General features: G+C 37.5%; 46 protein-coding genes and 1 pseudogene (2 of these 47 cut by a window edge). 17 read left to right on the forward strand and 30 right to left on the reverse strand.

Annotated elements, in window-relative coordinates; genetic code table 11:
- Positions 1-569 carry the 5' portion of a TetR/AcrR family transcriptional regulator gene (locus tag C9J29_RS04470; protein WP_043990086.1) on the reverse strand. The gene continues 49 nt to the left of window position 1, outside the view, so 569 of the gene's 618 nt are visible here — the first part of the coding sequence; the start codon lies at positions 567-569; the stop codon falls past the left edge of the window.
- A gap of 374 nt (positions 570-943) precedes the next feature.
- On the opposite strand from C9J29_RS04470, the gene C9J29_RS04475 reads away from it, so the two are divergent.
- Entirely contained in the window at positions 944-3,133 is a 2,190-nt protein-coding gene (locus tag C9J29_RS04475; RefSeq protein WP_008176132.1) for a DNA topoisomerase III, read from the forward strand.
- A gap of 238 nt (positions 3,134-3,371) precedes the next feature.
- Here the strand turns inward: C9J29_RS04475 and C9J29_RS04480 are convergent, their stop codons facing one another.
- The 5 genes from C9J29_RS04480 to C9J29_RS04500 form a co-directional block, all read right to left on the reverse strand.
- Positions 3,372-4,442, reverse strand: coding sequence for a glycosyltransferase family 2 protein (locus C9J29_RS04480; RefSeq protein ID WP_089985964.1), 1,071 nt, complete (start codon positions 4,440-4,442; stop codon positions 3,372-3,374).
- 136 nt (positions 4,443-4,578) lie between these two features.
- Positions 4,579-5,328: a hypothetical protein gene (locus tag C9J29_RS04485; protein WP_008176137.1), complete on the reverse strand. Its 750-nt coding sequence runs from the start codon at positions 5,326-5,328 to the stop codon at positions 4,579-4,581.
- A 1-nt stretch (position 5,329) separates the two neighbouring features.
- The gene (locus C9J29_RS04490) at positions 5,330-9,112 is read right to left on the reverse strand and encodes a DEAD/DEAH box helicase (protein ID WP_107921713.1); all 3,783 of its coding nucleotides are present in this window, start codon (positions 9,110-9,112) and stop codon (positions 5,330-5,332) included.
- A 112-nt stretch (positions 9,113-9,224) separates the two neighbouring features.
- Entirely contained in the window at positions 9,225-9,779 is a 555-nt protein-coding gene (locus tag C9J29_RS04495; protein WP_008176141.1) for an NADPH-dependent FMN reductase, read from the reverse strand.
- Between the two features lie 119 nt (positions 9,780-9,898).
- On the reverse strand, positions 9,899-10,744 hold the full coding sequence (locus tag C9J29_RS04500) for an oxidoreductase (RefSeq protein WP_107921714.1): 846 nt from the start codon (positions 10,742-10,744) through the stop codon (positions 9,899-9,901).
- Positions 10,745-10,965: 221 nt separating this feature from the next.
- Here C9J29_RS04500 and C9J29_RS04505 point away from each other — a divergent pair, with 221 nt between their 5' ends.
- From C9J29_RS04505 to C9J29_RS04525, 5 genes are all read left to right on the forward strand, one after another.
- The gene (locus C9J29_RS04505) at positions 10,966-12,012 is read left to right on the forward strand and encodes a PseG/SpsG family protein (RefSeq protein ID WP_008176144.1); all 1,047 of its coding nucleotides are present in this window, start codon (positions 10,966-10,968) and stop codon (positions 12,010-12,012) included.
- A gap of 204 nt (positions 12,013-12,216) precedes the next feature.
- Positions 12,217-12,402, forward strand: coding sequence for an SE1832 family protein (locus C9J29_RS04510; protein ID WP_008176146.1), 186 nt, complete (start codon positions 12,217-12,219; stop codon positions 12,400-12,402).
- Positions 12,403-12,436: 34 nt separating this feature from the next.
- Positions 12,437-14,002 (forward strand): ABC-F family ATP-binding cassette domain-containing protein, encoded by a 1,566-nt coding sequence (locus C9J29_RS04515; protein ID WP_008176147.1) that lies wholly within the window; start codon positions 12,437-12,439, stop codon positions 14,000-14,002.
- Between the two features lie 411 nt (positions 14,003-14,413).
- Positions 14,414-14,818 (forward strand): transcriptional regulator Spx, encoded by a 405-nt coding sequence (gene spx / locus C9J29_RS04520; protein ID WP_008176149.1) that lies wholly within the window; start codon positions 14,414-14,416, stop codon positions 14,816-14,818.
- 23 nt (positions 14,819-14,841) lie between these two features.
- On the forward strand, positions 14,842-15,288 hold the full coding sequence (locus C9J29_RS04525) for a MarR family winged helix-turn-helix transcriptional regulator (RefSeq protein ID WP_008176151.1): 447 nt from the start codon (positions 14,842-14,844) through the stop codon (positions 15,286-15,288).
- A gap of 113 nt (positions 15,289-15,401) precedes the next feature.
- Here the strand turns inward: C9J29_RS04525 and C9J29_RS04530 are convergent, their stop codons facing one another.
- Together C9J29_RS04530 and C9J29_RS04535 are read right to left on the reverse strand one after the other, a co-directional pair.
- Complete coding sequence (locus C9J29_RS04530; RefSeq protein ID WP_008176154.1) at positions 15,402-15,950, reverse strand: RNA polymerase sigma factor; 549 nt, start codon at positions 15,948-15,950, stop codon at positions 15,402-15,404.
- A gap of 318 nt (positions 15,951-16,268) precedes the next feature.
- Positions 16,269-17,402, reverse strand: coding sequence for a LuxR C-terminal-related transcriptional regulator (locus C9J29_RS04535; protein ID WP_089985962.1), 1,134 nt, complete (start codon positions 17,400-17,402; stop codon positions 16,269-16,271).
- Between the two features lie 193 nt (positions 17,403-17,595).
- Here C9J29_RS04535 and C9J29_RS04540 point away from each other — a divergent pair, with 193 nt between their 5' ends.
- From C9J29_RS04540 to C9J29_RS04555, 4 genes are all read left to right on the forward strand, one after another.
- Positions 17,596-18,351, forward strand: coding sequence for an SDR family NAD(P)-dependent oxidoreductase (locus C9J29_RS04540; RefSeq protein WP_107921715.1), 756 nt, complete (start codon positions 17,596-17,598; stop codon positions 18,349-18,351).
- A 20-nt stretch (positions 18,352-18,371) separates the two neighbouring features.
- Entirely contained in the window at positions 18,372-19,115 is a 744-nt protein-coding gene (locus tag C9J29_RS04545; RefSeq protein WP_036222705.1) for an SDR family NAD(P)-dependent oxidoreductase, read from the forward strand.
- A gap of 291 nt (positions 19,116-19,406) precedes the next feature.
- The gene (gene epsC / locus C9J29_RS04550) at positions 19,407-20,333 is read left to right on the forward strand and encodes a serine O-acetyltransferase EpsC (RefSeq protein WP_008176160.1); all 927 of its coding nucleotides are present in this window, start codon (positions 19,407-19,409) and stop codon (positions 20,331-20,333) included.
- Positions 20,334-20,611: 278 nt separating this feature from the next.
- Positions 20,612-21,994 (forward strand): dipeptidase, encoded by a 1,383-nt coding sequence (locus C9J29_RS04555; RefSeq protein ID WP_089985960.1) that lies wholly within the window; start codon positions 20,612-20,614, stop codon positions 21,992-21,994.
- Positions 21,995-22,060: 66 nt separating this feature from the next.
- Here C9J29_RS04555 and C9J29_RS04560 read toward each other — a convergent pair whose 3' ends face one another.
- Together C9J29_RS04560 and C9J29_RS04565 are read right to left on the reverse strand one after the other, a co-directional pair.
- Positions 22,061-22,633 (reverse strand): nitroreductase family protein, encoded by a 573-nt coding sequence (locus tag C9J29_RS04560; protein ID WP_008176164.1) that lies wholly within the window; start codon positions 22,631-22,633, stop codon positions 22,061-22,063.
- A 94-nt stretch (positions 22,634-22,727) separates the two neighbouring features.
- Complete coding sequence (locus tag C9J29_RS04565) at positions 22,728-23,222, reverse strand: amidase domain-containing protein (protein WP_008176165.1); 495 nt, start codon at positions 23,220-23,222, stop codon at positions 22,728-22,730.
- A gap of 182 nt (positions 23,223-23,404) precedes the next feature.
- On the opposite strand from C9J29_RS04565, the gene C9J29_RS04570 reads away from it, so the two are divergent.
- Positions 23,405-24,427 (forward strand): DUF2804 domain-containing protein, encoded by a 1,023-nt coding sequence (locus tag C9J29_RS04570; protein WP_036127564.1) that lies wholly within the window; start codon positions 23,405-23,407, stop codon positions 24,425-24,427.
- 83 nt (positions 24,428-24,510) lie between these two features.
- On the opposite strand, the gene C9J29_RS04575 is transcribed toward C9J29_RS04570, so the two are convergent.
- On the reverse strand, positions 24,511-25,227 hold the full coding sequence (locus C9J29_RS04575) for a glycerophosphodiester phosphodiesterase (protein WP_089985959.1): 717 nt from the start codon (positions 25,225-25,227) through the stop codon (positions 24,511-24,513).
- Between the two features lie 152 nt (positions 25,228-25,379).
- On the opposite strand from C9J29_RS04575, the gene helD reads away from it, so the two are divergent.
- Positions 25,380-27,608 carry an RNA polymerase recycling motor HelD gene (helD, locus tag C9J29_RS04580; protein ID WP_107921716.1) on the forward strand — a complete coding sequence of 743 codons (2,229 nt, stop codon included), beginning with the start codon at positions 25,380-25,382 and terminating at the stop codon, positions 27,606-27,608.
- A gap of 256 nt (positions 27,609-27,864) precedes the next feature.
- Here the strand turns inward: helD and C9J29_RS04585 are convergent, their stop codons facing one another.
- The 4 genes from C9J29_RS04585 to C9J29_RS04600 form a co-directional block, all read right to left on the reverse strand.
- Positions 27,865-28,731 (reverse strand): GNAT family N-acetyltransferase, encoded by an 867-nt coding sequence (locus C9J29_RS04585; RefSeq protein ID WP_008176173.1) that lies wholly within the window; start codon positions 28,729-28,731, stop codon positions 27,865-27,867.
- Between the two features lie 368 nt (positions 28,732-29,099).
- Positions 29,100-30,932, reverse strand: a complete 1,833-nt coding sequence (locus C9J29_RS04590; protein WP_008176175.1) for an ABC transporter ATP-binding protein — start codon at positions 30,930-30,932, stop codon at positions 29,100-29,102.
- Entirely contained in the window at positions 30,932-32,653 is a 1,722-nt protein-coding gene (locus C9J29_RS04595; RefSeq protein WP_107921717.1) for an ABC transporter ATP-binding protein, read from the reverse strand. Before C9J29_RS04595 ends, C9J29_RS04590 begins: the two co-directional genes overlap by 1 nt.
- A gap of 66 nt (positions 32,654-32,719) precedes the next feature.
- Positions 32,720-33,613 (reverse strand): DMT family transporter, encoded by an 894-nt coding sequence (locus C9J29_RS04600; RefSeq protein ID WP_089985957.1) that lies wholly within the window; start codon positions 33,611-33,613, stop codon positions 32,720-32,722.
- Positions 33,614-33,799: 186 nt separating this feature from the next.
- Here C9J29_RS04600 and C9J29_RS04605 point away from each other — a divergent pair, with 186 nt between their 5' ends.
- Positions 33,800-35,824, forward strand: a complete 2,025-nt coding sequence (locus tag C9J29_RS04605) for an EAL domain-containing protein (protein ID WP_107921718.1) — start codon at positions 33,800-33,802, stop codon at positions 35,822-35,824.
- A 45-nt stretch (positions 35,825-35,869) separates the two neighbouring features.
- Here C9J29_RS04605 and C9J29_RS04610 read toward each other — a convergent pair whose 3' ends face one another.
- Both C9J29_RS04610 and C9J29_RS04615 read right to left on the reverse strand, forming a co-directional pair.
- Positions 35,870-36,346 (reverse strand): threonine/serine exporter family protein, encoded by a 477-nt coding sequence (locus C9J29_RS04610; protein WP_043990089.1) that lies wholly within the window; start codon positions 36,344-36,346, stop codon positions 35,870-35,872.
- 12 nt (positions 36,347-36,358) lie between these two features.
- Entirely contained in the window at positions 36,359-37,111 is a 753-nt protein-coding gene (locus C9J29_RS04615) for a threonine/serine exporter family protein (protein ID WP_025115515.1), read from the reverse strand.
- Positions 37,112-37,436: 325 nt separating this feature from the next.
- Between C9J29_RS04615 and C9J29_RS04620 the strand changes: the two genes are divergently transcribed.
- Positions 37,437-38,843 carry a polysaccharide deacetylase family protein gene (locus C9J29_RS04620; RefSeq protein WP_043990091.1) on the forward strand — a complete coding sequence of 469 codons (1,407 nt, stop codon included), beginning with the start codon at positions 37,437-37,439 and terminating at the stop codon, positions 38,841-38,843.
- A 57-nt stretch (positions 38,844-38,900) separates the two neighbouring features.
- On the opposite strand, the gene C9J29_RS04625 is transcribed toward C9J29_RS04620, so the two are convergent.
- The 4 genes from C9J29_RS04625 to C9J29_RS04640 all read right to left on the reverse strand — a co-directional run bounded on the left by C9J29_RS04625 (position 38,901) and on the right by C9J29_RS04640 (position 45,012).
- Positions 38,901-40,997 carry a beta-propeller domain-containing protein gene (locus C9J29_RS04625; RefSeq protein WP_089985954.1) on the reverse strand — a complete coding sequence of 699 codons (2,097 nt, stop codon included), beginning with the start codon at positions 40,995-40,997 and terminating at the stop codon, positions 38,901-38,903.
- A gap of 134 nt (positions 40,998-41,131) precedes the next feature.
- Positions 41,132-42,325 (reverse strand): acyl-CoA dehydrogenase family protein, encoded by a 1,194-nt coding sequence (locus C9J29_RS04630; RefSeq protein WP_089985953.1) that lies wholly within the window; start codon positions 42,323-42,325, stop codon positions 41,132-41,134.
- Positions 42,326-42,334: 9 nt separating this feature from the next.
- A complete protein-coding gene (locus C9J29_RS04635; RefSeq protein WP_008176188.1) occupies positions 42,335-43,507 on the reverse strand; it encodes a saccharopine dehydrogenase family protein in 1,173 nt (390 codons plus the stop codon).
- Positions 43,508-43,533: 26 nt separating this feature from the next.
- Positions 43,534-45,012, reverse strand: coding sequence for an aldehyde dehydrogenase family protein (locus tag C9J29_RS04640; protein ID WP_043990092.1), 1,479 nt, complete (start codon positions 45,010-45,012; stop codon positions 43,534-43,536).
- 412 nt (positions 45,013-45,424) lie between these two features.
- On the opposite strand from C9J29_RS04640, the gene C9J29_RS04645 reads away from it, so the two are divergent.
- Complete coding sequence (locus tag C9J29_RS04645) at positions 45,425-46,225, forward strand: TIGR00266 family protein (RefSeq protein ID WP_008176191.1); 801 nt, start codon at positions 45,425-45,427, stop codon at positions 46,223-46,225.
- A 39-nt stretch (positions 46,226-46,264) separates the two neighbouring features.
- Here the strand turns inward: C9J29_RS04645 and C9J29_RS04650 are convergent, their stop codons facing one another.
- The 4 genes from C9J29_RS04650 to C9J29_RS04665 all read right to left on the reverse strand — a co-directional run bounded on the left by C9J29_RS04650 (position 46,265) and on the right by C9J29_RS04665 (position 51,046).
- Positions 46,265-47,227 (reverse strand): 2-hydroxyacid dehydrogenase, encoded by a 963-nt coding sequence (locus C9J29_RS04650; protein WP_107921719.1) that lies wholly within the window; start codon positions 47,225-47,227, stop codon positions 46,265-46,267.
- A 218-nt stretch (positions 47,228-47,445) separates the two neighbouring features.
- On the reverse strand, positions 47,446-48,738 hold the full coding sequence (locus tag C9J29_RS04655; protein WP_008176197.1) for a globin-coupled sensor protein: 1,293 nt from the start codon (positions 48,736-48,738) through the stop codon (positions 47,446-47,448).
- 291 nt (positions 48,739-49,029) lie between these two features.
- A complete protein-coding gene (locus tag C9J29_RS04660) occupies positions 49,030-49,863 on the reverse strand; it encodes an undecaprenyl-diphosphate phosphatase (RefSeq protein WP_012292617.1) in 834 nt (277 codons plus the stop codon).
- Between the two features lie 103 nt (positions 49,864-49,966).
- Complete coding sequence (locus C9J29_RS04665; RefSeq protein ID WP_008176200.1) at positions 49,967-51,046, reverse strand: metallophosphoesterase; 1,080 nt, start codon at positions 51,044-51,046, stop codon at positions 49,967-49,969.
- Between the two features lie 305 nt (positions 51,047-51,351).
- Here C9J29_RS04665 and C9J29_RS04670 point away from each other — a divergent pair, with 305 nt between their 5' ends.
- Positions 51,352-52,500 (forward strand): acyl-CoA dehydrogenase family protein, encoded by a 1,149-nt coding sequence (locus tag C9J29_RS04670; protein ID WP_107921720.1) that lies wholly within the window; start codon positions 51,352-51,354, stop codon positions 52,498-52,500.
- Between the two features lie 41 nt (positions 52,501-52,541).
- On the opposite strand, the gene C9J29_RS04675 is transcribed toward C9J29_RS04670, so the two are convergent.
- The 4 genes and pseudogenes from C9J29_RS04675 to C9J29_RS04685 all read right to left on the reverse strand — a co-directional run bounded on the left by C9J29_RS04675 (position 52,542) and on the right by C9J29_RS04685 (position 56,543).
- Positions 52,542-54,746, reverse strand: coding sequence for an MFS domain-containing histidine kinase (locus C9J29_RS04675; RefSeq protein WP_107921721.1), 2,205 nt, complete (start codon positions 54,744-54,746; stop codon positions 52,542-52,544).
- A gap of 15 nt (positions 54,747-54,761) precedes the next feature.
- On the reverse strand, positions 54,762-54,917 hold the full coding sequence (locus C9J29_RS24200) for a hypothetical protein (RefSeq protein WP_008176206.1): 156 nt from the start codon (positions 54,915-54,917) through the stop codon (positions 54,762-54,764).
- On the reverse strand, positions 54,895-55,587 hold the full coding sequence (locus C9J29_RS04680; RefSeq protein WP_008176208.1) for a response regulator transcription factor: 693 nt from the start codon (positions 55,585-55,587) through the stop codon (positions 54,895-54,897). Before C9J29_RS04680 ends, C9J29_RS24200 begins: the two co-directional genes overlap by 23 nt.
- 76 nt (positions 55,588-55,663) lie before the next feature.
- Positions 55,664-56,543: pseudogene (locus C9J29_RS04685) on the reverse strand (DMT family transporter).
- A 151-nt stretch (positions 56,544-56,694) separates the two neighbouring features.
- On the opposite strand from C9J29_RS04685, the gene C9J29_RS04690 reads away from it, so the two are divergent.
- Positions 56,695-56,925 (forward strand): MerR family transcriptional regulator, encoded by a 231-nt coding sequence (locus tag C9J29_RS04690; RefSeq protein ID WP_036122699.1) that lies wholly within the window; start codon positions 56,695-56,697, stop codon positions 56,923-56,925.
- 65 nt (positions 56,926-56,990) lie between these two features.
- Here C9J29_RS04690 and C9J29_RS04695 read toward each other — a convergent pair whose 3' ends face one another.
- Positions 56,991-57,671: the 3' portion of a homoserine dehydrogenase gene (locus C9J29_RS04695; protein ID WP_090002430.1), read on the reverse strand. It continues 306 nt past the right edge of the window; the window shows 681 of its 987 coding nt (coding positions 307-987); the start codon falls outside the window, past its right edge — the gene reads right to left on this strand; its stop codon occupies positions 56,991-56,993.

Below are 57,671 nucleotides of genomic sequence, written 5' to 3' on the forward strand. Positions count from 1 at the left end.
ACAATCGCACGCAATACCATGTCGGTAAAAACATCTGTAATTTGCTCCATAGTTAATGGCCCAGATTGCTTAAACCATTTATATGTCCAGTTAATCATCCCCACAATCGCCATCGTAACAATGGTACAAGGCAATTCTGTACGAAAAACTTTCGTTTCTTGGCCTTCTGCTATCACTTTTTGCAAGATGTCCCGATAATGATCTCGTTTTTTATGAATAATCTCACTATACTCCTCTGAGAGTGAACGACTTTCTTCATAAAAGATTGTAATATGCGCTTGATACATATCAAATACTTGTGTCAGCGTTTGTAGCATCGCACATAACCGTGTAATGGGCGTGCCGTATTTGTCATATGCATCCTGTGATTGTTGAATAACATACGAAATAAAGACATCATGAATTTCATACAGCAATTCATCTTTTGATTTAAAATTATGATAAAATCCACCCTTTGATGCCCCTATATATTCAACGATACGATCAACAGTTACATTGTGATAACCATCCTGCTGAAACAGCTCAACTGAAGCCTCTACAATTCTTTGCTTTAATGTTTTCTTTACCATAGGCCCTATCATCCTTCATCTAGCTCTATACTCCATCACTCCTTATAATCAGGAAAAACAACTCTCTTTTATAAAAGTATTCTTTTTTTTCCTAATTATAAAAATACTATGACAATATAAATATAGCATTCTCAAAATTTGGTGTCTAGCAACAAATAGATTTCTCCTTTTAATACGAGCATAAAAATAACATTAAACAGAATTTAAAGAACCACAAACACATACATACCATATGTGATCCAACTCAAATTCATGACAATTTTTTATATCCGCTTTTCTTTATCCATTAAAACCATTTTCCACTGCTGTTCAACTGCTAACCCCCTCAACCTATGCTATATTTATTAACATGGAACTATGAAAGGGTGTTAACAATGGCAAAAAGCGTAGTAATTGCTGAAAAGCCTTCTGTAGCACGTGATATTGCGCGTGTACTGAAGTGTAATAAAAAGGGAAATGGCTTCCTTGAAGGAGATAAATACATTGTTACTTGGGCGCTTGGACATCTTGTCACACTAGCTGACCCAGAGAGTTATGATGTGAAATATAAAACGTGGAATCTTGAAGATTTACCCATGCTACCTGAACGCTTAAAGCTGTCGATCATTAAACAAACAGGAAAGCAATTTAATGCGGTCAAAAGCCAGCTTATTCGCAACGATGTTCATAATATCATTATTGCTACTGATGCCGGACGTGAGGGTGAATTAGTAGCTCGTTGGATTATTGATAAAGTAAAAATCAAAAAGCCACTTCAACGTTTATGGATTTCATCTGTAACTGATAAAGCGATTAAAGATGGCTTTGCTAATCTAAAACCAGGGAAGGCTTATGATAATCTTTATGCTTCGGCTGTAGCCCGCTCTGAGGCAGATTGGTATATTGGACTGAATGCTACACGTGCTTTAACTACCCGTTTTAATGCACAATTGAACTGTGGTCGTGTACAAACACCAACAGTAGCGATGATTGCCTCTCGTGAAGATGAAATTAAAAACTTTAAAGCTCAAACTTATTATGGTATAGAAGCTCAAACAACGGATCATTTAAAGCTTACTTGGCAGGATCGAAATGGTAATAGCCGCAGCTTTGATAAAGAAAAAATAGAAACATTAGTGAGAAAGCTTGGGAATAGCAATGCTACCGTAGCAGACATTGAAAAAAAACCTAAGAAATCATATGCACCAAGCCTTTATGATTTAACAGAGCTGCAGCGTGATGCCAATAAAATCTTTGGCTATTCTGCGAAGGAAACATTGAATATTATGCAAAAGCTTTACGAACAACATAAAGTGTTAACTTATCCACGTACGGATTCCCGCTTTATTTCTCAGGATATCGTTGCTACTATACCTGAACGTTTAAAGGCATGTGGTATTGGTGAGTATCGCCCAATCGCTAATAAATTACTAGCTAAACCGATAAAACCAACAAAAGCCTTTGTTGATGATAGTAAGGTTTCTGATCACCATGCAATCATTCCAACAGAGGGCTATGTGAATCTTTCTGCATTCTCAGATAAGGAACGTAAAATTTATGACCTTGTCGTGAAACGCTTCCTAGCCGTGTTACTTCCTGCTTTCGAATATGAGCAACTAACGCTGCGTGCAAAGATTGGTGATGAAAGCTTTATTGCTCGTGGAAAAACAATTTTATCCGCTGGTTGGAAGGAAGTATATGAACATCGCTTTGATGATGAGGACACAGCAGATGATGTGAAGGAGCAAATACTTCCACGCATTGATAAGGGAGATGTGCTAAAAGTTAAACTGCTTGCTGAAACATCTGGTCAAACAAAACCACCAGCTCGTTTTAATGAAGCAACATTGTTATCAGCCATGGAAAATCCGACAAAATATATGGCGACTAATGATAAAAAGTTAGCAGATACATTAAAATCTACTGGTGGGCTTGGTACAGTGGCAACACGCGCTGACATTATTGATAAGCTTTTCAATTCATTCTTAATTGAGAAACGCGGTGGCAAGGATATTTATATTACTTCTAAAGGCCGTCAATTACTGGATTTAGTGCCAGAGGAATTAAAATCCCCTGCCCTCACAGCAGAGTGGGAGCAAAAGCTTGAACTTATTGCAAAGGGCAAGCTCAATAAAGATGTATTTATTAATGAAATGAAAAACTATACAAAAGAAATTGTCACGGAAATTAAGGGCAGTGATAAAAAATATAAACATGACAATATTTCTACTAAGTCTTGTCCAGATTGCGGTAAACCAATGCTCGAGGTAAATGGCAAAAAAGGTAAAATGCTTGTCTGCCAGGATCGCGAATGTGGCCATCGTAAAAATGTGTCACGTACTACTAATGCACGCTGTCCGCAATGTAAGAAGAAATTAGAATTACGTGGTGAAGGGGATGGCCAAATTTTTGTATGTAAATGTGGCTATCGTGAAAAACTTTCTGCCTTTGAAGCAAGACGGAAAAAAGAAGGCGGAGGCAAGGTTGATAAACGTTCCGTACAAAAATACTTAAAGCAGCAAAATAATGAGGAACCTGTAAACAATGCACTTGCGGAAGCCTTAAAAGGTTTAAAGTTAGATTAACAATAAAGAGCAAATTCACACCGAATGTGAATTTGCTCTTTTATTATGCATACTCAAATCCACTAAACATATCTTGAATTAACAGAATATTCTATATATAAAAGGAGGTTTTTAATGGAAGCAAAAAATTTTAGGCCTCGTAATGTGATTTTTATGACGATTGTTGTTGGTGTATCTGTGTTAATTGGTCAAGCTATTTATGTCTTGTTTATTGATGTACCATTCCCTTAATAGAGATTTATATCTTTAAGCGACTGAGTAGATATTTTTCATTTTCTTTGATTTCTGAATGATTGGGTTTCCACTTTCGTGCCTCTAGGTTATGTTGATAGGCATTTTCGAATAACCGTAACTCCCTATATAACAGACTTAGTTGTAAATGAGGTAGCCATGTTGAGTAAGCTCGTTTTTGAATAGTCATTGAATCGACGGAAGCTTGTTGCAAAGCTTGGGAGTACCAATAGATAGCTTCTTTATGTTTTGATTGCTCCATAAAAAATTGGCCCATTCGGCAACATGCTTCTGGCTTTGGTCGATCATACAAAAAAGATTGTAAAATAGCTTGTTGAGCGTGATGATCATCCTGTAACAATCGATAGCATTCCCCTATATGCAAACATGCTTCAATGCGATCATCTGTAGCACCTAATTCGCTATCTAGAAATGTATTGTATTGATTTATGGCTTCTAAATAACGGTTATGCAGCTTTAATTCATTTGCATAATGAAATGAATCCCTTGCTGAAAGAGAATGTCCCTTTTGAATTAAACCTTCGTAGATACATAAGTTGCGATGAATATCCTTTGTTAACGGTAAATGTGTGACAGCTATATCACTGTGAAGGTGCTGACCAGATACCTTTAAATATTCATGGACAGCGCCCTGCCATTGAAAGTGATTGCCTCTTTTTACTAGACGATACTTTCGCTCACTGCACTCCACTACCCCATCGTCATCTAGTACTAGGTAATGATCCATAGTGACGGTATCAACCGTTGGATACAATGATTGCTTTAGTAGTAATAATTTATGTTGGTTTTCCTTTGTCATAATATCGTCTGCGTCTAGCCATAAAATATAATCTTTTGTTGCCTGCTGAAAGGAAAAATTGCGTGCATTTGCAAAATGATCACACCATGGAAAATCAAAAATGCGAGAGGTATAATTTTGGACAATATCTTTTGTACGATCAGTTGAGCCTGTATCAATAATATTCATCTCATCCACTATATGCCGAACCGAATCTAAGCATCTTTCAATCGTACATTGTGCATTTTTAACAATCATACATAAACTAATCGATACCATCTGTCCCCTCCTTATCATGTAGTAATATACTATGCTAGTTCATCCATTTATCAAAACAATTTTTCGTATCATCTCACTTTTAGGGCTGACATGGGAAATAAAAAAAACGAACGCTATCCACGCTCGTTTTTTCGTTCTATAAATATTGCTCACGCCACATCAATTGTTCTTTATCAGTAAGTTGTTGTTCTAGACAGTGGTCCCATTGATTTAATAACATATTCCACACACGAACAAATAGTATATCTTGCTCCTTATCGTAAAGGATAAATTCTAAGCATGGACTATCATTAATTTGTTGGGCTTCTACTTCAACAACTCTTGCGATTATTCTTTGTGAGTTGCCTGTGTCTTCTTTATCCACTTCTTGTAAGGCAGCTATAATGAGTGATTCATCAAATTGCTCCTGTTGTTCAGCTTCCTTATCTACATAACGATAAAGCTCTGGTAACTCATCGTATTCATCATTATTTACATCACTAGTCAAAAATGATTGATGACAAGGACTAAAGTAAAGAGTGGATGCTTCTACCTCAAGCTCCTCTTCAAAGATACCTTGTTCAAGCTGTTGCTGTCCTTTTTCTGTTAGCTTAAAGAAGCCTTCCTCATTTTTCATAAGACCTACGCGAATCATTAAAGACATCAGGTCTTCGATAAATAATGGATCTACAAGCAATAATTCGCTCAATTCTTCCACATTTCCAAAATCCGCCTCTTGAATGCTCAGTAGCAGCATGGTCATTAAGACATCCATCGTGGAACGGCGAACTGGCTCGTACGTTACATCCACTGTACGAATTGGAATACACCATTCAGCAGTTTTGACAATTTTTATATTGCGATTTTGTTGCAGCTCACGCATTAATCGTTGCTGTAATTTTGACACTCTACATCACCAATCCTTCATGATTACGCAAGCCTTCGTAGGATTTTACAGTATTTAATAACTGGGCATACATATCTCTTGTATCTTGATGTTTTGCACGTTTCGCAAACATGTCTGCACTTCCTACAAGTAGTAGTAACTCCCGAGCACGGGATAGAGCTACATTTAAGCGACGATAATCTCTTGCAAAGCCAATATCTCCACCTTTTGGTGTATTACGAACCATACTGACGAGAATTACGTCCATCTCCATACCTTGGAATTTATCAACTGTCCCCGTTCTAAATTGTAAATGCGGCAACTGTAGCTCCTGCTGTAGGAGACGATTTATTTTCTTCACTTGCTCACCGTAGAAGCTAATGACTCCAACACTTTTCAAGGCATCCTGTGGCATACGCCCTGCTTCTTTTGCTGCCTTCACTGCATCATTTAGATCTAGCAAAATACGACGAATTATTTGTAATTCCCCTTCATTATAACGGCTTGTGCCTCCCTTTACCTGTTCCTCTAAATAAGGTTTTTCAGTTGGAATATCAATCCATAATAAATGGTCATCACGTTTGACAAATTGTCCCTCTAAGCCATGATCTCTCGCCGAATCTGAGTCTGGCAAGCCACATTGCAAGCCATTTTCTTCTTGCGCGTAAAATGGGGTAATACTTTGCATAATTTTTTCATGCATGCGGTATTGAAGAGCTAGCATTTGCTTATGGGTTTGAGGCAGATTATTGAATAAGCGCTCAAATAATGATTCACGTAGTAAACTTTTCAATTCTTGTGCGCCTTCAAAATTTGGATTTTCCTCTAGCATCGCCTTCAAAGTTTCCTCCAATGTATCGTCACCAAGTAGGGGTGGTAGCTGGTGATGATCCCCTACCAAAATAACCTTTTTCCCCTTCAGCATTGGTAATAATAATTCTGGCGGTGTTGCCTTTGAGACTTCATCAATAATGACAACATCAAAGGTTGGGTAATTTTCCATAAACTCTTTACTCGCCGAAGCTACACATGTGGTACCAATAACATTTGCATGTCGTACATACAATTTTCTAATTTCATCTAAATCATATTCAGTAGCGTTTTGTAGTTTTTCTCGCCATTGCTCTTGCAATTTTTTTCGAAGCGGTAGTTGTTTTTCCTGACGCTGTAAATCTTCAATAGCTTGCTTTGAAGTTTGAATAGCTTCTCTAACCTCTTCTGCTGTTCGCTCTGGTGTCGACTGCAATAGCTTTGTGAATGTGGCCAATTGCTTTTCCTTTTTCAATCCCGCAACATTGATTTCCTTTAACCGCTCTTCCATCTGTGATAGCAGTAGGTCTACTTCCTCCAAGCTAGCTTGTACGGTTTGAAGTGAAGCTTGTTTTGGTACTAATTGAACTCTAGCCTTTTCAACTCGTTCTAGTTGCTGATTGGCTTCCTGAAGAGACTCTCGTAATTGTCCCATAAGAATTTTTAAATATTCAACGGATTCCTCTGGTACTTCTTCTAATAGGAAGTTGCTTGCTAGCTGTTGTAATCGCTCTGTATGCTGTATAAATGGCTGCAATTGCCGCTGAATGCTTTGTACATCAAAGCTTGTAATGGCACACTCTTGATGCAGTAAACTAACAAGATTTTTTCGGAATGACTCGTATTCTTCGTCTTTATGGTCTTGTTGTTGTTTTAGTGCCATTCCTTTTTGCCATACAAAATCACGACGCATATAGAGCCCCAGCAAATAGCTTTCAATTTCATGAATTGCAGGCGTTTGATCGTCTTGAAACGCCTTGTTTAATTGAGCAAATACACCTGTAAGGTTTTGTAAAGAAAAAGATTGCACAGGCTGTAATCTTCTTTTTGCTTGCGCTTGCTCCTTCACCTCATCCGTCACTAACGCCTCTAGCTTTGCAATGGCTTTTTGGAGACGACTATTAATGGTAGACCATGCCTCTAAATCTTTTGCATCCTCTAGATGTTGTATTCGATTCATTTGCTGCGAAAGGACATGAGAAGGACGAATTTGATAATGCTGTAAATATCGTTGGATACGCTCATAGGACGTCAATGTATGGACATACTTTTGCGCTTCCTTCATGATGATGAGACGATTATTTTCTGTTTCATATTTTTCTTGTATATCTTGGAATTGAACTGTTAATTGCTGTTTTTGCTCCAGCAATTCTTTATATTGAACAGCTGCCTCTAATTGCTCCACTTTTTGTGAAGTCTCTTGAATGGTAAGCTGTAGATTTTCAATTGAAGGATGATCAGCAAGTGTCTGTTCAAGCTGCTGTATAATGGGCTCTATTTGTGCGAGCTGCTTCTCATAATGTTCTTTTTGAGCTTCATATGTCTGTTGCTCTGTTTTGGCAGCTTTTAAGTCTTTTTTTAACGCTTGAATTTCCTGCTGTAAAATTGGTTCTTCAATAGCAGCCTGCTCTTTAGCGGCCATTTCCTGCGTCAATTCCTCAAGCCATAACTCTAATTTTTCAAGCTCAGCTATTGCTTTGGTCAAATTGTCCTTGAACATCTGCTCACGTTCAGGAAAGACCAAGATTGCTTCTTCAATTGCTGTCAATGTTTGCTCACGCCACTGCAGAGCTACATTTTCTTCAATAAATTTTTTTCCCTCTTCCTCAATACTTTCCGTTCTACCATAGCGTAAAATTCGAATTTCTTGATTGGAAAGAAGCCGTCCTAAAGCATTATCTACCGCTAGATTTGACTGAGATGCAACAAGTGTTTTTAAACCAGCTTTCACATTTTGCTGACAAATCTCTGAAATGACAGTTGTTTTCCCTGTACCAGGTGGACCTTGTATGACAAATAAATCTTCAACGGATAAAGCGCCTAAAACCGCTCGTCTTTGATATTCATTTAAATTATTATGAAATTCAATATCTTCTTGTAGCTTCGATGCTCGTACAGAAGGACGTTTTTCAAATAGGATCGTCTCTAAATTAGGATTAACAGCCTCACCCTTTTCTAACTTGGTAAAGCCATTACGTAATCTTCTAATTTGACTTAATGTTGCAAAGTTGCTGAAGCTCGCTTGTTTCGAACGAAGATTAAGCTGATCCTTGCGAGCTAATTCTTGTGTAAAAGGCTTTAAATCAATTTCAACTGTTTGCTTTCCAGCATGAGTCTTCAACACTTGTCCTATTTCACCACGGACACCTTGAATACTAACACTCAAGCCTTCTAATTGCTTCCATTCCTTATTCTTTATGTAGGGACAAACAAGCGTTAAGCGTGTAAAGTCTTCATTGAAATAGCTTTGCTTAAATTCACTATGAATATCGTCAATAGTCGCATCGCGTTCTTGTATTTTTAAATAACCTTCCCAGCTAGCAATACGTTTTTTTACATATTCAGTCCGTTCTTCCGCAATCGGTAGCTGTCTAATTTTCGTATGAAGCTCAAGTGGAACGCCTGCTCCGTTATTAGGCTTTGTAACAAATTCCAGTGCTGCTGCTAAACGGCGATTTGTGTTAATCGGCCCTCGCATATGCACAAAACGAATATTTGTCGCTAGCAACCCTTCCAGCTTTAATACACAGTCCATAATCACCGTTTTCTCGGAAATACTATCACTTAATTTTTCATTGTCTTCAGCATTAAAATAGATAGATAAAAATATTTCACCCACTGTTTTTGCTTTGCGTTTTTCAATGTAGACTGTAAAAGATCTTTGTAACGCAAAAAAGGCATGCTCGTTTGCTGAGCATTCCTCTACCGCTTCCTTTGCCTTATTAGTCAAAATAAGACAACAGCGTTGTTTTTCTAGTAAAGCGATGTCCTGCATGAGCAGCCCTCCTTCCAGTGTCACTAAAGTTTTATTTTATCACATACTAAAAGAATACTTACAAAGAAAAATCCCCTGCACAGTGATTTCTTACCACAGTGCAAGGGTACTATTAATGTTGATCGATTGTTTCCTTCGGCAAGTTCTTGCTCATCTCACAGTATTGAACAAATACACGCGCTAATTCACGTAAGCGGCTATGAACATCCTCATCCACAATATGATTATCTGCATCAAAATGGGATGTATGTGTATACACATAGTTCGGTGTAACAAGAGCACGGAAGTAGTCTAAAATAGGTTTTAATTGATTTTCTACAACAAGGTGGTGTTGATATGTGCCGCCATTTGCAACTATAGATACAGGTTTATAGCGCATTGTTTTAGGGTGTAGGAAGTCAAATGCATTCTTCAAAACGCCCGGAATTGATGCTTGGAAAATTGGCGTTGCAATAATATAAGCATCCGCTTCCTCAAATTGTTGGATCATTTTCTTCATATCCTCATTTAATGGTGAGCCATCAACAATTTGATGTTTATATTCACTAAAATGCATCATTTCTAAATCGAAACTAGCATCTAATTCTTTAATATATTGTTCCACTTGCTCTAAAATAGCACCGGTTTTTCGACCAAACATCGTGCCATCAACGAGTAAAATTTTCATCTTTACTTTGCCTCCACATTCATCTTCTACAATAATATTGTAACAAATGAAAAGTGGCTCGGAAAGAATAGGAATGAGGAAAGCAAGAAATTCAGTCTTTAGGCGGAAAGCAAGAAAAATTACTCTTTATCATATGGTCGAAAACGAACTTCTTCATCGACAACCTTATCGTGGATAGTATATTTCTCACGATCAATCACTACATTGCGATTAACCTTATCCTCTTCATGAAGCGAATCTGCTTTTTGAATTTTATCCCAATTAAATAATGTCTCCCTCGAAACATCTTCTTCTACCGTTTCCGGAAATGCCAATATTGCTAATTCATGAGAAGGATAAATTGTCACTGGTTGTTGCTTACCGTGTAGCGCAATAATCATCATTGCCTTTGCTACTTGAGAGGCTTCAATGGCTCTAAATCGCTTTAGTGGTCCTATTAACAATGGCTTGGCTAGTTTTAATACCTTTTCTCCTACCTTCTCCCCTAAACGAAATTCATTCCGTTCTCCTACTAAGAGTGAAGGTCGAATAATAGAAAGCTGCTGTAAGCCCAACTCCATTAAATCATGTTCTAGCTTTCCTTTAACTCGGTTATAGTAAAAAGGAGAACTCTCTTTAGCACCCATTGCAGTGATGACAAGAAAATGGGGAATCCCACGCTTCTTCGCCAATGAAGCAATCGCTAAAGGATATTCAAAATCTACCTTTTCGAACACCTTTCGAGAACCTGCCTTTTTTATAGTTGTGCCTAAACAGCAATATAGTTCATGCGCAAATGCTATATCTTGTTCCTCTAACCTATCAAAATCACAAATTTTCACTTCTAGCTTGGGATGCTTAAAAGTTGGTTTTCTTCTCGCGATTACTGTCACGGATACATATTCATCATTTTCACATAATTGCTCTACTAGAGAGGAGCCCGTTAATCCTGTTGCTCCAACTACAATTGCAGCACGCATACCCATACTTCTTCCCTCCTTTCATCATCACCATCTTTGTTATGTATCTTAATAAACTCACTATATATATCGACCACTTTTTTAATGATTAAAAGTTATTTATCGTACCTATAAGATAGCTATTTGAAAGATTTATTTAAAAAGATCATTGATCAAATCCTAAATTTTACACATACTTGCTCTTTCTTCGCCATAATTTAAAGAGACAGAGAAAGGGTGGGATACATTTGCAAAACGAAACGCAAGCAATAGTACCGAAAAAAACGATTGTTTTCATTATTGAAAGCTGTATTGATAAAGGGCTGTATCCTTTTGAACGGGTTTCAACATTAGCTAAACTACTGACGAATGAGAAGGTTTTTATATTTGTAAAAACTCCTTCAAATGACGGGATTCAAATTTTAATGAATGAGGGTCTAACCCCCGTTTTATTTGATCATTTTAATGAACTTCCTAAGCAAATGAAAGGCATTCAGCCAGATTTAATTGTCAGAGATGGCCGCAATTCCGAGGCTTTACAAGTACAGGATTTACGACCTTTCTGCAAAACGATTATTCACTTTGATGATTTTGGTGAAGGTGGTCAAGCCTGTGACTGTGTACTACTAGCACTCTATCACGAGGTAAAAGATTATTTACCGTCTCATTATATTGGCGGGAGCTTTGTTTTTGCACTACCCGAAGACTATCAAAACTTTAGCGATAGACCTGAAAGCAAAACACCTGAAAATCCTCCCCATATCGTTGTAGCTTTTGAAGATGGGGACGAGCATAATTTAACCTATCGTACACTTCGACACTTAACACAGCTCCAAATTCCACTACAAATTACAGTTATGATTGACGACAGCTACCGCCATGCTATAGACGACTTGCAAATGATGGTTTTAAGTCGTCGCAACACAGCCATCCTTCGTGATAAAAACGCACTTCTCAAACTTTTACCAAAAGCAGATGTTATTATTTGCAATGCCAATTATACGCCTTACAAAATTGCCTCTTATGGTGTGCCATGCATTACGCTTGCACAATCGGAGGCAGAGCTATTACATGCTTTCCCAAGAGAACAGAACGGTTTTATTCATCTAGGGCTAGGTCGTAAAATGAAACAATCACAAATACAAAATGCTGTTATGGAGTTTCTTTTACATGAAGCACGCAGTGAACGTGCCGTAAAAAAACAACGCCAGCTCAATCTCGTTAGTAATAATGAAACACTCTTAGAACTACTTTTAGACTTTGCTTATGATCGTCATAATATCGCTTCTACTTAGTGCTACTTCAAAGACGATTATGATACAATATATAAGAAATTTTCACTTTAGCATCTCATCTTATAAAAGTTGGGACTTATGTAAGTTCAAATTTTTTCAGTTCCCGATTGATTTTAATGACTAAGCGGTGGGGGATCAATAAAACCCCCATCGCTTTTTACACGCATTCGCTATACAAATATTCTTAAAAAAGGAGCAACCATCATGCCAACCAAAAATGATTTAGAATATCAAATTAAAGAATTAAAAATGGACTATATCAATTTACAAGGCGATATTGAAAAACTTGAGTCTACAGGACACAACGATCAAGTAGCACAGGCAGAGCAACGTCTTGCAAATATGGAATCGAAGCTTGCAGAGCTGAATAAGCAACTTGCAGAACTATAAAATGTAAACTTGAAAGACAGTTGGAGGAACATATATGGCAATTTTAACAGTAGAAAATTTAGGTCATTCATTCGGAGATCGTACACTTTTTAAAGATGTATCGTTTCGTTTAGTAGAGGGTGATCATATTGGACTCGTTGGGGCAAATGGTGTAGGTAAATCAACTTTAATGGGCATTATCACTGGTCAAACAATTCATGATGAGGGAAAAGTGGAATGGCTCCCTGGTACACATTATGGTTATTTAGATCAACATACAGTACTCACAGCTGGTAGAACGATGCGCGATGTATTGCGTGACGCTTTTCTACCCTTGTATAAAAAAGAAGAGGAACTCAATGAAATTACAGGTAAGATGGCTGAAGCTACACCTGAAGAATTAGAAGTTCTATTAGAGCAAATGGCTGAAGTTCAAGATGCGTTAGATGCAGGTGACTTCTATTCACTCGATATGAAAATTGAAGAAGTTGCGCGCGGGCTTGGGCTCGATGCTATTGGCTTGGAGCGAGATGTTGCTGCTCTTTCTGGTGGTCAACGTACAAAGGTTTTACTAGCTAAGCTGTTATTAGAAAAACCAAAAGTTCTATTATTAGACGAGCCTACAAACTATCTTGATGAAGAACATATTACATGGCTAAAAAACTATTTAAAGAACTATCCATATGCCTTCTTATTAATTTCGCATGATACAGAATTTATGAACGAGACGGTGGATGTCATCTTCCAACTTGAATTTTCAAAGCTAACTCGTTATACAGCAACATACGAAAAATTCTTAGAGCTTGCTGAAATCAATAAGCGTCAGCATATTGACGCGTATGAAAAACAACAAGAATTCATCAAGAAGCAAGAGGATTTTATTGCCAAAAATAAAGCGCGATACTCTACTACTGGCCGTGCTAAATCTCGTGCCAAGCAGCTTGACCGTTTAGAGCGAATTGATCGCCCAGAAACTGCTGTAAAGCCTGAGTTCGGTTTTAAAGAAGCACGTTCATCAAGTCGCTATGTTGTAGAGGCTGAAAATTTGGTGATTGGTTATGATAAGGACAAGCCATTACTTCCCCCACTCACTTTTGCTATTGAACGAGGAGAGAAGATCGCTTTAGTCGGCATGAATGGTGTAGGTAAATCAACATTATTGAAAACAATGCTTGGTAAAATTAATCCTCTAAATGGCAAAGTGATTCGAGGAGATTACCTTTATCCATCTTACTTCGAACAAGAAGTAAAAGCGGAAAAAATCACACCAATTGATGATGTGTGGAATGCCTTCCCTTCAATGGAACAAGCACAAGTACGTGCTGCCTTAGCGAAGGCTGGCTTAAAGACTGATCACATTACACGTCCACTGAATTCATTATCGGGTGGAGAGCAAGCGAAAGTTCGTTTATGTAAATTAATGATGGAAGAGGCAAACTGGCTTCTTTTTGACGAACCAACGAACCATTTAGATGTGGATGCAAAAAATGAATTAAAACGTGCGATGAAAGAATTTAAAGGCACTATTGTAATCGTAAGTCACGAACCTGATTTCTATGAAGGTCTCGCTACGAAGGTCTGGGATGTCCAAGATTGGTTCACATCTGGACAACAAGGATAAATCTAAAAGGGTAGTCTCAAATATCATTTGGGACCACCCTTTTTTCTATTTACGAAAATCCACAAATAATTTTAAGCTTTTATGTATAATTCTGCTCATTTAAACATACTATAATTAGTGGACTGATATTTTTTAGCTTGTCATTTCTCTCCTCTTGGACAAGCCTATGCTTCATGTAGTCCCTACTCAATTTCCCTAAACTTACATCATTGTAAGCTGTGAAAATGAAACTTTTTTATGATGATCTTCGTATATGTTAATATACCTGAAAAAAATCATGGTGTTATAGATATTTTTTAAATAGCTATTGATTTATATATAGCTTACTAGTAAGATATATATATAAACAATTTACCTTACTAATAAGATATTTATAAAATATAATCTAAAAAAGAAAGCGAGGAATGAAGAATGACAGTTACAATTTACTCACAAGCGAGCTGTTCTTCATCCAGAAAAGCACTTAAATGGTTAAAAGATCACAATATTGAATATAAAGAAAAACGTATCACTTCTCATCCACTTACACTTGCAGAGTTTAAAGAAATTTTAAGCATGACTGAAGATGGAACAGATGAAATTATTGCAACAAATTCGAATGATTTTAAAAACTTAAATATCGATATCGACCAACTTTCTATTCAGGAGCTATTTGCTATTATTCAAGCACATCCAAGAATGTTACGTAGCCCTATTTTAATAGATGAAAAACGTATTCAAGTTGGTTACAATGAGATGGACATCCGCCGTTTTATCCCGCGCAAAGTACGTGCTTACGAATTAAATGCGATGACAAGATTGGCACAAGAAAGTTAAAACAGTTTTGGAGATGACCTTCTATGGATCAAGAAAAACAAAAAGCCATTACCTCGTTGTTTGAAGTTGTTTCATCTATTGAGCGTAAGTGGGCGAACGAGTGGAATAATCATAATGCGCTCGGCTTTTCAAAATCCCATATTTTAATTTTAGACTACTTATCGCAGGAGGGCCCGAAACGCCCTTCTGCTATTGCTGAGCGGTTAAAGGTAACGACAGGTGGCGTCACCGTTTTAACAACGAAGCTTATCAACGCTGGCTTTATTGAAAAAACACAGCACGCTACAGATCGACGAGCATCACAGCTCGTTATTACTTCTGAGGGCGAGAGCATCTTAAAAGAGTCTCGCCAACAAGTGAGTGAAATTATCAACAATATGTTTGGAATGCTCACTGCTGAAGAACTGCAAACATTGCGCACTATTTTTTCAAAATGTCTATTGGATGTTGAATCCAATCGTCCAGAATAAAGTCTTAACAATAAAAAGATGCATCGCAATTATATGCGAATGCATCTTTTTTTAGATTAGTCGACTGAATACTTCCGTCTAAGTACGTATGGTGTGCGACCAATCAGCTTTAATCATGCTGGTAGCACAGATTCCACAATGGCCGTATCTGACATAAGCATTTCTTTTAATCGAGCCTTTGCACGGAATAAACGGGATTTCACAGTACCAATGGAAACTTTCATAATCGTAGAAATTTCTGCAAGTGAATATTGGTCTATGTAGAAATACCATAAAGTCTTTCTATAAATGCCATCTAGTTGCTCCATTTTATCTTGTACGAGTTTTGTGACAATATCCTTTTCAACCTTTTCTTCTGTCGAAATTTCATTATTGGGAACCAAATCTAATATCGGTACGTCTAATGTTTCAGGTTGGTTCATCATATATTTACTGCGACGAACCTTTTTACGATAGCGATCTCTGAAAGTATTCATTGTAATAGTTGTAAGCCAAGCCTTAATATGCTCTACTTCAGCTACGCTGTCTTCATAGCGCACGACCTTTACCCAAACTTCTTGCATTAAATCTTCAGCCTCTACATTATTGCGAGTTAGTTTTAAACATAAGTGATATATATAACGATTGTATTCCTCGTATACGCCTTCTAATTTTTCATTCATTGTGTATGCCTCCGCTTCTTGTTCTTGCTTCTATACACATTCTCGCAAAATAATGTATTACACTCTATCGTATTGGCTTTCAATTTCATTACAATCGTGTAAGCTTAAACGCTTTTGCTTGTAATATTCGTAAAAAATGTTTTACTACTATATTACTCAGCCTGTAAAACACGGCTCTATAACATTAAACCTCTATTTTGATTGCTATATTTTAAATAATAATTATTATCAGAAAATTAAAAATCCGCCACTTTAACAATCACTTTTAAAGTAAGCAGATATATTTCATATAACGGATTACATATTTATTTCCCTTGGCTAGCTTAATAGCCCTAAACGAAAAGCGGAAGCAACGACCTGTGTTCGATTTTTAGCTTTGAGCTTTGTCATTAAACTACTTACATAATCTCTTACCGTATGCTCACTTAGAAATAGTAATCCCCCAATTTTTTTATTGTCATATCCCTCTGCAAGCAAACCTAAAATCATGGACTCCCTTTCTGTTAAGTGAAGTTCTGTATTCTTTTCAACCTTCTCACCCTTACGTGATAAAAATAACCCCAACCGCTTCCCTACCTCTTCAAGTAACAATAACTCATCCTTTGTACAATCAAATTCTTCACCTAGCTGATCAAATGTCAGCCAACCAAATAATTGATCCTGTTGAATAATTGGGATAAATATAATCGACGATAAATTAAATAATTGTATATGTTCTTCCTTCACATAATTTTTTGGGTTTTTTAAATAGATAGGTTTTCTTGAGCCAAGGACTGTATTTTCACCGGTCAGCTCCCCTTTCATGCTTTGAACCTTTGGAAGCTCTGCACCAATAACCCCGTAAAATTGATTGGACCATGGCACATAGGCATAAAATACACATCTTTTATAACTAAAATACTCTTCACATTTCTTTAAGATATAAGCTAAATCCTGATAACCAGAGGAACTGATAAGCAATTTATCAAGTTTATCCAACAATTGCAGCCGTCTCAACTCTTCATTTTCAGGGGTAGTTCTACGACTATTTTTATGATCTACTTCGGCATCACAGTAAAGCTGTACTAAAAATGTAAAAATCGATAATACATACATTAGTATGGCATTCATTCGACTAATTTTCTGCTGAATCATAAAAGTGATCAATGATTTCTCTAAAATCAATTGGAATAGAAGAAAGCTTCTCGTATCGATAATGGATAACTGTGATTGAAGCCATGTCTTAAAAAAACTTCTAAAATCATCATGAAGCTCTTCGATATTCGTATGTGTCATTAAACGTAGAAACGAATCCAGTAGCATTGCCACTCTTTCTCGATCGGCTTCAGCAATAGAAGGTTCTAGATTGAGGTAAATATTCGTATTCTCTTCAATTTGTTTACTATGAATTTTGATGAATAACACAAATTCTTGAAGTGTCATTTCTTCAAAGGATTGAAATGAGTGTGTCATAGGAAATTCCTCTCCTTCATACTAAAAGTACCCCTATAAATGGAGGATACTCACTCACTATATTATACAGCATCTTATAGGATAGTATTTCAAATTGAAAGGAGTAAGATGAAGGTATCGCTAAAATAAAGCGAATACTTTTATATCCTAAGGTAACCATATAACCAGAAATAATGGAAGGTGCGTGCTTGAAATGAGATTGGAAAATAAAGTAGCCGTTATTACAGGCGGAGGTACAGGCATCGGGAAAGAAACTGCACTATTATTTGCGAAAGAAGGAGCAAAAATAGTCATTACTGATATAAATGAACAATCTGGGAACGAAACCGTTAGCGATATCCAAGCATTTGGAGGCGAAGCATTATTTGTACGTCATGATGTTAGCAATGAAGACGATTGGAAAAAAGTTGCAGATGAAGCCATTCATACATTTAATAAAGTTGATATCCTTTTCAACAATGCAGGCATTTATATAATTAAACCACTAGCGGAAATTGAACTTTCTGACTGGAATCGCTTAATGTCCATCAATGTAACTGGTGTTTTCCTTGGTATGAAACATATCATGCCGCTTATGGCTAAACAAAATAAAGGCTCTGTCATTAATGCATCTTCCATTGCAGGCTTAACAGGTGCTGCTGGACATGTTTTATATGGCGCTAGTAAAGGTGCTGTGCGCATTATGACAAAAGATGCAGCAATGGAATATGCCCCATATGGCGTACGCGTAAACTCTATTCACCCTGGCTATATCGATACAGGAATGGCCGATTATGCATCTGCAACAACTGGAAGCTCTAAAGATGAATTAGGAAAAAACTTATTCCCATTAGGACGTTTAGGTTCTGTAAAAGAAGTGGCTCAAACAGTGCTGTTCTTAGCTTCTGATGAATCTTCCTTCTCAACAGGTGCCGAATTTGTTATTGATGGTGGAGCAACAGCAAAATAAATATTAAGGTGGTCATTGACATGAAATTAACAGATAAAGTAGCAATCGTCACAGGTGGCGCTAGCGGTATCGGTGAGGCAACAGTTCGCCTCTTCGCCCAAGAAGGTGCACAAGTAGTCATTGCCGATTTTTCAGAGCGCGGACAAAACATCTCTGAACAATTAAATAACGATGGTTATGATACCCTCTTCGTAAAAACAGATGTAACAAGCGAAGAAGATATTAAAAACATGATAAAGGAAACTATTAATAAATACGGAAAACTTGATATTATGTATGCGAATGCAGGTGTAGCTGACGATGCACCCGCTCACGAGTTATCTTTTGAAAAATGGAAAAGAACCATTGATATTAATTTATCCGGTGTATTTCTTTCTGATAAATATGCCATCGAACAATTCCTTGCGCAAGGCACAGGTGGCGTCATTGTTAATGCTGGCTCTATCCATAGTTTTGTTGCCTTACCAAATCCAACAGCCTATTCATCTGCAAAAGGTGGTGTAAAACTATTAACACAAAACCTTTGCACAGCTTATGCAAAACAAGGCATTCGCGTAAATGCTGTATGTCCTGGCTATATCGACACACCTTTATTAGCTGAAGTAGACGCTCAAAAGAAAGAGTATTTAGCTTCCCTTCATCCACAAGGTCGACTTGGTAAACCAGAAGAGATTGCCAAAGCTGTTTTATTCTTAGCAAGCGATGATGCAAGCTTTGTTAATGGTACAACACTCCTTGTTGATGGAGGCTATACTGCACACTAATAAAAAATTTACTGGTCTGAATTCGGTATTGTTCCGGAATCAGACTCTTTTTATTTGATTAAAATTCTCCCAGTGCAAATCGGTCTAGATCATAACAAGAAGCAGTAAGCTTTAAAAGCTGTCGTATTTTATGGTAAAACAATATAAGATTATTTAATTGCAACTCCACATGCAGGTATTTTTTCTATAATATAAATATTAATATATTTTAAAGCTAAAAGAGTTGCTATTACATGAAATGCTTTGTACTTTTATTACATCAGTTATTATGAAATTGAGGGGTGTTTTACAATGAGTTTAAATGATTGGCTAAATGAAAAGGTCCCAGAAATTACAAGTTCATTAAGTGATATTAACCGACAGTATGTTGATATTGAAAATTCAATTGGCTTTGTTGGGCGCAATCAAATTTATAAAATCTTAGATAATTTTCATGAAGTACTGTTCCCAGGTATTCATACTGCTCCGCCGATCGATACTACACGCGTCAATATTGTAAGTAGTAATAAACTGCGTGAAACGGCATTGGATTTACGTGATATTATCGAAAAAGTTTTAATTTACAATTTGGAGTACAACAGCAATCTTGAAAACTGTACTTGTCAAGCGGATGCAGATCGTATTGTGATGGATTTAATTTCACAATTCCCAAAAATTCGTAAAATCTTGCAAACAGATATTCAGGCAGCGTACAACGGAGATCCTGCTGCCCTTTCTACAGAAGAAATTTTACTAAGTTATCCATCAATTGTTGCGGTATACATTCACCGTATTGCACATGAATTATATGAAGTGGGCGTACCAATTGTCCCACGTATTATGTCTGAATATGCACATAGTTTAACAGGAATCGATATTCACCCAGGAGCGACAATTGGTGAATCCTTCTTTATCGATCACGGCACAGGTGTCGTAATCGGTGAGACATGTATAATCGGCAATAATGTTAAAATATACCAAAGTGTAACATTAGGGGCATTAAGCTTCCCTCTTGATGAAAATGGCAATCCAATTAAAGGAATTAAACGTCATCCGAATATTGAAGATAATGTTGTTATTTATGCAGGTGCAACCATTTTAGGTGGCGAAACGACAATTGGTCACGATTCGGTGCTAGGCAGTAACATTTGGCTAATGAATTCAATACCACCATATTCCCGTGTGTACAACTCACCACCAACACCTAACATCAGTAGTAGTAAATCGAAAAATGTTTAATACACACACTCTTTAAGTAAGATAAAAATTGCCCTCACTTATAGACGACTATCGAAAGACACTGTAAAGAATTTTTTTGCAGTGTCTTTCATTTTTCCCTACATATATTCGTCCGTTACAAGCTAAAGACATTCAAACACAACCATTGGCCTTGTTATAAAAATAGTTGATGTCCTCCTATTAGAGCATATTTATTTATAAACCCATGTTAATACTTTCTAGTTTTGATATGCTATACTATTTCTATTATCGAAATATATTAGAAAGAGGGATGCTAGATGACTAATTTACAGCAAATTGATGCTTATTTTGCTGAACATCGTGAGGCTCATTTAAACGAATTGAAAGAATTTTTACAAATTCCAAGTATTAGTTCTTTATCTGAGCATAAGGAAGATATCCAGCATGCTGCACAATGGCTTGCTAATGCATTTGAAAAATTAAATCTTGAGAATATCTCAATTACACAAACTGCAGGTCACCCAGTTGTCTATGCCGATTGGTTACATGCAGAAGGCAAACCAACTGTATTATTTTATGGTCACTACGATGTACAACCTGTTGATCCCCTAAATTTATGGGAGAGTGAACCGTTCAATCCTACCATTCGTGACAATAAATTATTCGCTCGTGGTGCTAGTGATGATAAAGGGCAAGTATTTATGCACTTAAAAATGATTGAAGCTTTATTTGCAACAACAGGAACTTTACCTGTGAACGTTAAATTTATTTATGAAGGTGAAGAAGAAATCGGTAGTCCGCATCTACCTTCCTTTGTTGAGGAATATAAAGAAAAATTAGCGTCGGATCTCATTTTAATTTCTGATACTGGACTTTATGGCCCTGGTAAACCTGCAGTATGCTATGGCTTACGTGGTTTAGCAGGCATTCAAATTGATGTGCGTGGAGCTAAAGGAGATTTACACTCAGGTCTCTATGGTGGAGGCGTGCAAAATGCCATCCACGCATTAGCTGAAATATTAGCATCCTTCCGTGACGAGCATGGCACCATTCAAGTGGAAGGTTTCTACGATAATGTATTACCTTTAACAGAGGAAGAACGTGAAGCTTATCGTGCGCTTGGTTTTGATGAGGAGTCAGTAAAACAAGAGGTCGGTGTAAAAGAACTATTTGGTGAGCAAGGGTTTACCTACCTTGAACGTACTTGGGCTCGTCCAACATTAGAGGTTAATGGGGTCTTTGGTGGTTTCTCGGGAGAAGGCATCAAAACGGTATTACCTGCTGAAGCAGGCGCTAAAATTACATGCCGTCTCGTTCCAAATCAAGAGCCGGACGAAATCGTTGCGCTATTAAAAGCCCACGTTGAAAAGCATAAACCTGCTGGAGTGGAAATTAACATTTCGGAGTTCGATAAAGGCCCTGCATTCTTAACACCATTTGATCATCCATTCATTCAGGCAGCTGGACGTTCTTATGAAAAGGTTTATCGTGTACCTACTGCTTACACACGTGGTGGAGGTTCTATCCCTATCGTGGCTGCATTTGATGAAATTTTAGAAATTCCTGTAGTATTAATGGGCTTCGGTTTATCTAGTGAAAACTTCCATGCACCTAATGAGCATTTCCATTTAGAAAACTTTGATAAAGGTTTACGCGTTTTAAGTGATTATTTATATGAAGTTTCGGAATTACAAAAATAATTTTCTATTCCATAACAAATCCCCTCACCTACTTCAGTGAGGGGATTTTCTTTGCTTTTTAGGCGATTACTCACCAAAAACTGTCACTATTTCAGCCGATTTTTTACGATCTTTCCCTTTTGGTACTTCATCAAAATAACCGACTTGTAGCATTGCAATAACACGTTCACCAGGCTGTACCTTTAAGGCTTCGCGGAACTTGGGATTATCTAAAAAGCCTGGTGTTTTCCAGCAAGAGCCTATCCCTCTATCCCATGCTAACAGTTGCATATTTTGAATAAAGATACTTGCTGCTCCGTAATCCTCTAAACGTTCTTTTTGACGTGCATCCTCCGGTACGATAACAAAGGCATAGCCGCCGGGTAACGTAAATTTCAACATCTGCTTCGCCAAGTCTTCACTTAAAAGCTCTTGCCATTTTGGAATCGTCAGGTCGCGTAATAAATGATGTAGATTTTCTAATTCCTTACCACAGGCTACTACTAAACGCCAAGGCTCACGGTTACCGTGGTTGGGTGCCCAAACTGCATCGTCGATAATGGCCAATAAATCATCACGATCTACAGGCTGACCATTAAATTTTTTAATGGAACGACGTTGAATAATTGCATCTCTAACCGATAAAAATTGTTCGCTCATATATCCATTCTCCTTCTACCACAAGACAACTTTTAAGTTTATCTCTTCTACCTTCACATTATCATAAAATGATATGCTTTAAAACTACCTCATCTTAAGCAAAGCTATCCTCTATATGATAGAAAAAGTAAGTCATGCTGGGCGTAAAAGCAGTGGAGTCTTCATACAAATACGGTCGATTAATACTATCTGATGTATGAGCATTTACATAAGGAATGCCGTTTTGAATACTTGTAACAATAACAGAGTGATCGATTCTCCCATTTCCTTGAAAATCATAAAAAATAACATCCCCCAGCTCTAACTCTTCGGCGGTTTGCACACGTGTCCCCTTCAACCCTGTCGTTGAGCCTTCTAAATACCATCTTAAAGAATGTGCAACAGACCAGCTAAAGCTCCAATTTCCTTGTTGAATCCACCAGCCCTTATCTCTACTTGGTGCCCCTCGCATTGGTGCCCCACCAGCTAATAAACATTGAGATATATAGTTTGTACAGTCTACATCAAAGTTAGGAAAAGCTGGATTGCGTCTATTCCACCATAAATTGGCATACTGTACAGCAGCTTGCCTATTATACATCTTTGCCATACATCCCCTCCTCATGCCATCATATGTCTCTTCAAGTATTTCTATTAGTTAGGTCCTTACTCATATTATTGTCGAAAATAGGTATAATCAGTATGTTCCTTTCCATTTTCAAGATCATTTTTGCTACAATAAGATTAAAAGAAATGCATGATTTTATTTTATGACCAGAAGGGATGTTAAATGTGAAGCAGCATGCTGAGAAAGAAATTTTACAGCCTACTCTTTTATGCGATAAAAAGGGGAATTTAAATCCAGCAGCCATCGGATTTGCACGTAAACCACTTATCAACAGCAATTTAAGCGGCCATCTCATGCGCAAAAAGAAATGGAACTATTGGTGTGTCTACGGTGATGAAATCTTATTTTCCGCTACGATTAGTCATCTAGATTATGCAGCAGTCTGCTTCGTCTATTTCCTTGAATATGAAACGCAGCGTTATTTCGAAAAAACGATTACCATTCCCTTAGGCGGCAAATTGAAAATGCCTACACAAGTTTTAGAGTCCGTATCGTTTAAAAATAGTGAAATGATGATTGATATACTATATGTACAAAATGAAACACATCTATCCGTTTCTATTCCAAATTTTGATGGCGATATTTTACGTGCAAAGCTCATCATTCAGCATCCCGCTACAGACGAAACCTTAAATGTTGTCATCCCTTGGAATCGTAAAACATTTCAATTTACAGGTAAGCATCATACACTCCCTACTTCAGGTGTGGTCACAATTGGTACTCGTCGTTATAATTTCTCGGCAGAAGAAAATTTTGCTGTCTTAGATTACGGTCGAGGTGTCTGGCCGCGTGAAGCCGTATGGAATTGGGGAATGGCCTCTCAACGGGTCCGTGGAAGAAGAATTGGACTTAATTTAGGAGGAAAATGGACAGATGGCACAGGCATGACCGAAAATGCTGTTTTCGTTGATGGCAAAATGACAAAAATACATGAGGATTTATTGTTTGATTATGATTCCGAAGATTATATGCAGCGCTGGAAAGTAAAATCAAAATTCTCTCATCAAGTGTCACTAACCTTCTCTCCGTTTTTTGAACGTGTAGCCTATACAAATGCAAAACTAGTAAAATCAGAAGTACATCAATTATTTGGTTATTATGACGGTTCCATTTTGCTCGACAATGGTGAAACATTAGTTATTCGACAAATGCTTGGATGCATTGAGGAGCATCAGGCAAAGTGGTAAAGAATCTTATAAAAGACGCCGCGTTCCGTGGGCATTACTTCATTAATCATTCCACGGAATTCGAGCGCCCCCCTCTCATTGCTCTAAGTAAGGGCTTTTAATATTTTCTCTGGGTCATCAGTAAATATTGCTTGTATTCCAAGCTGCTGTAAATATCGAGCATCCTGCTCCTCGTTGACTGTATAAACACGTACTGTTGCCCCTTCAGCGAGCGCTAGTTTTACTGATTTGCGATACGCTGTAGGCAAACTAACATGCAAGCCTTTAGCAGGAATAAGTGCAACATAAGTCGTAAAGTCTACTAAAACTTCAGCAAACAATGCAGCACTTTCAATATATGGTGCGATTAGTGCGACTGTTTGCAAAGATTCATGATTAAAAGAAGAGATAATAACTCTCTCTGTCATTTGTTGGGCAGCTACTTCCTTTAGAACTAATGACTCGATCCCTTCATAGGCAAACACATCTGTTTTTAGCTCAATGTTAATGCGATGGTTTGTACCTGCAAATAGTTCTAAAACTTCCCCTAATGTCGGAATCACTTCTCCACTATAATCCAATGAGTACCATGAGCCAAAATCAAATGTACGTAATTGCTGTAATGTAAAATCCTTTACATAGCCTGAACCATTGGAGGTACGGTTAATGGTTTCATCATGAATAACAACTACCTCTTTATCTGCTGTTAAATGAACATCTAGCTCAATTCCAGCGATAGGAAGCTTAGATGCCGCTTGGAATGCAGCAATTGTATTTTCCGGGTAGCTTGCAGAAACACCTCTGTGTGCAAAAATATCCAAAATAATGAACCTCCTCTTTTATTAACATTCATTCAAATCCTCTACGTAATAGTAACATATTCAGCTTTTAAGCTTTCACTTGATGGTAAATATTATATATAGTAGTATGATAATCTACTTTGAAATTGTAAGTACCTAGGAGGTGCTAAAAAATGACTGTAAAACATCCAGATTTTCAGACTGAAGTAGAGCGATTAGCGTATACCCAAAGTTATATGCAGCAAATTTTAAATGAGTCACAAAGAGATTTAAAATCCGCTCAAGAGAATATTCGGAAGTCGATGGCAGATCTTGATTACTTAGATTCTAGTTTGAGTTATTTAAACATCTTAACCAATGCCCGATTCTTTGAAATGGCCCGTAATCAAAAGGAAGGGCTAGAAGCCGTTCAAAAGAAGCCTTATTTTGCTAGAATCCATTTTCAAAAGACAGGTGACCCTGAAGAACTTCTTTACATTGGAAAAACCTCGTTATTTCATCGTGAAACACATGAGCCGATTATTGTCGATTGGCGCTCACCAGTAGCGAATGTCTATTATGATGGCCGTCTTGGTGATATGGAGTACGATGTCCGCGGAGAAATTCATAAAGGACATCTATTTGCTAAGCGACAATATAAAATTGAAAATGGCGATTTGCTCGATATACGTGATATTGACTTAACTACGAACGATGAACTGTTACAAGAAGCATTGGCTGGTAAAGCTGATGTTCGTCTAACCGAAATTGTCTCGACAATCCAAAAAGAGCAGAATGAAATTATTCGCGCACATCTTCGTCAACCAATTATTGTCCAAGGAGCAGCAGGCAGTGGAAAAACCACCATCGCCCTACACCGAATATCCTATTTCCTCTACACAATGGGTGAGCATTTTAATCCTGAGCAGCTCATGATTTTAGCACCGAATAAGTTATTTATTGATTATATTGGAGATGTCTTACCAGAACTAGGCGTCGATAAAATATGCCAAACTACTTTTACCGATTACGTACTATCCGCCACTAAATTAAAATTAAAGCTTCAAAATCCAAATGAGCAATTAGAATCGCTTGTGGCCGGAGGAAATTCTCAGCCATCTGCTTGGATTGCTGAAATGAAAGGCTCTCTTTATTATCGTGATGTTATCGAACGCTATATTCGAAAACTGGAGCAAGATATTGCAGAGCAATTTGAAGATGTTTATATTGAAAGATACTGTATCATGCGGGCTTCTCACCTTAAGAAGCTATTTTTATATGAATTTTCTTATATGCCAATCGAAAAACGACTGGCACATATTAAAAAGGTGTTAGCTAGCCATGTTCGTCAGAAGAAGCAGTCTGTTTTAGCTACACTCCATAAAAAATATGATGAAGCACTTGGAAAGGCATTAAATGGTATTCGAGATGATGAAAAACGGCGACGTGTCGTAACAAAATTTATCGATGAACGCGATGAGCGAATTCCTGCTATTGAAAAAGAAGCCAAATCAACAGCAGCTGCTTATATGCGCCGCTTTACCAAACACAATATTAAAACTCTTTATCGTTCACTTCTCACCAATGCAGAGCTGTTAGCAGAACTGGCTCCTGAATGGCATTATCTCGAACAACAGCAATTTTTACAATCACATCTCAAGGAACAATGGGCACTTGAAGATTTAGCTGCACTTTATTATTTACAGGCGCGCTTAAAAGGCATTCCTGATGAATGGAAAATGCGCGTTGTCTTTATCGATGAGGTTCAAGACTATAGTCTATTTCAGCTTGCCGCTTTAAAAACAGGTTTGGATACTGATATGTTTACAATGGTTGGTGACTTAGCTCAAGGAATTCATAGCTATCGTTCATTAACTGCTTGGGAGCCTGTCCAAAGTTTATTCCCACGAGCAAGCTTTCGAACTTTGCAAAAAAGCTATCGTACAACCATTGAAATTATGGAAGTCGCTAATGAAATTTTAGCGCAAATGGATGAACAACTTCCGTTAGTGGAGCCTGTTGTTCGTCATGGCAACGTGCCAAGCTTTATTCAAGCGGATCAATTCGACGCCTTACAAATTAAAGAAATTTTTGAAACGATTCGTCAACATGGACATCGATCCATTGCTTTAATATGCAAAACAACTGCTGAAGCAATGATGATGCAAAAAGATTTAAAAGCTCACCAACTACCTGCACAGCTACTAACTGAAAATGATTCTATTAATCAGGAAATGTTGCTCGTTGTTCCAAGCCATCTAGCGAAAGGACTTGAATTTGATGCGGTTATAGTAGCTGCGTTTGATACGCCCTTTTACGACACGCCCATTGATCGAAAGCTACTCTATGTAGCACTCACACGGGCAATGCATGAACTTTACTTAATAGGTCCCTCTAAAAATACATTTTTATTAGAAAATTAAAAAGTCGCTATAAGGCGACTTTTTTATACCTCATCAATTTCTCGGTGGTAATCGATAGAACTTTCCTTTCGATAGATAGGCCTTAACCACTTTCCACCACGAACTAGGTGCTTCCTTCGGAGGAGACTTCTTTTTAGGCAATGCCGGCATGCGCATAATCACGACTCCTTTCATAAGGCTTATTAATACTATATGAAGATAGTACGCAATTATGATAAAAAGGGCGATGAGTTAAAATCACTCCTCGCCCTTTTTGCTATTGTTTTACATAATAATCAATTTGCTGCGCCTTCATAAAGCCAGCCTTTTCATAGACAGATATTGCTTTTTTATTGTCTATTTCAACATCTAACATGACGAAAGTGGCACCGGTTTTACTCGCATAATCCTTTGAAAAGGACAATAAAGCCGTCCCAATACCTTGTCCTTCACAATTTGGGTGGACTGCAAGGGCTGTTACCCATTGTATTTCATTTTCCTGAGCTGTCGTCACCGTGCCAACAACTCCTCCATCTCGATAAGCAATCCATAGCTTTCTTCCATTAGTGGACGTATTAAAGGCGATGAGCTCTGTTGATTCTTCTGGTAAATCACCAAATGCTTCACTATAAATAGCAATTAGCTCAGCCTGTTCGCCATTATAGGGAAGAATAGTAATATCGCTTCGTAATGCTACAGGTTCCGCCTTTGTTTCTAAGGTTGCTTCTGAAAAGCTGTAAACATAATTTTTATTTTCAATAAATGTGTGTCCATGTGGGGAACCATCAATAACAACAGCTAACTGACCCTCTGCCCCTCGCTCTTTTAGCCCAACTTGTATGCCTTCAACTAATGCAGTCCCAATCCCCTTTTGGCGATATGCAGGTGTCACCACTAGTGACCACTCATACGTATGGAGTCCCATCAAATCAATGGCACTTGCAACACCAACTAACAAATCCTGATCATCCTCATACGCCAATACCATAAAGCCCTTAGATTCAAAAGAGCTAGCCATTGGCACATTCAAAATAGTTTCGTATACTCGATAATCATGAATTGTCGCTTCTTCACATAATAATTTTACTTCCTTCAATGTTTCTCCATCCAATGGGAAAGACACTGTCATCACTGAAATATTCATTGTTTACTCCGTTCCTGTATCAGACTATTGCCCTATTGTAGCAAGAATGAAAATAAGCTGGCAACTAAATATATTATCACCATCTATTAATCAGAATTTTACTTCAAATAATCCAATAATAAAAGGATTTTTACTATAAAAGTTCACGAAAACGACTAAAATTTACTATGAATTCTAGATATATAATAACCTAACAAACTCATAAAATTGTCACTATTAACTCTTTTCATTTAGTTACTTTCAAACTATATACTATTCCCTACTTATTTATATTAATTATACTATTTATTCAAATTAATTACATTTGTTAATATGATTAAAAAAAGAGTAATTTCAAATGAAATTACTCTTTTCATAGTTGTCAATGGCTATTCTTCTAAATGATGGGAGGATGAATGAAGCATTTGAGCATATAAACCGCCCGATTCAATTAGTTTTTGCTGTGGACCAGCTTCCACTAGCTCACCTTTATGCATAACTAACACCATGTCTGCATTATGCACTGTATTTAATCGATGTGCAATAACAAAGCTAGTGCGGCCTTGCATTAATGTATCAAGTGCCTCTTGAATCGCCATTTCTGTTACTGTGTCGATACTGCTTGTCGCTTCATCTAACAATAAAATTTTCGGGTCCGCAATAAGTGCACGTGCTATTGATAGTAATTGTTTTTGGCCTTGTGAAATTTCTCGTCCATCTGCAGCAAGAATCGTATCGTATCCATCCTTAAGCTTCATGATAAAATCATGTGCATTAGCACGCTTTGCTGCTTCCTCAATATCAGCATCACTTGCATCTAATTGACCATATCGAATATTTTCACGAACCGTTGCCTCAAATAAAAATGGATCCTGCAATACAAAAGCCATTTGGGAACGCAAGGATGGACGATCAATTTCCTGAACATTAATGCCATCAAATAACACTTCGCCCTTTGTCACTTCATAGAATCTTGCAATAAGCTGAAGGATTGTCGTTTTCCCTGCTCCTGTAGCTCCTACAAGCGCTACCGTCTGCCCAGGCTCCACTTTAAAATCAACATTTTTTAATGTGTAAGATTCCTGGTCTTGTTCATATTTAAAATACACCTGCTTAAAAGCTACATGTCCCAATAGCTGATGTTTTTTCGCTGAGGTAGATTCTCCTTCTGGTTGTTCGTCCAGTAACGCAAATACTCTCTCAGCACCAGCAATAGCTGATAGCACTGTATTAAATTGGTTGGCTAAATCATTTAATGGGCGTGTAAATTGCCGAGCATATTCTGTAAATATAACGATAACCCCTATTGACACATGCCCATACAAAGCAAGTAAGCCCCCGATACCCGCGACAATAGTAAAGCTCATATTATTTAAAAAGTTCATGACCTTTGGAATATAGCCAGAATATGTCTGTGCCCAAAATCCCGTTCTTCTTAACCGCAAGCTTTTTTCCTGAAACTCTGCCTTCATTCGTTCCTCTTGGGAAAAAGCCTTCACAATGCGCTGTCCAGATATGGTTTCTTCTATCATGCCGTTCAGAGCCCCAATAGCTGCTTGTTGCTCCTTAAATAAAGGAGCAGTTCGACGTGTAATCCAACGCATTGCCCAAAACATAATGGGAATAATGGTCATAGTTAAAATGGTTAGTAATGGACTTAAGCTCAGCATAATAATAATCGTTCCTCCAAGCGTTAGTACACTTGAAAACACCTGAATAAAGGAGCTATTCAGCGTTGAGCTGACAGCTTCTATATCATTCGTCATACGGCTCATTAATTCGCCATGCTGACGACGATCAAAGAAGGCAATCGGCAGTCGTTGAAAATGACCAAATACAGTTGTTCTTAGCCTATAAATCGTTTGCTGAGCAATACCAATCATCCAATAATTTTGTAGGAACAGGGAGACGGCCAGCAACAAATAAATGCAGATCAATAATACAATCCCCTTGCCTAAGCCAGCTAGCTCTCCATGCATAACATAGTGATCAATCATTTGTCCAATTACATAGGGACCTATCAAAGCCAAAATTGAACTAGTCATCACTAGTAAAAGAACTACAATTAGGAGTGCTCGTTGCTCATCGACAATTTTCCATAACCGTAGCAATGTACTTTTCCAATCACTTGCTCGTGGCCCTTTCTTTTTCTTCACAGCCTTCTGAAGATCATCTTTAGTCAAAATCGGCTCATAGCCAAAAGGTTTTTGGAAAAATCCCATTATTCCTCCACCTCCTGTTGAGAGACTGCAATTTTTTTATAAAGTGAGGAACATTGTAAAAGCTCTTCATGGGTTCCATAGGCAACTACTTTTCCAGCATCAATCAGTAAAATACGGTCTGCACCTTTAGCGGTACGAATTTTTTGCGTGACCACAAGCATCGTAGCATGTTCTTCGCTCAGTGCCTCCCAAAGTGCCTGTTCTGTTTTAACATCCAATGCACTTGTACTATCATCGAGCATTAATATATGTCCCTTTCTCAAGAGTGCTCTCGCAATGGATAGCCTTTGTTTTTGCCCTCCTGATAAGTTGACCCCTTTTTGCCCAACCTTTGTATCATAACCATTTGGAAAATCCTCAACGGATGCATGTATTTGAGCCTGCATCGTAGCCTGTAGTACAGCGTCCATTTCAGCATGCGTATCTCCCCAACGCACATTATCTGCAATACTGCCTGTAAATAATAAGGACTGCTGAGGGACATACCCAATGACTTCACGTAATTCTTGTAAATCCCACTGTTGAACATCCTGTCCTTCTACTAGTATTCTTCCTTCTGTTACTTCATAAAAACGCGGAATAAGCTGTAATAAAGTGGATTTACCAGCACCGGTTGCCCCCATAATCGCTAATTTTTCACCCGATTTAACTTGGAAATTGACGTCTGATAGGACTGACACCTCTCCGCCTGGATACGTAAAACTAACATGTTCAAACGTTAATTCACCATAATGTTTACTACGGCTGATTTCCTCTGAAAATGAAACATCTTCAACCTCATTTTCTGTAGAAAGAACTTCTGCCATACGCTCAGCTGAAGCCTTTGCACGCGCATAAAAAATAATAATAAAAGCGAACATTGAAAACGAGCCTGTCATACGCATCGCATAGTTAACAATCGCTACAATATCTCCAAGTGGTGTTGTCCCTGCCGCAACTTGTTTTGTACCAAACCATAGGACGGCGAGCAGACTCATATTCATAATGAATAAAAGAGCTGGCATAATGTACTCCATTATGCGTAAAGCCTTGACAGTATCGAATTTCAAACGAGATGCAACTTCATCAAAGCGTGAAGCCTCATATGTCCCCCGTAAGTATGCTTTTACTAAACGTATGGCCTGTAAATTCTCCTGCAAAACCCTATTTAAACGGTCGACTCTTTTCTGCACCCGTCCAAAATAAGATACGCCCTTTGCGACCATAAAAATAAGGAAAATTAAAATGATAGGTGCACCTATGACTAAAAATAAGGCTAATTTTGCATTCACAATAAAAGCCATTACTATGCTTCCTATCACAGCAAGAGGTGCCCGAAGCATAATACGTAAGCTCATAAACAGCACCGTTTGCACTTGTGTGACATCATTCGTTAATCTCGTAATGAGAGATGCCGTAGAAAATTTTTGATAGGTTGCCAGTGTAAAGGATTGGATTTTATCAAACATGGCATTTCGTAGATCATAAGAAAAGCTTTGAGCAGTATGAGATGAAAAGTAAGAATTTACGATACCCGCCATAAAGGCAACAAATGAAAGTACGAGTAAAACAGCACCCCATTGCATAATCATTCCGTGATTTTGAGCTCTTACCCCGTCATCAATGATTTTGGCCATAATAAGTGGCTGTACAAGCTCTACAAACAACTCTAACAACATTAAACATAAAGCAAAAATAGCTGTCCATTTATAAGGTCTTACATAGGAAAAAATTTCTTTCACATTCTTTCCCCCTTGTCCTAAGATGAAATTTATAGCTAGTTAAAAATTACTACCACAATAGTATATTTATGCTTTCTCACCTGCGATTGAAAGCCATGTTACACACACAAGCATAACGAATACCCCTACTAATTGCCAGAATCCTAAAGAAGTACCAAAGACAATAACTGAAATAATCATAGCCGTTAATGGTTCAATGCTGGAGAGGATACTCGTCTCTACAGCTGTTATATATTTCATACTACTTAAAAACAATATGAAAGCGACTGTTCCAAAAAATATTAAAGCAACCATTAAAAGTAGTGTTTTAAAATCAGTAAAAACGACCCATTGGTTAGACAGCCATACCCGACTCACTATACCTAATGTGAGCCCACCTATTAGCATCCCCCAGCCAACTACTAACAACACATTCCACTCTCTCATTAAACGCGCAGGATATAATGTGTAAAAAGCAAAGGTTAAACCTACTGCTACACCCCATAGCAATGCTTTTGGACTAATAAGCAAACTTTCAAATGATGCGTTCGTTAGTAGTAGAAATAACCCCATAAGGGTACCAATAATTCCTATTACTTGATATTTTGGTGGCCATTTCTTTAAACTAAGAGAGACATATGCCACAACAAATATTGGCGCTAGAAACTGGAGTAAGGTCGCTAGCACTGCATTACTTTCATGAATCGCTGCTACAAATGCAAATTGAACACCTAGCATACCTACAATACCAAAGACAATGAGCTGTCTACCCCATAGTTTGTGCTGCCAAATACCAAAAATATTTTTTCCCGTTAACAGTAAATATGTAATTAGTATCATACCTGCAACCGATAAACGGATTGTTAACATAAAGGAAACAGTCAATGATGTATGGTTCAGTAACCACTCCATCAAGGGGCCAGTCGCTCCCCATAACATAGCACCCGAAACGATAAATATTATTCCTTTTAAACGTTGCATACCAATCCTGCTTCCTATATACGTACTAAAAAATGTTACTTTTCTTCAAATCTTTTCTTAAATATCATTAGAAAAGTCCTAATTCTTTTCATTATCAAATATTTACAAATATATTCATAATGACTAATTCCATATAATTATCTATAATATTAGTATATATTGATTACCCAAGGAGATCGAAAACTCATGAGTCATATGCATAAATCATTTACGATTGATGAACATTATTTAAATTCACTTCCTTTTCCTGCAATTATCTTAAATCAAGATGGACAAGCCACTATCTGGGGAAAGAGCGCTGAACATCTGATTGGTTTATCAACTAATGATATTACAGGAAATACTACTCCATCTATACACGAAAATCTACTACGTCAGCTTCCTGGAGAAACTTTTCAAGCTATCCTCCAAAGCGAGGAAAGTACGTATATAGAAAAAATTCAAATTCACACCTCTTTAAAAACAGAAATGTCGACAGCACTGCTTGCTAAACCTTATACAGAGCAAGGAGAACGTTTGATTCTCATGATTTTTATGCTGCCAGAATTAATGACTAATGCCGTCTCTCATTGCAGTACATTTGTAGACCTTAAACAAGGATTGAATGCTACATTTATGACTGTAACACTTGACCACGATGGTTTCATCTTAGAATGTAATAATGAATTTCTAAAAACAAGCCAATGGACGCCAAAGCGTGTTATCGGCAAAACATTTTGGCAGTTGTTCCCAGATAATGATCGTAGTGAAAAAGTGACAAATATTATCTGGCGTAATTTAAACAACGGGCACACATGGCAAGGTGAAGTTGAAAAAATCACCAAAGCGGGACAATCCTATTGGGTATTACTAACGGCTATCCCAACCTTTAATCTGGAAACAGGTGAACAACAATTTTTCTTAATTGAAAAGGATATTACTAAATCAAAAACTATCCAACACCAACTTGAGAAAATAGCTTATATCGACACGGAAACTGGGCTGATGAATGCCCACCGACTTGAAAAGGTCATTAGCAATATGATTGAGGATGACAGACACTTTTCATTTGTTTATTTAAGTATTGATAAATTTTATACTTTAAAAGAACTACACGATCAACAAATCGATCAAAGCCTAATTATTGAATTTACAAATCGTATTAAGATGTATTTCCAAGATAGCACGATGGCGCGTATCAATGAAAATGATTTTGTAGTCATCACACCTTTAAGTGAATGGTTTATTCAAGGCTTTTTATCATACTTACAACAGCACCCTATTTACAGTGGCAATATTGCTGTGCCAATCTCTATTAGTGGTGGTATCACTAGATATCCTGAAGATCAAACAACATTTTCTCAGCTTATGAAAGCGTCTATTGCTACTATTTCAACTGTGCGTGAAGCTGGGGGAGATAAAATTGTGACACTATCAACAGCGACACATAAAGCTTTAAATCGAAAAGCGTTAATTGAAAAGCGATTACTACAAGCGCTTGATCAAAAGAATTTAAAGGTCCTATATCAGCCACAAATCGATGTTTATTCTGGAAAAATTACAGCTGTTGAGGCACTTGTACGTTGGGAAGATGAAGTGATTGGTGTGGTTTCACCTGATGAATTAATTCCAATTGCGGAAGAAACAGGACTAATTAATAATATCGGTTCCTTTATGCTAGAGAGAGCGTGTGAACAGGCGTTAATTTGGAAAAAAGCTGGCCATGATTTAAAAGTATCCATCAACTCTTCTGTACGAGAGTTCCGTGATAAAAATATGGCTAAGTCCATTCTTGAAATGATTGCTAAAACAGGCTGTCCAGCAAACCTCCTGCAAATTGAAATCACTGAAAAATTCGCGTTAGAGGCAGAAGCTGCAACATCTATTGCTCAGCAAATGCGCAAATTAGAAAACGAAGGCATTTCCTTTATATTAGATGATTTCGGTACGGGCTATGGATCATTTAGATATATGCAAATTTTACCAATAGATACAGTAAAAATCGATAAAACATTTACTAATTCTCTGTTAAAATCCGAAAAGAGCCAAAAGCTTATGAACGGTATGGTACAGCTAGGTAAATCCATGGAACTTAAAGTAGTAGCTGAAGGTGTCGAAACGGCGGAACAGGCTGATTTGTTAATTACTTATGGTTGCGATGCTATTCAAGGCTACTATATTAGTAAGCCTGTAACATCAGATGAAATCGAAGCATTGCTTGTAAAAAAATAATACAATAAATAGGAGGCTGCGTAGCATACATGCAGCCTCCTATTTTTATTTTTTATAGACCTTTTGGAATTTCACCTTACTTGAACGGACTGAACGGAAAATGAGTTGAATAATTACTTCTGCAAAGACAAGTCCAATAACAATTGCCCCTGTTATTAAAAATGCCTTTAAACCATATTGTAAGCCTTGTAAATAATCATCCTCTACAACATTTCTCATGGCATTATAGGCCATGCCTCCTGGCACTAACGGAATGATTCCACCAACAATAAAAATAATCATCGGTATTTTAAATCGACGCGCATATAGATGAGCCACGATGGCAATGACAAACGAACCAAAGAAAGAGGCTTTAACAACATCCATTCCTTGCTCTGTTAAAATATAATAAATAATCCAGCCAATTACCCCAACAAGACCACAATGAAGTAGCGTCTTTCTAGGTACATTAAAAATGATGGCAATCCCAGCTGTAGCAAAAAAACTAACAATTAATTGTATGATAATGTCCATTATGTGCATGCTAGTCGCCTCCTAAAATCCTAGGGTGACGGCAATAGCTGCCCCTATGGCAAAGGCAGTTAAAAAGGCTTCTGCTCCTTTTGCCATCCCTGACATAAAATGACCTGCCATTAAATCACGAACTGCATTCGTAATCAAAATTCCTGGTACGAGCGGCATAACAGAACTAATGATGATTTTATCTAGCTCTGTCCCGTAACCATACTTTACTGCGAAGAAGGCAACAAAGCCGAGAACGAGTGATGCTGTAAATTCAGAGAAAAATTTAACTTTTGTTAAATGATTCGTTATTACAAGCATTAGGAAGCCTAACCCCCCTGCTAAAACAGCGATAGGAAAATCGGACCACCCACCCTTAAACATAATAAGGAAACAACCACTTGCAAAAGCGGCCGCAATAACTTGTAAATAGGTTGGTAAAAAATAATTTGTTTTTTGTATCGACTTTAGCTCGTCATAAGCTTCTTCTAATGTTATCATGTGAGATGTGAGTCTCCGAGATACTGAATTTACCAAGGCTATTTTTTGTAAATCTGTAACCCTGCTGGAAATTGATGAAATTCTCGTTGGCTGTGTCTTGCCTAACGAAAAAATGATTCCAGTCGGTGTGGCATAACATTGAGCATTCGGCATATTTTGAGAATGTGCCATCCTCAGCATCGTATCCTCCACACGGTATGTTTCTGCACCACTTTCAATCATAATACGCCCTGCAAGCAACAAACAGTCAATCGTAAGTTCATTATCCGCTTCTTGTAAGACCATTGCAGCTATCTGCCTCCTTCAAAATGTTCCTTGCCAATAGTATCGAACTGCCATTAAAAACACAACTGAAAATTTCAGCAAAAGATTGGGTTTTTTCAATTTAATTTTACATAATTGATCTTTGGTTGTTCTATTTTTAGTAAGGATTTTTTATCCACTAATACAGTAGTATAACCACGTTCGATATACTACTTCAAGAAGGAAAAATGGCTAGCATTAATTTCTATAAATTAACAATAAAAGTTTATAGATTTGTATAACTTTTTTCATGATTGGCACGTCTGATTGTATAGAAAATAAAATTGAGGGGAGCGTATCCAACACCATGCAGGAACGCAGAAAAAAACGCGGGCCAATAATAGATTTTTTATTACTTGGCCTCATTGTAGCTTTAACAACTATTATACTCGTTATTATCCTATCTAAGGATGAATTTAAGTTTCAAAAAATTAGTGCTTCAAAAGAAACCGATACAGAATCGGTTAATAGTAATATATCAACGGAAAGTTCTGCGTTTCCAGGGATACGAATTGTAACAGATGTTTCTAATGATAAACGTACACCTTTTGCCATTCATTACCCACAAACAGATAACGAAGTTTTTAATGATGCCGTATTACAATACATAACGGATTCAAAAGAAAACTATCTAGCCTCTATGAAAAAAGATAAAGAAGTTATGGGTGAATTAAATATTAGTCTTGAAACATTTCCGTACCGAGAGCATTACTATTCATTTGTGCTAACAAAGATGCTTTACGTAGGTGGAGCTAACCATGAGGTCACAACGAAAACATTCTTTATTAATAACGAAACTGGCGAGCAAATAACTATTCAAACATTATTACAAAATGACGAGAATAATTTATCAACGTTAGCCGCAAATGTGCGAAAAGATTTGCAGAAGAATCTCCAAATAAAGGATGAGCTTTTAAAGGATGAATTATTAAAAGCTACTGAACCAAAATGGTCCAACTTCACTCGCTTTGCAATTGCAGACGATTCGTTGCAATTCTATTTCGATGAATATGAGATTGCTAGCGGGTCAGCAGGTGCCCCAATAGTGAAACTACCACTTTCGCTCATTAACCCATTGTTAGCCTCTGATTTTCAAATTGCTATGGAAAATGTAAAACCAATTACACCACCACCTACTGGTGATCCAAATAAAAAACGAATTGCGCTGACATTTGATGATGGTCCACACCCAAAAGTGACGGAGCAGATATTAAACATTCTCGATAAATATCATGCAAAAGCAACCTTCTTTATGCTTGGTAGTCGTGTACAATATTATCCTGATATTGCAAGAGATGTACTTGCACGTGGGCATGAAATCGGAAATCACTCATGGAATCACCCGGTTTTAACGAAACTTACGCAAGAACAAGTGATGAAAGAGTATAATACAACAGCCTCTGAAATAGAGAAGGCTATTAATCACGGTGCCACTGTTTTCAGACCACCTTATGGAGCAACTAATGACACGATTGACGCTGAGATTCCTGTTCCAGTCGTGCTTTGGACAATTGATACATTAGATTGGAAGCATCGCAATGCACAGCAATTATTGCCAAATGTAAAAAATAATCTACACAATAATGCAATAGTACTAATGCATGATATCCATCAATCTACTGCAGATGGCCTCGATGCTGTTCTTGCTTATTTACAAGGTCAGGGCTATGAATTTGTAACAGTTTCTGAGATTTTGCCCTACCGTCAAAAGTAAGATCCACCACAAAGAAAAGTCCAATGAATTCTAATTGAATTCATCGGACTTTTTTTGTCATTTAATGATTAATGTATCTAGAGGTTTAAAGTCTTTTAACTGATAGCTCTTCACTTCATTACGCGCTACTGTATAAAGAGCGTCCTCTATATAAACAACCCTTTGTACGACCTGCTCCCAATTCTCATATGGCTCACCGTTCGTAGCATTCATAATATTCCCTTTTAGAGTAATGCCTTTATCTGCAGTAATTTCATAAATTTGAGCACCCTGACCTTTATAAACAATGTTGTCTCCTTTACCCGCTTCATATTGGACAACTGGGAAGCCAAAGTAGTTGTATTCCTTATTTCGGAATAGCGCTTTTGGATTGTATTGAACTTCAGAATAGGATCCCTTTCCGCCAATTTTCACGGTGGATTGTTCTTTTGGATTTTTGAAGTCTGATACATCAAATAATGACATCTTCATATTCGTCGTCACCGTAAAATTGCGCTTCGTATACGAATCATAGCGTTGTTCTGTATCATAGCCGATACCAATTAAATGTGTTTCATCTAATGGATGCAGGTAATTACTAAAGCCCGGAATTTTTAACTCCCCTAGGACCGCTGGTTTTTTCGGATTTGCTACATCAATGACAAACAGTGGATCGACTTCTTTAAATGTCACCACATATGCCTTATCTCCCATAAAACGAGCAGAATAAATCTTTTCCCCAGGTGCCATATTTTTCACTGTACCTAAAGCTTTTAAATGTTCATCTAAAATAAAGAGGTGGTTATAGGAGGTACTTTTCTCATCCCACGTATTACCTTCTGTTGTAAAGATTCGTAAGTTACCCTTATATTCATCCATAGAATATTGATTTAAAACAGTCCCCTTTACTTCAGTACTACCAGTGAAATTCAATGTTGTTCCATCTATATTCCATTTGAAAATTTGCGTGTCAGCCGCTCTCGGCATCCATATCATATCCATAGCGCGTTTTTCTAATGGTATGGCGTTATTACCTTCATAAATTGGTGTCGTTAAATATAGTGCATTCTCTGACATATAAAGTCCACTACTGCCGCCCAAGTACCCTTTTGTATTAGCCGTTGTTTTGGCACCATTTTTTAAATCGATAGCTGTAATTAAACTATAGGTACCATCCATTGTATTAGGCAAAATCGAAATTTTTTCTAAAGGTAGACTTTCGAACTTTTCTCCTGTCAAGCTATCATATGTTTTTGGTTTTAAATCTGCTTTTTGCTCTTGTTGTAATACCCAATAGTTCGGATACATATTACCAATTAAATAGAGTGTGTCTTTTGCAATACGGATATCCTTTAGATATCCTTCTTGCCCCACATCGCGTATATGTTTTGGCTTGTTTGGATTGGAAATGTCATAAAATGAAGCTGTGACCATTCCCGTGCCTGCTTTTTCAATATATTGATCCCCAATTGCTATTAATAAATTATCATATAGCGCAAGCTTTGAAATATATTGCGACTCTTTCAGCTTAATATTTGCAGCCTGTTTTAAATGCTGCGGGTCTTTAGCGTTCACAACTGTAATACTTTGATCTTTTGCAGTAAAAATAAAACCGTCTTTGACAACAACAATATCGCCTTCTTCTACACCTTCCACTTGATTATTAGTTGTAGACTCGTTATTCGCTGTTGCTTTATCTTCACTTTTTGCACTTTGAGACATCTCTTCTTCTCTAATTTCACCTCTAGGAGCCTTTAACAAATTCTTAAAATATTGTTCTAATTCTTTTTCTGATTGAACGGATGTTAACGTTTCAATAATTGTAAATGGAATAACTTGCGAAGCTACATTAAGTCCTCCCTGTGCAAAGGCTTCTTTTTTTACATGTAATTGATAACTGCCTGGTACAAGTTCCTTTACAACTAATGTTTTTTGATCTTCTAACAATGCAATCGTTGCAGGTACTTTTTTCCCTTTTTCTGTCATTACATACACATTGTCCTCAGTAATTTTACTTTTCTTTAAGCTTACAGAGAATGATGCCTGCCAACTTTGGGTAGCCATACCCACACTTGCAGCCTTGGCAGTGACCTCTGTATTCATTGCCCATGTTAAAATACCAGGCACGATTGCTATAACAGCTATCAACATGAATGCCAGCCATTTACTTTTCATTATTTTACCTCTCCTTCATATACTTGTTTATCCATTAGACTAAGAAAAAGATGGAAAGTTACATTATTCTGAAATTTTTTTAAGGTGTGGTTACCCCTACACAAAAAAACGAAAGGGAATAATATCCCCCTCGTTTATTCTTCAAACGGCCATTTTGGCAGCCTATTAGCTAATGGCTTATCTTGGCGTCTGCCTAATACATAATCTGCCTGCATAATGGTATGAATTTCTCGCGTACCTTCATATATAACAGGTGCTTTGGAATTCCGCAGATAGCGCGCAACTGGATATTCATCTGAATAGCCATATGCACCATGAATTTGTACTGCATCATCCGCAGCCTTATTGGCAAAATCGCACGCCTGCCATTTTGCTAAAGATGTTTCTCTAGTATTACGAACGCCTTTATTTTTCAACTCACCAACACGATAGACCAATAGACGGCTCATCTGGTAACCAGCCTCCATATTAGCGATCATTTGTCCGACAAGCTGATGCTCTCCTATAGGCTTACCAAAGGTTTCTCGTTCATGACAATATTTCACACTAGCCTCAAGACACGCTTGGATCAAGCCGACAGCCCCCGCAGCTACAGTGAAACGTCCATTATCTAGGGCAGACATGGCTATTTTAAAGCCTTCTCCCTCTACACCGAGACGATTTTCTACTGGCACACGTAAATCTTCAAAGAAGAGCTCACCTGTATTACCTGCACGAATCCCGTATTTCCCTTTGATAGCCTTTGATGTAAAGCCTGCCATTGAACGTTCAACAATGAATGCACTAATACCATGATGTCTCTTGGACTTATCTGTATAGGCAAAAACGATAAAGTGATCAGCTATATCACATAAGGAAATCCATGTTTTCTGTCCATTGATGACATAATGATCCCCATCACGGACAGCTGTAGTAGACATAGCTGCCACATCAGAGCCAGCACCCGGCTCAGTAAGACCAAATGCACCAATTCGTACTCCTTTTGCCTGTGGAATAAGATAGCGCTGCTTTTGATCTTCAGTACCCCATTGCATTAATGTCATGCTATTCAGACCCGTGTGAACGGATACCGCTGTTCGGAATGCTGTATCTCCACGCTCCAGCTCCTCGCACACAATAGCAAGGGAGTTATAATCCATTCCACTCCCACCATACTGCTCTGGCACACAAACGCCCATTAGCCCAAGCTCCGCAAGCCTCGACCAAATTTTAGCATCAAAGCCCCCTTCAGCATCCCACTTTGCAATATAGGGAATAATTTCTTCATCAACAAATTGCCTTACCGTTTTTCGTAGCATTTCATGCTCCGTGGACATGTCAAAATTCATGGTCAGCACCTACCATTTCACAATCATAGCAGACTTATGAGACGTCTCTTTTATTACTACACCACGTTTGGCCATTTCTTCAATATACGTATCGCCAGGGACCACTGATTCAGGCGGGAAAACACCGTGCTCTTTAATAACACCCGCACCTATCATCTGAGCTACAACCGAAATAGTATTAGCTGTAGCACGGGCCATCGCTGTTTCATTGATAGTCATATCCTTACGCACAACCATTTCATATTCATATGTCAATTGCTGTTGCGCTTTTTCACCAGCAACAATGACACGTAATAGAACCGCATCTGGTTTTGTTCCCAGCTCCAGTTTCTTTTTAAGCGCCTCACGAACTACAGAACGAACAGGCACCTCTTGATTATCAACCTCTACCTTATTCGCTGAATCAAGGAAGCCTAAATCTGCTAATAGCTTAAACTTCTCTGCATGCCCCTTATAACGAATTGTTTTATACTCTAATGTGCGGACATTTGGGAATGTTTTATACAATGTAGAGATGCCTCCAGATGTATAAAATGCCTCAAGCACACCGAAATCATCAAAATAAATAGGTTCAACACCTGAAAGGGAAGGAACTTCTTGTAATTTGCCCTTTTGAATCGTTTTTGAAGGCTCAGTATAATGATCAAAAACACCATCTAAAGAAAATACGCGTGTATAATGAAGCGGAGGCTTTGGTTCAGTTGGAATGCCACCAACAAATAGTTTAATAGACTCAACATCATCTAATTTAGAGGCACCATAGCCCGCTAGAATATTGATCATACCTGGAGCAACACCTAAGTCAGGGATAATTGTGACACCTTTTGCTTTTGCTTCCTCATGCAGATCTAATATATTTTCGGTAACACCACCTATATGGCCACCTAAATCTACAGAATGTACACCCGCTTCAATAGCTGCTCTCGCAACGCGCTCGTTGAAGGAATAAAATAATGCATTGATCACAACATCACCTTTTGAGATGACCTTCATTAACGAATCATCGTGCTCTGCATGAAGCTCTACAACTTCAACCCTATCTGTATTTAAAGTATCCACAAAGTCCTGTGCCACTTTTACATCGATATCACCTAAAAATACACGATCGACTTTATCATTTTTTATTAAATCACGAGCTACCTCTTTACCCATTAAACCTGCACCTAATACAACAACTTTCATCAAGAACATCCCCTTTCGTTGATCTGTTACTCTGTATCGATTTGTGCTCTTTGTAATTTACCGCTGTAGTCTACGTAAATGCTCTTCCACTCCGTATATACATCTAGGGCTGCAACACCTGAATCTCGATGTCCATTGCCAGTTCCTTTTGTACCGCCAAATGGTAAATGGATTTCAGCACCTGTTGTGCCGGCATTTATATAAACAATACCCGTGTCTAAATCACGCTGTGCGCGGAAAATAGTATTAACATTTTGTGAGAAAATTGAGCTTGATAAGCCAAATTTCACGCCATTATTTACTTCAATTGCTTCCTCTAAGCTTGCTACCTCAATTAGAGAAACGACAGGACCAAAAATCTCTTCTTGGGCAATAATCATGTCAGGCTTCACGTTCGTAAACAATGTAGGCTCGTAATAAAACCCATTGTCATATGGTGGCTCATTTAAAATTCTACCACCAGCTAGTAACGTGGCACCTTCCTGCTTGCCTATTTGTACATAGTGATTAATTTTTTCCAATGCAGCTTTATTAATCACCGGCCCAATTTTAACTCCTTCGTCTAGACCATTCCCAATTGTGAGTTTTTGCATTTCATCTAAGAGACGATTTTCTAATTGCTCTTTAACATCTTTATGCACAATTACTCGGCTACATGCTGTACATCTTTGACCAGCGGTACCAAAGGCACTCCAAAGTATACCCTCTGTAGCCAGTTGAAGATCTGCGTCATCCATAACAATGACAGCATTTTTTCCACCCATCTCTAAGGAAATCTTTTTCAAATGTTTACCGCCAAGCTCCGCTACTTTACTGCCTGTTGTCGTCGACCCAGTAAAGGAAATGACCTTTACATCAGGGTGTTCAATGAGCGCAGTCCCTACAGTCGGTCCTGTACCAAACACAATATTTGCTACTCCATCAGGTAAACCAACTTCTTCAAAAATTTTACCCATTTCACAAGCCATCATAGGTGTCTCATTTGATGGTTTCCAAATGAATGTATTACCCGCCACAATAGCAGGGAAAGATTTCCACGTGGCGATCGCAACAGGGAAGTTCCACGGCGTAATAAGCGCTACGACTCCAATTGGTGCCCTTACACTCATTGCAAACTTATTGGCCAATTCAGACGGAGTTGTTTCACCAAACAACCTACGACCCTCTCCTGCCATATAATAGGCCATATCAATTCCTTCTTGCACTTCTCCTCTTGCTTCTTCAATTACCTTACCCATCTCTTTTGTTAAAACGGTCGCCAAATATTCCTTTTTTTCTTTCATTTTTTGACCGATGGCATATAAAAATTCTGCACGCTTTGGCGCAGGCACAAGTGCCCAGCTCTTTTGTGCTTGTTTGGCTGCTACTACAGCCTCATCTACCTCATTAGAAGTAGATAGTGGTATGGTAGCAAGTTGCTCACCATTTGCAGGGTTCGTCACTGCTATACTTTGTAAATGTGAATGTGTGCTCCATTTACCACCAATATAGTTTTTAATCTCCACTACATACACCCCCTGAAATACTCTATGATGCCTCAGCTATTGTAACCAGTTGTATTCCTCAGGTACAAAATCTATGAATCTTAATAGAATAAAATACTTCAATATTCCGAATTTTCAAGATGTGATATACCCTGTCATACTATGATTATCAGTGACAATTGCCAGAGGCTTTATTTTCACTTAACTGCTTCCCCTCTATTAGAGAATACTCCAAAAGGAGGAATCGCTTAAGGTTATGTATATTCATAACACCCTTAGTTATATGAAAATAAATAATACACATTCTAGTTTTTTATATTCGCCATTTTCTATTTAATTCCCTTTTTTTCTAAATTATTTAATTTCTTATTGAAACCAAAGTGTTTTATAATCGTATAGAATATCAATAAATTTACTTTTGGAGGAATCCCTTATGAATAATCATGAAATTGACTACAAGTTATTTGGTGACGACATGCAATATGTGCAAGTTGAGCTTGATCCACAAGAAACAGTTGTGGCGGAAGCAGGCGCTTTAATGATGATGGATGACTCCATCCATATGGAAACTATTTTTGGCGATGGTTCAAAAGGCGGCTCACAAAGTGGTCTAATGGGCAAATTATTAGGTGCTGGTAAACGTTTAGTAACAGGTGAAAGCTTATTCATGACGACATTCACAAATGTTGGCTCAGGTAAGAAGCATGTTTATTTCGCTTCCCCGTACCCAGGTAAGATTATTCCGATGGATTTAAGTCAATTAAACGGGAAAATTATTTGTCAAAAAGATGCGTTCTTAGCTGCAGCTAAAGGTGTTTCTGTGGGCGTAGAATTCCAGAAAAAAATCGGTGTAGGCTTCTTCGGTGGTGAAGGCTTCATTATGCAAAAGCTTGAAGGCGATGGTATGGCATTTGTACATGCAGGAGGAGCCATTCATGAAAAAACATTACAGCCTGGGGAAGTTTTACGTGTAGATACAGGATGTTTAGTTGCGATGACTTCAAATGTAGATTACGATATTGAACTTGTTGGAGGCGTAAAAACTGCATTGTTTGGCGGTGAAGGGATTTTCTTCGCTACATTACGTGGACCAGGAACTGTCTGGGTGCAATCATTACCATTCAGCCGTTTAGCAAGTCGTGTCTTTGCAGCGGCACCAATTTCACAAGGCGGTGGCGGCCAGTCAAAAGGTGAAGGCGGTATTGGTGGTATATTCGATTTATTCAATAGATAAAATAAAAGGAGCATATCTATCAGTGATATGCTCCGTTTTTTAATCAATTCGATTTGAAATAGCCTTGCCCTGTCCATAAGCAGCCAATGCTTTCACATTTAACATGAGCATAGCTGTTCTCGTTTCTAAGGACGCACTACCGATATGCGGCAGTGCCACTACATTCGGGAGTGTCAACAATGGATGATCCATAGCAACAGGCTCATGTTCAAAGACATCCAGCCCTGCTGCCCATAACTTGCCACTTTTCAGGACATCGTATAGAGCTGCCTCATCAATAATTCCACCGCGAGAAGCATTTATTAAGACAGCATCCTCTTTCATTAACGCTAATTCATGTGCGCCAATGAGACCCTCAGTATCACTATTATAAGGTGTCATAATTACAACAAAATCAGATTGTTGTAAGAGGTCCTCTAATGATACATAGCGAAAGCCATACATCTCTTCCGCCTCATGTCGACGTCTTCGGTTATTATATAAAATTTTCATATCAAAACCTTTTGCTCGTCTAGCAACAGCCTGACCAATTCGGCCCATCCCTATTATTCCAATCGTCGCCCCTGATACGTCTTTACCAACCAGCTGCATCGGGTACCAGCTTTTCCATTTTCCCTCTCGTAAATATCTCTCACTTTCCGGAATTCTACGAGCCGTTGCAAGCAGTAAGCCAAATACTAAATCAGCCGTTGTATTCGTTAAGACACCAGGCGTATTTGTCGCCATAATACCTCTTTTTCGTAAAGCCTTCACATCAATATTGTTAAAACCAACTGCTAAATTTGTTACTAGCTTTAGGTTTGGTGCTTGCGAAAGTAATTCCTCATCCACTTGATCTGCAATTGTTACCCACAACACTTCACAATCAGCGACAAATGCAAGTAGTTTATCGCGAGGGATGACAATCTCCGCCTCTTCCCACTGAGAAACTTCATAAAACTCTTTTAATGGCTCAACAATATGTGCAGGAAACTTACGTGTAATAAATAATTTCTTTTTCATGTTCCAAACACCTCTCTACTCATTTCCCTAATTCGCCTATAGCGTAACACTTAAGGGAAGCATTTTCTAGAGGTTTCTAGTTTGCAACCTTCTATAATAATCGCTAATTTCCCTTTTCATCAGCCTAAAGACTTTGTTTATCCGTGAAATCAATCATTTTATCCACTTTGTAAGCATAAAAAAACTATGCATAAGCTGTATGCATAGTTACATCTCATTTAAAATTCTCTGATGGTCGTATTCAAACGATTGGCAACTCTCTCTAATTCATCAGAGGATTCACCTATCGTCTCAATAATATTTGCTAAATCTGATATTTGCTTCCCTACGTTTTGGAAATTTGAAATGGAATCCTCTACGGAGGTAGATATTGCATCAAATGCCTTTAAGGACTCGGCATTCTGTTTGATACTATTATTTACGAGCTCTTGTATATCCTGTATAGCTTGAACTACTTGTGTGGTAATTCCATTAGACATCTGAATTAAATCAGCAATCTGCTCAACTGAACTTTTCGTCTGATCCGCAAGCTTACGTACTTCATTGGCAACAACCGCAAAACCTTTGCCATGCTCCCCAGCACGCGCCGCCTCAATTGCCGAGTTTAATGCCAATAAGTTTGTTTGACCCGAAATACTTTTAACCATTTCAACCACTGCATTGATTTTTGAAGAGGATTCATCCAGCTGCTCCACCATATTTGCCATTTCAAATGTCTTATGATGAATTTTCCCTGTTTGTTCATTAATAGAAACAATTTTGGCATAGCCTTCACTTGAAACCTTTTGCATCGATTCTGCCTCATGAATGCTATCCTTCAATGAATCGTTCACCTTTTGGGCACTATTAACAAGCTCTGTCACTGTATCCGATGTATTTTGTGATTGAGCCTCTATGTGAGTAGAAATCCCACCAATTACATCCTTGACATGCTCTCGAACGTTATTGCGCTGTTCCTCAATCAATGTATTTGCATAGTTATCGTATTCCTCTAAAACAATTTGCTGTTCAAAATTACATATTTTACTGATGGCATCGCAAAATTTTTCTTCCTCCCCCTTAGATAAACGAAGTTCAAAAATTATCTTACGTAAAGATTTTTCAAGAATTTGAAAGGCTGCTAAATACCACTTCGGATATAAGTTAATTTTCACATGCATTTTTGCCACACGTCTACGCTTTTCAAGGAAAGCTTCATCTATTCTCCCCTCAAACATTTCAATAATATGATGGCGTAATGTTTGACGTAGGCGCTCACTGGAACTATGCCTTTGAATAACCTCACGTAATGCTGGCACACTTTCAATTGCATGATAAAATGCCGCAACAACCTCCACAACGTTTCTTTCCACATATGGCTTTAAACTATTAATTAATTGAAGATCATATACGCTTAATTCCACAAGATTCAATTGCAATAAACGATCAGGATTTTTAATAAAAATGCCTATATTAGCTTCATTACTTATTTCAATTGTATTTTTCTTAGATCTACTTACAATTTGAAACATTTTATCCACCTCATATTATAATCATATACCGAGCTAAGTCTATTATCCTACATGCTATTAAAAAACAACAAATAAGTAGATACTTTATGTATCAATTATAATCTCAAACCTACCAAATGAACAATATATGGGTAAATGTTGTCTGTATTTATTAAATACAATAACACATTTACTCTAAAACAAATACTATATACCTAATTTTATTCATTTTATTTGAAAGATGGATTGAAAAACCAATAAATTTAAGGCAAAAAAGCCACCGCTTCTTGTGAAAGAAGAGTGACTTTTTGTTTACATGAAAATAATTACGCAAAGAACTGCTGCTAAAACTAAACGATAAATTGCGAAAGGCATTAATTTCACTTTTGAAATAAGTGCTAAGAAAAACTTGATTGATAGTAACGCAAAGATAAATGAACTAATAAATCCGACAGCGTAGAATCCGAAATAATCCATTGATAATGTGTCCCAGTTCTTCAAAACAGATACTAAACTAGCTCCTGCCATGATAGGTACCGCCATAATGAATGTAAAATCGGCTGCCACACGGTGACTCATACCGAATAATACCCCACCAGAAATAGTCGCACCTGATCGTGAAAATCCTGGCCATAAAGATAAACATTGAACTAGCCCAACCTTAAAGGCTAAACCATATGAAATCTTATCTAAAGAATCTACTTTTGGTTTTCTTGGTGCCAATTTATCGGCTGCAATCATTAGGATAGCCCCTGCTACTAGTGCATAAACAACGTGCTCTACTTTAAATAGATGATCGTCAATAAAATCCTTAAATGCAAACCCTAAGACAACTGCTGGTAGCATACCGACAATAACATGCAATAAGTTAAAACGTCTATTAATGGACTGAGACTGACCATCAATTTTGTATAAGCCAACTAGGCTTAACATACGCTTCCACATCACCACGATAACAGCTAAAATGGAGCCCAATTGAACGACAATTTTAAATGTATTGGCAGGATATTTACCTAAAAACTCCTCTGTTTTTAACCACATATCGTCAACAATAATCATATGGCCAGTTGAAGATACTGGGGCAAATTCTGTCATACCTTCAACAAAGCCTAAAATCAGTGCTTTTAATAACTCTATAATTTCCACCTTGTCACCTTACCTTTATTAATCAAATACTCACTTATTATAAATTACTCCATTTTCATATACTACTGCTATTTCACCTATAAGTCACCCACAGCTGTAGCCATTAACGAAATTTCATATCCACTATCCAAAGCTCTGACCTACTACCGATTCTCATTGGCGGACCCCAGAAGCCATAGCCTGATGAAACAAGTGTATGCATTTGGTCTTTCAACTTATAACCATAATCCAGTTCAAACACTCGAGCGGTAATATACTGATTTGGCCACAGTTGACCTTTATGCGTATGACCTGACATGTGTAAGTCCACCCCCAGTTTCGAAGGAGTTAACAAATCGTCAGGCGTATGATTCATTACGAGCCATGGTAAGCTTTCGGAAGACTTTAACTCTGCTAGTGACTTTCTATCTTTATTCGTCCTGTCCTCTTGCCCTGTTAATATAAACGCATCATCTATACGAATTGTTTCATCAAGTAGTATATTTACATTGGCATTTTTCATTTCTTTTATAAATTCAGGAATCTTTTTACCATAATATTCGTGATTCCCCAATATACCATAAGTTCCATATGTAGATGTTAACTGTTTCATGACATCTGCCATTTCCCCTTGAACAAACCATTTTGGATCATCATCGACAATATCTCCAGCTAGCAACACAATATCCGGCTGTGCTTCATTCGATAAGTCAACAAAACGTTGTAAATGCCTTTTATGCGATAAAACACCTAAATGAAAATCAGATGCCACAACAGCTCTCAATGACTTCAGTTCACTATCCTTCTTATCAACAGTTATTTCTAAATGACGAACGACTGGAGAATAGGCTAAATAAGAGCCGATAATACTTAGCATAAATAATACAGCAATTGCTATACTACCAATTATTTGTACATTTTTAAAGGGTGTTAGCCAAATAATCAATTGTGCTGCTAAACATAGCAATAAACCGTATTCAAAAATAAACATCCAGTAATTACTAATAACTGAAAAGAATCGTAAGGACTCATGCAATCTTCCAATAATAATACTGAAAGCGACAAGATACAGTACTAACCAAAATAAGATTGGGTAACGGAACCATCCCATAGCCCCTAGCCACTGCTTTACTCCCCACCCCAAATAGAAAGTCAACGCACTATAAATACTAATTAAAAGTATACCTCCAATTACTTTTGGCATATCTTCGTCCTCTACTTTCCTATATATTTAGTTGATTATATCATTTATATGTAACAGTCATATGGGATGAAATACTTGAATAATCTTCTAAAGAAAATAGGAACTAAATGCTTTAACCCTACATTGTAAGCATAGCTCATTATTTCGTATCATTCTTTTGTTTTACATGACATTTCACTGGACATAAATGACAATTTCGTCATTTTAGTATAAAAAGCTACTATTATTTTCACAAATATTCCAGTAACATAATAGGCGATAGAGAAGATTTACGTATTTACGAGCAAAAAGGGGTGCTAGTTCAAATGACACGTTATAAATTTGAAACAACAGAGCATGAGTTATTTCGTAAAACCTTTCGTAAGTTTTTAGCAGAAGAAGCCGAGCCACATTATGCGCAATGGGAAAAAGATCATCTTATCCCGCTTACATTTTGGCGAAGACTTGGTGATATGGGCTATCTTTGCCCTCAAGTAGAAGAGCAATATGGTGGACTAGGTCTTGATTTTAGTTTTGGTGTTATTATTCAAGAAGAGCTTGAGCGTATAGGCTCAAGTCTTATTGGGATCGGCCTGCATAATGATATTGTCGTACCTTATATTGAATCCTTCGGTACACATGAACAAAAATCACGGTGGCTGCCAAAATGTATTTCAGGCGACTATCTTACAGCGATCGCCATGACTGAGCCAGGTACAGGTTCAGACTTAGCAAATATTCAAACAACAGCTATTCGTGATGGAGACCATTATATTGTAAATGGCCAAAAGACCTTTATTACAAACGGAATTCATACCAACTTAGCGGTTGTCGCCGTGAAAACAAATCCATCCACTGAAAAAAAACACCAAGGTATTAGTCTACTTGTTATTGAAGAAGGTACACAAGGCTTTACAAAAGGGAGAAAGCTGGAAAAAGTCGGTATGCATGCTCAAGATACAGCTGAGCTATTTTTTGAAGATTGCCGAGTGCCAGTACAAAACCTACTTGGTGAAGAAGGTAAGGGCTTTGTTTATATGATGGAAAAACTTCAACAAGAGCGGTTAGCTGTGGCAATTGCAGCACAAACAGCAACTGAGGATATGCTTGCCTTAACACTAAACTATGTAAAATCACGCCAAGCATTTGGCAAGTCCATTGGAGACTTTCAAAATACACAATTTAAAATAGCTGAAATGGCTACTAAAATGGAGATCGGTAAATCATTTCTGGAATCATTGATTGAAGAGCATCTCGCAGGAAAAGATGTGGTAACGAAAGTATCCATGGCAAAATACTGGATAACTGAAAATGCCCGTGAGATAGCCACGCAATGCATGCAGCTTCATGGTGGCTATGGCTATATGGAGGAATATAAGATTGCACGAAGGTACAGAGACATTCCTGTTATGTCCATCTATGCAGGCACGAATGAAGTCATGAAAGTAATTATCGCGAAGAACTTAGGCTTATAATGAAAAAAAGATGGTGGCAATCCTCTGCCACCATCTTTTCCTCATACTGCTGAAATTCGAACTGTCACTTTAAATAAATCGCCATCCACATCAATTGTCATGCGAGCTCCATGCAAATCTACAATAGATTGCGCAATGGCTAATCCAAGTCCAGATCCCTCTGTATGACGTGAAGCATCTGCACGTTTGAAACGTTCAAATAGTTCATCAGCGTCTTCATTAATTTCATACTTCGCAACATTTTTTACCGTTAATTCAGCATCACCATCTGCTGTTCGTTTTAACGTCACATAGACGCGGGTACCCTCTAACGCATATTTCAATACATTAACAATTAAATTATCTATGAGTCTCCACCATTTTTGACCATCTACATAGGCATAAATAGGCTCATGAGGCATCGTCATTCGTAAATCTAAACGCGACTGTAATAAATCTTCCTTATGCTCCCCTACCGCCTGCTGAATAAGTTGTGTCAAATCTACACGACTTCGTTGAAGCTCAATATTACCACTTGCCATTTTCGATACTTCAAAGAGATCTTCAATCAATACTTTTAAACGTTCTGATTTTTTATCGAGAATATGAATGTATTGTTGACGTTCTTCCTCTGTAAGATTAGATTTTTTCAAAAGATCCGTATACGTAATAATCGAAGTTAACGGAGTTCGTAAATCATGACTCACATTGGTAATAAGCTCTGTTTTTAAACGTTCACTTTTAGCCTGCTCATGCATAGATGTTCGAACGCCTTCTCGTAAATGATTAAGATTTTCAGCATGACTAGCGAGTGGGGACTTCCCTTTCACTTTCACGTCACGATTCAGTCGCCCATTGGCCATATCTTTCGTATCCTTCATAATACGGTTTAAGTAACCCATTCTTGATAAGAAAACAATCAAGGTTGGAAACCCTACAAACATACACACACCTAGAACAAGAACTGGGAAAGCTCCTCCTCTTAACATAGAAGCGACAAGGCTACCTCCTCCAAAGAAGGCTGCCCCTAACATGAACAGTGCGTGCATCGCTATAGAGCGATTAATAAATAAATCCGTAATTGAATCCCCGAGTGACCATAAATAACTGGATTTCACATTTTGCTCTAACTTTTTCAACGTATCTATTCTTGTATAAAGCCAAATTAATTGAATAAAGAAAGCAATTCCTATGATAATTAACACACCTAATTTAAAGGCGAAATCTAGTATAGAGCGTACATAATTATATTGGAAATTGTAATCGTAAGTGTATTCAATCGACTCAAAAACAATTTGAGATGAAATAAGATACATAAACCCTGTGATCAACACTAAAACAACTTGAAAATCGAATTTCACCTTATTTAAAACGTCTTTTTCCTTCATTCCTTTAACAGTTTGCAGTACATCCTTACGACCTCTCCAAGCAAAAATTGCCGTTATTATGCTAGTGAGCCATATAAAGAAGTAGGTATATTGATTACGGTGAAAACGATTATAATCCTGCATAACACCCAATGATTGAACTGCTTTTTTAGAGATGGTTAAGACACCTATATATTCAGTTGTTTCATAAAGATTATCGACATCCACATAAGTTTCTGTACGGTAAAAAATATCCCTTACATTATTACTAATATTTCCCACATACAATGGATTTCGCTCAGAATACTTTATTTTATAGGCACTACTTTCTGAAACATCACCTGCACGGTATGTTTCTCCTGTTTCCGTATTCGTCAACTCATAAGACCAGTAATCATAAGACTTTTTAAAGCTTTTAGCTTCACTCTGTGCTGCTTTTATATATTTATCGATGAGTGCTTCTTCCCCAGCAAGAATCTTCTTTCTTACATGTTCATCGTTTTCGAAATTTGCCGTAATGTCTTTAATTTTATTATCTCGTTCAGTCTCTAGCTTTATTTGTAATTCTCCCGCATTGGCATCCATTGCTTCCTGAATTCGCTGTTCGTATTGTTGTTTAATATTATCGATTTGCTGTCCTAATGTACCATAATAATTTCGATGATCTTCTATTTGAGACTGCGTAATCTCTATTTTCCCTTTTAAGTCTTCAGCCTTCGGTAAATTTATTACTAACGGCCCGAGTTCTGAAGTAAAATTATCGATTTCATGTTGGAAATTTTCTGATTCGAAATAGGACTTACCAATATACTGATAGCCTACATGCCAAAAAGTAAAGATGCCGAAAATAGTCCAAATGATACTCATTAACACCAGTAGGGATTTCCATTTTTTTATCATACCACTAACACTCCTCTAAAAAATTCTTTCTAGTAACTGTAAAACCTCTGAGGAGCGAGAATCGACGATTTGATAAGCATAAACGCCAAAATAAATAAGTCCAACAACACCTGCAATGAATCCTGCAATAGTCATATACTTCTCTATTTTATTTTTCCATTTTATAGCCAACGCCCCATACCACCTTTAGATAGCGTGGGTTTTTTGGGTCCGCTTCAATTTTTTCACGAATTTTTCGAATGTGCACAGCTACAATATTTTCAGCATTGTAGGCTTCCTCATTCCAAACTCGTTCATAAATTTCACGAATCGAAAAAACACGCCCTGCATTTTTCATTAATAATTCCGTAATTTTATATTCTATTGGAGTTAGTCGAACTGGTTCTCCTTCTAAAATGATTTCTTTAGCATCTTCATCAAGAGTAAGCCCGTCAATTTCTACTTTTGTTGCACCTTCACTATACGTTCCTAGTTGTACATAGCGTCTAAGCTGTGATTTCACTCGTGCTAATAGCTCTAATGGATGGAATGGCTTTGTTACATAATCATCCGCGCCTACCGATAATCCATGAATTTTATCTCCATCTTCTGCCTTTGCACTAAGCATAATAATAGGGATATTGCGCTCTGCTCTAATTTTAAATGTCGCAGTAATCCCATCCATATTTGGCATCATTATATCTAAAATAATTAAATGTACTTCATTATTTTCTAGCTTGTCTATTGCATCTAAGCCATCTGCTGCTTTTATAACATTATAGCCTTCATTTTTTAAATAAATTTCAATACCATCACGAATATCTTGATCGTCGTCTGTAACAAGAACTGTTAGTTTCGTCATGATAGACACCTCGCTCTCAAATATAAGTGTACCTTTCAAATCTTAAAATCCAGCTAGTAAAAAAATGAAGAATTTCTTAAGGTTTTAGCTTATTATGAAGCCTTCCTTGCCTCCCACCTATCGTCAACACAACAATGCTGCCTAATAGCATTGCTACACCTAGCCAGGACACGCCACTTAACTGTTCTCCGACTAGAAAAACGCCAAGTATTGCGGCTGTCAATGGCTCAGCTAAGGATAGAGTTACAGCTGTTGATGAATTTATTTTTTGCAAACCGTTTAAGAACAGTAAATAAGCTACACTAGTACACATAATTCCCATAAATAGTATCGTCCATAAATTTTGCATATTTTCTAACCAAGCAAAACCATTAGACAGTGAAAACGGTAGTAAAAATAAAGTACAGAGCGAAAACGTCATAGCAACTGCTGGTAAAGCATCTTCCTGCACCATTAATTTCTTACTAATATTTGTATAAAAGGCAAAAGATAACCCTGCACAGAGCGCTAAACCAAAGCCACCCATTTGTACAGCTTCTTCCCCATTATTGATAAACAATAAAAGACAGCCCATGATCGCTATCAATGAAAGCTAGCCCCCAAATAATAGATGGTCGGTTTCTCCATATAATCCATTCAATAATTCCTGAAAATACCGGTGCACTTCCAATGGTCGCAACAGTTCCAATTGCTACACCTGTTAGACGTATTGATGAAAAGAAAAGACCTTGAAAAAGAGCAATACTAGCCGCAGCTAAAATCGTCCATTTCCACGACCAATGTAGAAAATTAATTTTTCGCCAAAAAATTGTAATAGCTAAGAGGATTCCACCACCAATGGCAGAACGAATAGTGGCGACTGCAATCGGAGATACATTATTATCTAAAAACGTTTGGGCAGTTCCTGTCATCCCCCATAAAATAGCTGCTAACCATACAAATAACAGATTTAACATGTAGACCCCCTCCGCCTTCTTCCTTCCAATACTAATCATACATATTTATCCAAAATCAAACAATTATCATTTTTACTTTTTCTTTCATCCACTCCAGTAGGCATTCGGTTAAATGGACGTTATAATGAATACAGTTAAAGGAGCGAGTTGTATGTACAAAACAATTGAAGAGACAGCAATTGAACTAGGTATGCCTGAAGAACAAATAATACGCCTAGTCTATGAGGGACGCATCCGTTCCGTTTTCGATGGAAATATGATACTCATAAATAGTGGACAATTTAGTACGTATTTTAATCAATTGGAACGTATTAAAGAGGAAATTGAAATATGGAGATCTACCCCGATACCAGAGGATATTGACGTAAAAGACGAGGATTAAAAAGCCCACCATTCAATCAATAGATCATTGTTGAATGGCGGGTTACCTTTATAAAATAATAATGATTAAATCGTTACAACAAAGCCTGCCCTTTTCCCGATGATTTCAGCATAATCTTCTACCATCACACTTGCTGTTGGGTACATTCCAGCACCAGGACCTACTAAGGTTAAAGTACCAATATAATTTGTTTCTAATGCAACTGCATTGAACACATCATCGACTGGATAAAGTGGATGTTCTTTATCAACCAGTTGTGGTCCAACCTTTGCTACAATTTTCCCATTAGCTAGTTTTTCCACCTCAGCTACATGACGGTAGCGTAAACCCTTTTCACATGCCTCATGGACCTGCGAAGCTGAAATACTATCTATGCCGATAACTTCTACATCCGCCCAATCAGGTTGCTCTCCAAATGCTAGGGCGCTTAAAATCATTAACTTTTTAAAGGCATCCTGACCAGAAACATCATTATACGGATCTGCCTCAGCGTAGCCTAAACTTTGCGCTTCTTTTAAAGCTGTATCAAATGACCAGCCCTCTGCTCGCATTTTAGTTAAAATATAATTACAAGTACCATTTAAAACACCTTGTATACGACTAACATCATTAACAAGTAATATATTTTTCATCGTTTTAATAACAGGTACTCCTCCAGCAGTTGTCGCCTCAAAGCCTACAAAGACACCATTTGCTTTTGCAAGTTCTTGTAACTCTAACCCACGCTTTGCAAACATGACTTTGTT

The organism is Lysinibacillus fusiformis (genome assembly GCF_003049525.1).
In the GTDB taxonomy this organism is placed as follows: domain Bacteria; phylum Bacillota; class Bacilli; order Bacillales_A; family Planococcaceae; genus Lysinibacillus; species Lysinibacillus fusiformis.

Coding starts and splice junctions, on each gene's coding strand:
- C9J29_RS04615 (WP_025115515.1), bottom strand. CDS start 37,111: ATGGTCTTACAAGAAGCGGATAATGAACTTACGATTGACTGTTTGTTG.
- C9J29_RS04605 (WP_107921718.1), top strand. CDS start 33,800: ATGAGTCATATGCATAAATCATTTACGATTGATGAACATTATTTAAAT.
- C9J29_RS04680 (WP_008176208.1), bottom strand. CDS start 55,587: ATGACGAAACTAACAGTTCTTGTTACAGACGACGATCAAGATATTCGT.
- epsC (WP_008176160.1), top strand. CDS start 19,407: ATGAGTTTAAATGATTGGCTAAATGAAAAGGTCCCAGAAATTACAAGT.
- C9J29_RS04540 (WP_107921715.1), top strand. CDS start 17,596: ATGAGATTGGAAAATAAAGTAGCCGTTATTACAGGCGGAGGTACAGGC.
- C9J29_RS04600 (WP_089985957.1), bottom strand. CDS start 33,613: ATGCAACGTTTAAAAGGAATAATATTTATCGTTTCGGGTGCTATGTTA.
- C9J29_RS04525 (WP_008176151.1), top strand. CDS start 14,842: ATGGATCAAGAAAAACAAAAAGCCATTACCTCGTTGTTTGAAGTTGTT.
- C9J29_RS04650 (WP_107921719.1), bottom strand. CDS start 47,227: ATGAAAAAGAAATTATTTATTACACGTAAGTTTCCTGCACATATTGTT.
- C9J29_RS04495 (WP_008176141.1), bottom strand. CDS start 9,779: ATGAAAATTTTACTCGTTGATGGCACGATGTTTGGTCGAAAAACCGGT.
- C9J29_RS04560 (WP_008176164.1), bottom strand. CDS start 22,633: ATGAGCGAACAATTTTTATCGGTTAGAGATGCAATTATTCAACGTCGT.
- C9J29_RS04500 (WP_107921714.1), bottom strand. CDS start 10,744: ATGGGTATGCGTGCTGCAATTGTAGTTGGAGCAACAGGATTAACGGGC.
- C9J29_RS04585 (WP_008176173.1), bottom strand. CDS start 28,731: ATGAATATTTCAGTGATGACAGTGTCTTTCCCATTGGATGGAGAAACA.
- C9J29_RS04480 (WP_089985964.1), bottom strand. CDS start 4,442: ATGGTATCGATTAGTTTATGTATGATTGTTAAAAATGCACAATGTACG.
- C9J29_RS04510 (WP_008176146.1), top strand. CDS start 12,217: ATGCCAACCAAAAATGATTTAGAATATCAAATTAAAGAATTAAAAATG.
- C9J29_RS04535 (WP_089985962.1), bottom strand. CDS start 17,402: ATGACACACTCATTTCAATCCTTTGAAGAAATGACACTTCAAGAATTT.
- C9J29_RS04590 (WP_008176175.1), bottom strand. CDS start 30,932: ATGGGATTTTTCCAAAAACCTTTTGGCTATGAGCCGATTTTGACTAAA.
- C9J29_RS04625 (WP_089985954.1), bottom strand. CDS start 40,997: ATGAAAAGTAAATGGCTGGCATTCATGTTGATAGCTGTTATAGCAATC.
- C9J29_RS04515 (WP_008176147.1), top strand. CDS start 12,437: ATGGCAATTTTAACAGTAGAAAATTTAGGTCATTCATTCGGAGATCGT.
- C9J29_RS04645 (WP_008176191.1), top strand. CDS start 45,425: ATGAATAATCATGAAATTGACTACAAGTTATTTGGTGACGACATGCAA.
- C9J29_RS04475 (WP_008176132.1), top strand. CDS start 944: ATGGCAAAAAGCGTAGTAATTGCTGAAAAGCCTTCTGTAGCACGTGAT.
- C9J29_RS04545 (WP_036222705.1), top strand. CDS start 18,372: ATGAAATTAACAGATAAAGTAGCAATCGTCACAGGTGGCGCTAGCGGT.
- C9J29_RS04530 (WP_008176154.1), bottom strand. CDS start 15,950: ATGAATGAAAAATTAGAAGGCGTATACGAGGAATACAATCGTTATATA.
- C9J29_RS04670 (WP_107921720.1), top strand. CDS start 51,352: ATGACACGTTATAAATTTGAAACAACAGAGCATGAGTTATTTCGTAAA.
- C9J29_RS04610 (WP_043990089.1), bottom strand. CDS start 36,346: ATGCACATAATGGACATTATCATACAATTAATTGTTAGTTTTTTTGCT.
- C9J29_RS04675 (WP_107921721.1), bottom strand. CDS start 54,746: ATGATAAAAAAATGGAAATCCCTACTGGTGTTAATGAGTATCATTTGG.
- helD (WP_107921716.1), top strand. CDS start 25,380: ATGACTGTAAAACATCCAGATTTTCAGACTGAAGTAGAGCGATTAGCG.
- C9J29_RS04630 (WP_089985953.1), bottom strand. CDS start 42,325: ATGAATTTTGACATGTCCACGGAGCATGAAATGCTACGAAAAACGGTA.
- C9J29_RS04655 (WP_008176197.1), bottom strand. CDS start 48,738: ATGTTTCAAATTGTAAGTAGATCTAAGAAAAATACAATTGAAATAAGT.
- spx (WP_008176149.1), top strand. CDS start 14,414: ATGACAGTTACAATTTACTCACAAGCGAGCTGTTCTTCATCCAGAAAA.
- C9J29_RS04635 (WP_008176188.1), bottom strand. CDS start 43,507: ATGAAAGTTGTTGTATTAGGTGCAGGTTTAATGGGTAAAGAGGTAGCT.
- C9J29_RS04690 (WP_036122699.1), top strand. CDS start 56,695: ATGTACAAAACAATTGAAGAGACAGCAATTGAACTAGGTATGCCTGAA.
- C9J29_RS04555 (WP_089985960.1), top strand. CDS start 20,612: ATGACTAATTTACAGCAAATTGATGCTTATTTTGCTGAACATCGTGAG.
- C9J29_RS04620 (WP_043990091.1), top strand. CDS start 37,437: ATGCAGGAACGCAGAAAAAAACGCGGGCCAATAATAGATTTTTTATTA.
- C9J29_RS04665 (WP_008176200.1), bottom strand. CDS start 51,046: ATGCCAAAAGTAATTGGAGGTATACTTTTAATTAGTATTTATAGTGCG.
- C9J29_RS04565 (WP_008176165.1), bottom strand. CDS start 23,222: ATGGCAAAGATGTATAATAGGCAAGCTGCTGTACAGTATGCCAATTTA.
- C9J29_RS04490 (WP_107921713.1), bottom strand. CDS start 9,112: ATGCAGGACATCGCTTTACTAGAAAAACAACGCTGTTGTCTTATTTTG.